51 protein-coding genes and 1 pseudogene (1 of these 52 running past the window's edge) are annotated in these 56,173 nt (G+C 62.8%); 30 read left to right on the top strand and 22 right to left on the bottom strand.

Annotation, left to right across the window (positions count from 1 at the left end; genetic code table 11):
• The 4 genes in view from eno to ACIQ3Q_RS02765 are tightly spaced (at most 45 nt apart) and all read left to right on the top strand, a layout consistent with a single transcriptional unit that may run on beyond the window.
• A protein-coding gene (gene eno / locus ACIQ3Q_RS02780; protein ID WP_396267440.1) for a phosphopyruvate hydratase crosses the window boundary here: on the top strand, positions 1-398 show its end. Its footprint begins 886 nt before the window's first position; the window shows 398 of its 1,284 coding nt (coding positions 887-1,284); the start codon falls outside the window, past its left edge; the stop codon is at positions 396-398.
• 45 nt (positions 399-443) lie between these two features.
• Positions 444-722 (top strand): septum formation initiator family protein, encoded by a 279-nt coding sequence (locus tag ACIQ3Q_RS02775; protein ID WP_396267439.1) that lies wholly within the window; start codon positions 444-446, stop codon positions 720-722.
• Between the two features lie 25 nt (positions 723-747).
• Complete coding sequence (gene pnuC / locus ACIQ3Q_RS02770; protein WP_396267438.1) at positions 748-1,386, top strand: nicotinamide riboside transporter PnuC; 639 nt, start codon at positions 748-750, stop codon at positions 1,384-1,386.
• Positions 1,379-2,080, top strand: coding sequence for an AAA family ATPase (locus ACIQ3Q_RS02765; RefSeq protein WP_396267437.1), 702 nt, complete (start codon positions 1,379-1,381; stop codon positions 2,078-2,080). Before pnuC ends, ACIQ3Q_RS02765 begins: the two co-directional genes overlap by 8 nt.
• Here ACIQ3Q_RS02765 and ACIQ3Q_RS02760 read toward each other — a convergent pair.
• Entirely contained in the window at positions 2,054-3,013 is a 960-nt protein-coding gene (locus ACIQ3Q_RS02760) for an Hsp33 family molecular chaperone HslO (protein WP_396267436.1), read from the bottom strand. The two genes, ACIQ3Q_RS02765 and ACIQ3Q_RS02760, sit on opposite strands and share 27 nt — an antisense overlap.
• Positions 3,014-3,048: 35 nt before the next feature.
• Here ACIQ3Q_RS02760 and ACIQ3Q_RS02755 point away from each other — a divergent pair, with 35 nt between their 5' ends.
• The 3 genes from ACIQ3Q_RS02755 to ACIQ3Q_RS02745 all read left to right on the top strand — a co-directional run bounded on the left by ACIQ3Q_RS02755 (position 3,049) and on the right by ACIQ3Q_RS02745 (position 5,659).
• A complete protein-coding gene (locus tag ACIQ3Q_RS02755) occupies positions 3,049-3,837 on the top strand; it encodes a ferritin-like domain-containing protein (RefSeq protein ID WP_396267435.1) in 789 nt (262 codons plus the stop codon).
• 158 nt (positions 3,838-3,995) lie between these two features.
• Positions 3,996-4,877 carry a basic amino acid ABC transporter substrate-binding protein gene (locus ACIQ3Q_RS02750; protein WP_396267434.1) on the top strand — a complete coding sequence of 294 codons (882 nt, stop codon included), beginning with the start codon at positions 3,996-3,998 and terminating at the stop codon, positions 4,875-4,877.
• 29 nt (positions 4,878-4,906) lie between these two features.
• Complete coding sequence (locus ACIQ3Q_RS02745; protein WP_396267433.1) at positions 4,907-5,659, top strand: amino acid ABC transporter permease; 753 nt, start codon at positions 4,907-4,909, stop codon at positions 5,657-5,659.
• A gap of 76 nt (positions 5,660-5,735) precedes the next feature.
• Here ACIQ3Q_RS02745 and ACIQ3Q_RS02740 read toward each other — a convergent pair whose 3' ends face one another.
• Positions 5,736-6,335 carry a MarC family protein gene (locus ACIQ3Q_RS02740; protein WP_396267432.1) on the bottom strand — a complete coding sequence of 200 codons (600 nt, stop codon included), beginning with the start codon at positions 6,333-6,335 and terminating at the stop codon, positions 5,736-5,738.
• A gap of 210 nt (positions 6,336-6,545) precedes the next feature.
• Here ACIQ3Q_RS02740 and ACIQ3Q_RS02735 point away from each other — a divergent pair, with 210 nt between their 5' ends.
• A complete protein-coding gene (locus ACIQ3Q_RS02735) occupies positions 6,546-7,478 on the top strand; it encodes a porin (protein ID WP_396267431.1) in 933 nt (310 codons plus the stop codon).
• Positions 7,479-7,550: 72 nt separating this feature from the next.
• Here the strand turns inward: ACIQ3Q_RS02735 and xerD are convergent, their stop codons facing one another.
• Positions 7,551-8,489 carry a site-specific tyrosine recombinase XerD gene (xerD, locus tag ACIQ3Q_RS02730; protein ID WP_396267430.1) on the bottom strand — a complete coding sequence of 313 codons (939 nt, stop codon included), beginning with the start codon at positions 8,487-8,489 and terminating at the stop codon, positions 7,551-7,553.
• A 56-nt stretch (positions 8,490-8,545) separates the two neighbouring features.
• Between xerD and ACIQ3Q_RS02725 the strand changes: the two are divergent.
• Positions 8,546-9,448, top strand: a pseudogene (locus tag ACIQ3Q_RS02725) (AEC family transporter).
• Here the strand turns inward: ACIQ3Q_RS02725 and queG are convergent.
• A complete protein-coding gene (gene queG / locus ACIQ3Q_RS02720; RefSeq protein ID WP_396267429.1) occupies positions 9,445-10,545 on the bottom strand; it encodes a tRNA epoxyqueuosine(34) reductase QueG in 1,101 nt (366 codons plus the stop codon). The pseudogene ACIQ3Q_RS02725 and the gene queG overlap by 4 nt on opposite strands.
• Here queG and tsaE point away from each other — a divergent pair.
• Entirely contained in the window at positions 10,537-11,025 is a 489-nt protein-coding gene (gene tsaE / locus ACIQ3Q_RS02715) for a tRNA (adenosine(37)-N6)-threonylcarbamoyltransferase complex ATPase subunit type 1 TsaE (RefSeq protein ID WP_396267428.1), read from the top strand. The two genes, queG and tsaE, sit on opposite strands and share 9 nt — an antisense overlap.
• The gene (locus tag ACIQ3Q_RS02710; RefSeq protein WP_396267427.1) at positions 11,022-12,395 is read left to right on the top strand and encodes an N-acetylmuramoyl-L-alanine amidase; all 1,374 of its coding nucleotides are present in this window, start codon (positions 11,022-11,024) and stop codon (positions 12,393-12,395) included. The genes tsaE and ACIQ3Q_RS02710 overlap by 4 nt, the downstream gene beginning before the upstream one ends.
• Here ACIQ3Q_RS02710 and pabB read toward each other — a convergent pair.
• Positions 12,350-14,257 carry an aminodeoxychorismate synthase component I gene (gene pabB / locus ACIQ3Q_RS02705; RefSeq protein ID WP_396267426.1) on the bottom strand — a complete coding sequence of 636 codons (1,908 nt, stop codon included), beginning with the start codon at positions 14,255-14,257 and terminating at the stop codon, positions 12,350-12,352. The genes ACIQ3Q_RS02710 and pabB overlap by 46 nt on opposite strands.
• 114 nt (positions 14,258-14,371) lie before the next feature.
• Between pabB and ACIQ3Q_RS02700 the strand changes: the two genes are divergently transcribed.
• Positions 14,372-15,718 (top strand): hypothetical protein, encoded by a 1,347-nt coding sequence (locus tag ACIQ3Q_RS02700; protein WP_396267425.1) that lies wholly within the window; start codon positions 14,372-14,374, stop codon positions 15,716-15,718.
• 423 nt (positions 15,719-16,141) lie between these two features.
• On the opposite strand, the gene ACIQ3Q_RS02695 is transcribed toward ACIQ3Q_RS02700, so the two are convergent.
• On the bottom strand, positions 16,142-16,714 hold the full coding sequence (locus ACIQ3Q_RS02695; protein WP_396267424.1) for a GNAT family N-acetyltransferase: 573 nt from the start codon (positions 16,712-16,714) through the stop codon (positions 16,142-16,144).
• Positions 16,715-16,963: 249 nt separating this feature from the next.
• Positions 16,964-17,614 carry a DedA family protein gene (locus tag ACIQ3Q_RS02690; protein WP_396267423.1) on the bottom strand — a complete coding sequence of 217 codons (651 nt, stop codon included), beginning with the start codon at positions 17,612-17,614 and terminating at the stop codon, positions 16,964-16,966.
• A gap of 62 nt (positions 17,615-17,676) precedes the next feature.
• On the opposite strand from ACIQ3Q_RS02690, the gene mutL reads away from it, so the two are divergent.
• From mutL to ACIQ3Q_RS02665, 5 genes are all read left to right on the top strand, one after another.
• Positions 17,677-19,629, top strand: coding sequence for a DNA mismatch repair endonuclease MutL (mutL, locus tag ACIQ3Q_RS02685; protein ID WP_396267422.1), 1,953 nt, complete (start codon positions 17,677-17,679; stop codon positions 19,627-19,629).
• A 64-nt stretch (positions 19,630-19,693) separates the two neighbouring features.
• On the top strand, positions 19,694-21,331 hold the full coding sequence (locus ACIQ3Q_RS02680; protein ID WP_396267421.1) for a pseudouridine synthase: 1,638 nt from the start codon (positions 19,694-19,696) through the stop codon (positions 21,329-21,331).
• Positions 21,318-22,559 carry a Bcr/CflA family efflux MFS transporter gene (locus ACIQ3Q_RS02675; protein WP_396267420.1) on the top strand — a complete coding sequence of 414 codons (1,242 nt, stop codon included), beginning with the start codon at positions 21,318-21,320 and terminating at the stop codon, positions 22,557-22,559. The genes ACIQ3Q_RS02680 and ACIQ3Q_RS02675 overlap by 14 nt, the downstream gene beginning before the upstream one ends.
• Entirely contained in the window at positions 22,556-23,524 is a 969-nt protein-coding gene (gene miaA, locus ACIQ3Q_RS02670) for a tRNA (adenosine(37)-N6)-dimethylallyltransferase MiaA (RefSeq protein WP_396267419.1), read from the top strand. Before ACIQ3Q_RS02675 ends, miaA begins: the two co-directional genes overlap by 4 nt.
• A gap of 43 nt (positions 23,525-23,567) precedes the next feature.
• Positions 23,568-24,338, top strand: coding sequence for an MBL fold metallo-hydrolase (locus ACIQ3Q_RS02665; protein WP_396267418.1), 771 nt, complete (start codon positions 23,568-23,570; stop codon positions 24,336-24,338).
• Positions 24,339-24,350: 12 nt separating this feature from the next.
• Here ACIQ3Q_RS02665 and ACIQ3Q_RS02660 read toward each other — a convergent pair whose 3' ends face one another.
• A complete protein-coding gene (locus ACIQ3Q_RS02660; RefSeq protein ID WP_396267417.1) occupies positions 24,351-25,157 on the bottom strand; it encodes a GGDEF domain-containing protein in 807 nt (268 codons plus the stop codon).
• 254 nt (positions 25,158-25,411) lie between these two features.
• Here ACIQ3Q_RS02660 and ACIQ3Q_RS02655 point away from each other — a divergent pair, with 254 nt between their 5' ends.
• The 5 genes from ACIQ3Q_RS02655 to ACIQ3Q_RS02635 all read left to right on the top strand — a co-directional run bounded on the left by ACIQ3Q_RS02655 (position 25,412) and on the right by ACIQ3Q_RS02635 (position 29,700).
• Positions 25,412-26,311, top strand: a complete 900-nt coding sequence (locus ACIQ3Q_RS02655; protein ID WP_396267416.1) for an SPFH domain-containing protein — start codon at positions 25,412-25,414, stop codon at positions 26,309-26,311.
• 142 nt (positions 26,312-26,453) lie between these two features.
• The gene (locus ACIQ3Q_RS02650) at positions 26,454-26,819 is read left to right on the top strand and encodes a hypothetical protein (RefSeq protein WP_396267415.1); all 366 of its coding nucleotides are present in this window, start codon (positions 26,454-26,456) and stop codon (positions 26,817-26,819) included.
• Between the two features lie 14 nt (positions 26,820-26,833).
• Complete coding sequence (locus tag ACIQ3Q_RS02645) at positions 26,834-27,025, top strand: hypothetical protein (protein WP_396267414.1); 192 nt, start codon at positions 26,834-26,836, stop codon at positions 27,023-27,025.
• A 26-nt stretch (positions 27,026-27,051) separates the two neighbouring features.
• Positions 27,052-28,836, top strand: coding sequence for an ABC transporter transmembrane domain-containing protein (locus ACIQ3Q_RS02640; protein WP_396267413.1), 1,785 nt, complete (start codon positions 27,052-27,054; stop codon positions 28,834-28,836).
• 30 nt (positions 28,837-28,866) lie between these two features.
• Complete coding sequence (locus ACIQ3Q_RS02635; protein WP_396267455.1) at positions 28,867-29,700, top strand: thymidylate synthase; 834 nt, start codon at positions 28,867-28,869, stop codon at positions 29,698-29,700.
• Between the two features lie 102 nt (positions 29,701-29,802).
• Here the strand turns inward: ACIQ3Q_RS02635 and ACIQ3Q_RS02630 are convergent, their stop codons facing one another.
• Positions 29,803-30,333 (bottom strand): outer membrane beta-barrel protein, encoded by a 531-nt coding sequence (locus tag ACIQ3Q_RS02630; RefSeq protein ID WP_396267412.1) that lies wholly within the window; start codon positions 30,331-30,333, stop codon positions 29,803-29,805.
• Between the two features lie 247 nt (positions 30,334-30,580).
• Here ACIQ3Q_RS02630 and ACIQ3Q_RS02625 point away from each other — a divergent pair, with 247 nt between their 5' ends.
• The 5 genes from ACIQ3Q_RS02625 to ACIQ3Q_RS02605 all read left to right on the top strand — a co-directional run bounded on the left by ACIQ3Q_RS02625 (position 30,581) and on the right by ACIQ3Q_RS02605 (position 36,244).
• Positions 30,581-31,246: a response regulator gene (locus ACIQ3Q_RS02625; protein WP_396267411.1), complete on the top strand. Its 666-nt coding sequence runs from the start codon at positions 30,581-30,583 to the stop codon at positions 31,244-31,246.
• A gap of 71 nt (positions 31,247-31,317) precedes the next feature.
• Positions 31,318-32,709 (top strand): sensor histidine kinase, encoded by a 1,392-nt coding sequence (locus tag ACIQ3Q_RS02620; RefSeq protein ID WP_396267454.1) that lies wholly within the window; start codon positions 31,318-31,320, stop codon positions 32,707-32,709.
• Complete coding sequence (locus ACIQ3Q_RS02615; protein WP_396267410.1) at positions 32,702-33,223, top strand: dihydrofolate reductase; 522 nt, start codon at positions 32,702-32,704, stop codon at positions 33,221-33,223. Before ACIQ3Q_RS02620 ends, ACIQ3Q_RS02615 begins: the two co-directional genes overlap by 8 nt.
• A 13-nt stretch (positions 33,224-33,236) precedes the next feature.
• Entirely contained in the window at positions 33,237-34,007 is a 771-nt protein-coding gene (locus tag ACIQ3Q_RS02610; RefSeq protein WP_396267409.1) for an exodeoxyribonuclease III, read from the top strand.
• Between the two features lie 8 nt (positions 34,008-34,015).
• Positions 34,016-36,244, top strand: a complete 2,229-nt coding sequence (locus ACIQ3Q_RS02605; protein ID WP_396267408.1) for a patatin-like phospholipase family protein — start codon at positions 34,016-34,018, stop codon at positions 36,242-36,244.
• Here the strand turns inward: ACIQ3Q_RS02605 and ntrC are convergent.
• The 11 genes from ntrC to ACIQ3Q_RS02550 all read right to left on the bottom strand — a co-directional run bounded on the left by ntrC (position 36,241) and on the right by ACIQ3Q_RS02550 (position 47,448).
• A complete protein-coding gene (gene ntrC / locus ACIQ3Q_RS02600) occupies positions 36,241-37,746 on the bottom strand; it encodes a nitrogen regulation protein NR(I) (protein WP_396267407.1) in 1,506 nt (501 codons plus the stop codon). The two genes, ACIQ3Q_RS02605 and ntrC, sit on opposite strands and share 4 nt — an antisense overlap.
• 17 nt (positions 37,747-37,763) lie before the next feature.
• Positions 37,764-38,849: a nitrogen regulation protein NR(II) gene (gene glnL, locus ACIQ3Q_RS02595; RefSeq protein ID WP_396267453.1), complete on the bottom strand. Its 1,086-nt coding sequence runs from the start codon at positions 38,847-38,849 to the stop codon at positions 37,764-37,766.
• Between the two features lie 2 nt (positions 38,850-38,851).
• Positions 38,852-39,388: a hypothetical protein gene (locus tag ACIQ3Q_RS02590; protein ID WP_396267406.1), complete on the bottom strand. Its 537-nt coding sequence runs from the start codon at positions 39,386-39,388 to the stop codon at positions 38,852-38,854.
• A gap of 149 nt (positions 39,389-39,537) precedes the next feature.
• Positions 39,538-40,953, bottom strand: coding sequence for a type I glutamate--ammonia ligase (gene glnA, locus ACIQ3Q_RS02585; protein ID WP_396267405.1), 1,416 nt, complete (start codon positions 40,951-40,953; stop codon positions 39,538-39,540).
• Between the two features lie 304 nt (positions 40,954-41,257).
• Positions 41,258-42,049 carry a competence/damage-inducible protein A gene (locus tag ACIQ3Q_RS02580; RefSeq protein WP_396267404.1) on the bottom strand — a complete coding sequence of 264 codons (792 nt, stop codon included), beginning with the start codon at positions 42,047-42,049 and terminating at the stop codon, positions 41,258-41,260.
• Positions 42,046-42,939, bottom strand: a complete 894-nt coding sequence (locus tag ACIQ3Q_RS02575; protein WP_396267403.1) for an EI24 domain-containing protein — start codon at positions 42,937-42,939, stop codon at positions 42,046-42,048. The genes ACIQ3Q_RS02580 and ACIQ3Q_RS02575 overlap by 4 nt, the downstream gene beginning before the upstream one ends.
• Positions 42,940-42,987: 48 nt before the next feature.
• Positions 42,988-43,974, bottom strand: a complete 987-nt coding sequence (locus ACIQ3Q_RS02570; protein WP_396267452.1) for a sterol desaturase family protein — start codon at positions 43,972-43,974, stop codon at positions 42,988-42,990.
• A gap of 17 nt (positions 43,975-43,991) precedes the next feature.
• Positions 43,992-44,783, bottom strand: a complete 792-nt coding sequence (locus ACIQ3Q_RS02565; protein WP_396267402.1) for a polysaccharide deacetylase family protein — start codon at positions 44,781-44,783, stop codon at positions 43,992-43,994.
• Complete coding sequence (locus tag ACIQ3Q_RS02560; protein WP_396267451.1) at positions 44,767-45,732, bottom strand: YncE family protein; 966 nt, start codon at positions 45,730-45,732, stop codon at positions 44,767-44,769. The genes ACIQ3Q_RS02565 and ACIQ3Q_RS02560 overlap by 17 nt, the downstream gene beginning before the upstream one ends.
• Before the next feature lie 183 nt (positions 45,733-45,915).
• Positions 45,916-46,728: a TIGR00266 family protein gene (locus tag ACIQ3Q_RS02555; protein ID WP_396267401.1), complete on the bottom strand. Its 813-nt coding sequence runs from the start codon at positions 46,726-46,728 to the stop codon at positions 45,916-45,918.
• Between the two features lie 111 nt (positions 46,729-46,839).
• Positions 46,840-47,448: a TetR/AcrR family transcriptional regulator gene (locus tag ACIQ3Q_RS02550; protein WP_396267400.1), complete on the bottom strand. Its 609-nt coding sequence runs from the start codon at positions 47,446-47,448 to the stop codon at positions 46,840-46,842.
• Positions 47,449-47,641: 193 nt separating this feature from the next.
• On the opposite strand from ACIQ3Q_RS02550, the gene ACIQ3Q_RS02545 reads away from it, so the two are divergent.
• Positions 47,642-48,589: a fasciclin domain-containing protein gene (locus tag ACIQ3Q_RS02545; RefSeq protein WP_396267399.1), complete on the top strand. Its 948-nt coding sequence runs from the start codon at positions 47,642-47,644 to the stop codon at positions 48,587-48,589.
• A 76-nt stretch (positions 48,590-48,665) separates the two neighbouring features.
• On the opposite strand, the gene ettA is transcribed toward ACIQ3Q_RS02545, so the two are convergent.
• Both ettA and ACIQ3Q_RS02535 read right to left on the bottom strand, forming a co-directional pair.
• Positions 48,666-50,330: an energy-dependent translational throttle protein EttA gene (ettA, locus tag ACIQ3Q_RS02540; RefSeq protein WP_396267398.1), complete on the bottom strand. Its 1,665-nt coding sequence runs from the start codon at positions 50,328-50,330 to the stop codon at positions 48,666-48,668.
• A gap of 113 nt (positions 50,331-50,443) precedes the next feature.
• The gene (locus ACIQ3Q_RS02535) at positions 50,444-52,906 is read right to left on the bottom strand and encodes a putative bifunctional diguanylate cyclase/phosphodiesterase (protein WP_396267397.1); all 2,463 of its coding nucleotides are present in this window, start codon (positions 52,904-52,906) and stop codon (positions 50,444-50,446) included.
• 286 nt (positions 52,907-53,192) lie between these two features.
• Here ACIQ3Q_RS02535 and ACIQ3Q_RS02530 point away from each other — a divergent pair, with 286 nt between their 5' ends.
• Both ACIQ3Q_RS02530 and ACIQ3Q_RS02525 read left to right on the top strand, forming a co-directional pair.
• Positions 53,193-54,563: a S8 family peptidase gene (locus ACIQ3Q_RS02530; protein ID WP_396267396.1), complete on the top strand. Its 1,371-nt coding sequence runs from the start codon at positions 53,193-53,195 to the stop codon at positions 54,561-54,563.
• 165 nt (positions 54,564-54,728) lie between these two features.
• A complete protein-coding gene (locus ACIQ3Q_RS02525) occupies positions 54,729-56,084 on the top strand; it encodes a S8 family peptidase (protein WP_396267395.1) in 1,356 nt (451 codons plus the stop codon).
• Positions 56,085-56,173: the final 89 nt, after the last annotated feature.

The raw sequence follows: 56,173 nt of genomic DNA, 5'->3' as shown, positions 1-56,173 counted from the left end.
GGAAGGTGTTGACCGACCGCCTGGGTAAGAAGGTGCAGATCGTGGGCGACGACCTCTTCGTCACCAACACCAAGATCCTGAAAGAAGGCATCGAGAAGGGCATTGCCAACTCCATCCTCATCAAGATCAACCAGATCGGCACCCTGACCGAGACCTTCGCCGCGATTGAGATGGCTAAGCGCGCCGGCTACACCGCCGTCATCAGCCACCGCTCGGGCGAGACCGAAGACTCCACCATTGCCGACATCGCTGTGGGCCTGAACGCGGGTCAGATCAAGACGGGCTCGCTGTCGCGCTCAGACCGCATGGCCAAGTACAACCAGTTGCTGCGCATTGAAGAAGACCTGGGCGACGTGGCCGTTTACCCCGGCCGCGACGCGTTCTACAACCTGCGTTGATGAGGTTTGCCGCAGCGTTTCAGCGCTGCGGCACAATCCGGCCCTATGCGCATCGTCCCCTTCGTCTTTGCCGCCTTGCTGCTGCTGGTACATGCCGAGCTTTGGCTTGGCAAAGGGGGCGTGCCTCATGCGATGTCGCTGCGCTCGGAGTTGACTGAGCAGCGCGCGCGCAATGACGAAGCCCGAGCGCGCAACGAGCGCCTGATGGCCGAAGTGGCGGACTTGAAAGACGGTGTCGAGATCGTGGAAGAGAGAGCCCGCCTCGACATGGGCATGATCAAGCCTGACGAAGTCTTGGTGGTGGTCGCCCCTGGCAGCCGCTGAACCCACCCTCCCCTACGCCTAGCCCATGTTGGACAGCCTGTTGCAGGCCGCAGCGCCGCTGTTGACGCCCTTGTTTTCGCTCTGGGGCAGTGCCGTGACGGGCGCAGAGCTGGTAGCCTTTGTGCTGTCTTTGCTGATGGTGGTGGCCAATATGCGGGTCCATCCCGTGGCTTGGCCCCTGGCCATCATCAGCTCCGCGCTCTACGGTCTGCTGTTTGCACACTTCAAGCTTTTTGGCGAGGCAGGCTTGCAGGTGGTGTTCATCGTCGGCGCTTTTTGGGGCTGGCATCAGTGGCTCAAGGGGCGCCATGACGATGCGAAAGCCCTGAAAGTCTCGCGCTTAAGCCCCCGCCAACGCCTCACCGCCCTGCTCGCCACCTTGGCCGCTTGGCCTGTGTTGGCCTGGTTGCTGAACACCCACACAAGCTCGGACGTCGCGTGGCTGGACGCTCTGCCCACCGTCGGCAGTTTGGCCGGCCAGCTCTTGCTGGCGCAAAAGCGCATCGAGAACTGGCCCACCTGGGTCGCCGTCAATGTGGTCAGCGTAGCCCTGTTTGCCACCAAGGGCTTGTGGCTGACGGTCATTTTGTACAGCCTGTTCACGCTGATGGCGCTGCAAGGCTGGCGGGCCTGGAAGCGCCTAGAAGGCCAAAGCCATGGCTGATGCCTTGGGGCAAGTGATCGCCCTGGTCGGTGCCGAATCCACGGGTAAGAGCACCTTGGCGGCCGGCCTGGCCGAGGAATTGGCTGAGGCCACGGGCTTGAGGTGTACCTGGGTGCCCGAGGCACTGCGCACTTGGTGCGATGAGCACCAGCGCACACCGCTTCAGCACGAGCAGGCGGAGATCGTGCGGCTACAAAGCACGGCCATTGAAGCGGCGCGCGAGGCGCACGACGTGGTCTTCGCGGACACCACACCGCTGATGACGGCGGTCTATCACTGGCAAGTCTTTGCCAGTGACGAACTCGACGCCGCTGCGCTGCATTGGCACGGCCAGCAGTGCAGCCTGACCTTGCTGACCGGGCTGGACTTGCCTTGGGTGGCCGACGGCCTGCAGCGCGAAGGCCCGCATGTGCGCGAACCGGTTGATGCGCGGCTGCGCCACTTGCTGCTGCAGGGCGGCCTGGACTTCGTGGTCATCCGCGGCCAAGGCCCAGCGCGTGTGGATGCCGCGATGGATGCCATCAGCCCTCTGCTGCGCGGCAATAAGGCGGGCCGAAAAGCGGGCCTGTTCACGCGGCTGGCCCAACGCGATGCCGAAGCGCCCGCTTGGCCCTGGCTGTGCGACTGCGACAGCCCCGAGTGCGAACACGCCCTTCGGCAGCCTACTTCAGTGCAAGGTGCGGTTGGGCGCTAAGGTCTCGCCCTCTGGGGTGAAAAGTGCGGCCACGTCCACCGCATCAAAGTGATAGTGCTGGCCGCAGAAATCGCAGCCCACTTCGATCTCACCGCGCTCTTGCACCACACCCAGGGCCTCTTCCTGGCCCAAGCCCTGCAGCATGCTTTGCACACGCTCCAGCGAGCAAGTGCAGGCAAATCGCGGCTTCAGTGGCTCAAAGCGCCGCACATCTTCTTCCCAAAACAAACGCCGCATCACGGTGTCGGCATCCAAAGTCAGCAGCTCTTCTTGGCTCAGTGTGGCGGCCAAGTGGGCGATCCGGTTGAAGGACTCCGCCGCATCTTCGGGCGAGCTCAGCGCCCCCGTGCCTTCGAGGTTGCCTTGGCCCTCCAGCGGCAGGCGCTGGATCAGCAAGCCTGCGGCGAGCTGGCCGTCGGCCGCCAAGACCAGCCGGGTTTCCAATTGCTCAGACTGGCGCATGTATTGCTCCAGCACTTCGGAGAGTTGCGCCAAGGATTGGCCGTCGTTGCCGTTGAGCGGCACCACGCCCTGATAGGGCTGCTGGCCAGGCAGGCGGTCTTGCGGGTCCAGGGTGATGGCGCAGCGGCCTTGGCCGCTGACGTTCAGCATGTCACCCAGGCCAGCCTGGGTGGGCACCTCGCCCATCACCTTGGCGGTGGCGCGAAAGTCCAGGTCGCTACGGGCTTCGGCCACGGCCAGCTTCAAGGGGCCGTCGCCATGGATCTGCAAAATCAAGGCACCGTTGAACTTCAGGTTGGCCTGCATCAGCACGGCCGCGGCGCTCATCTGGCCCAGCAGCGCAGACACCTCTTGGGGATAGGCGCCCGCGGCCTCACGCCGGCGCAGCACTTCTTGCCATGAGTCAGTCAGGCGCACCAACATGCCGCGCACGGGCAGGCCTTCAAAGAGAAATTTATGGAGTTCGCTCATGGGGGTGATATGGGGGAGGATCGATAATTTTAAAGATGGAACTCCGAACGAGCGCTTTGGCCGCCTTGTGCGAAGCCGACCCCGCGCAAAAAGTCCTTTGCACCCAGGCCTTGCGGAAGGCCTCGTCGACTATGGCGCTGGACACCGCCGCCGCCCTGCACTGCAACGCCCCATTGCCAGGGCGGCCAGCGCAGCCCATCTGGGTCGATCACACGGCGGTGCCCAAACGCTCGCTGCGCACCCCTGAGGGCCGGGCTGCTATGGTGCACGCACTCTGCCACATCGAGTTCAATGCCATCAATTTGGCGCTCGATGCCATTTGGCGCTTTGCGGACATGCCTGAGCGCTATTACCTGGATTGGCTGCAGGTGGCTGATGAGGAGGCCTTGCACTTCAGCCTGCTGCGAGAACACCTGCAAAGCCTGGGGTTTGACTACGGCGACTTTGAGGCCCACGGCGGTTTGTGGTCCATGGCCGAACGCACAGCCCAGGACGTGCTGGCCCGCATGGCCCTGGTGCCCCGCACCTTAGAGGCCCGGGGTCTGGACGCGACCCCAGCAGTGCAAACCAAGTTCCGACACATGGGTGACCACCGTGCAGCCGACATCTTGGACATCATCTTGCGCGACGAAATCGGCCATGTCGCCATTGGCAACCACTGGTACGGCTGGTTGTGCCAGCAAGCCAGCCTGGACCCGCTGCAAACCTATGCGGACCTGGCGCACAGACACGCCGCACCGCGCTTACGCAAGCCCTTCAACTTAGAAGCACGCCGCGCGGCAGGTTTCAGCGAAGAAGAGCTGATTCGGCTTGACCAAGCCTGAGGCAAGGCTGAAGAGGGCCCCGCAGGAGCGAGGGGCTCTTTCAGCGTTGCCCTAACCCCAGGACAACCCCAACCTACCCTCTGCTCAAAGCCTGGGACACAGGCATACACTGGAGGGTCGACGTTTTCCGTCACTCCTATTTTTGTTGAAGGACTCTCATGGCTCGTCAAGACACTCGTCAATTCCTGAAGGTTGCCAGCATGTTGGTCGCTGGCCTGGTGCTGGCTGCATGCGGCAAGAAAGAACCCACGCCTGCCGCGTCGGCTCCCGTTGCATCGGCTCCCGCTTCTGCGGCTGAACCCGCACCGGCCAAGGTCTACACCGTGGGCACCGACGCGGCCTATGCTCCTTTCGAGTTCCAAAACGAAAAGGGTGAGATCGTCGGCTTCTCGGTGGACCTGCTGAACGCGGTGGCTGAGAAGGGGGGCTTCAAGGTCAAGTTCGTCAACACCCCCTGGGAAGGCATTTTCAATGCCCTGGGCCAAGGCGACCGCGATGTGCTGATCTCCTCGATCACCATCACCGACGAGCGCAAGCAGACCATGGACTTCTCTGACGCTTACTTTGATGCCAACCAGCTCATCGCCGTCAAGGACAACTCCAAGGTCGCCAAGTTCGACGACCTGAAGAAGCTGAAGGTTGGCGTGCAAACCGGCACCACCGGCGATGAAGTGGTCACCAAGCTGCAAGGCAAGACCGCCACCACCATCAAGCGTTTTGAATCCACCCCGCTGGCTCTGAAAGAGCTGGAGGCCGGTGGCGTGGACGCCGTGGTGGCAGACAACGGCGTGGTCATCCACTACGTGGCCAACAACACGGGCGCCAAGTTCAAGACCGTGTCGGACACCAAGTCCTTCGCGCCTGAGCAGTACGGTATCGCCGTGAAGAAGGGCAATGCCGAACTGCTGGCCCAGATCAACAAGGGCTTGGCTGCCGTGAAGGCCGATGGCACTTATAACGCCATCTACAAGAAGACCTTCGGCACGGAACCTGCTGCAGCCGCAGCCCCGACCGCACCGGCTTCCGCCGCCTCCAACTGATCGCCTGAACGCGCCAGGAAAGAGCTCACATGGACTTACGTTGGGAAATTCTTTCGGGCTACTGGCCCTTGTTCATGAAGGGCTTGCTCACCACGATAGAGCTCACTTTAGTGGCCATTGTGGTGGGCTTGGCACTCGGCGCGGTGTTGGGTCTGATCAGCAGTTCTCGCGATGCACCTCCGCTCAAGTCTGAACCTTTGAACCTGCTGCTGAAGCTGGCACGAGGCCTGACCACGGCCTACGTGACCTTCTTTCGTGGCACGCCCTTGTTTGTTCAGATTCTGCTGGTGCACTTTGCGGTCATGCCGGCACTGCTTCATCCAGAGCATGGCCTGCTGTTGTCTGGTGAATTGGCCCGTGAGTTCCGTCAGGAGCACGGGGCCTTCTTCTCTGGCGCTGTGGCACTGTCGCTGAATGCTGGGGCCTATATCTCGGAGATCTTCCGGGCAGGCATTCAAAGCATTCACACCGGCCAAACGCAAGCCGCATGGAGCCTGGGCCTGACCCACGGTCAAGCCATGCGTTTTGTGATCATGCCGCAGGCTTTCCGCCGCATGGTGCCGGCCTTGGTCAATGAGGGTGTCACGCTGATCAAGGACTCCTCCTTGGTCTCTGCCATAGGCTTGGCCGAGTTGGCGCTGGCAGCCCGCACCGTGGCTGGTGCCTATTCGCGCTATTGGGAGCCCTATTTGGCCATCTCGGCCATGTACCTGGTGTTGACCTTGGTGCTCTCCACCTTGGCCCAGCGCCTGGAGGCGCCCGCCCATCTCAGGGGCCGCTGACTTCACTCAGCGCTTAACTCCTCAAACAAAACGGCAGCCCTGGGCTGCCGTTTTTCTTTGGGATCTGTGGTTTCCTTCAGAGCGGGTCAAAGAAGTAGCGCTTGAGACCTGCCAAGATCATCTCCACCGCAATCGCGGTCAGCACCAGCCCCATCAGCTTCTCAATGGCCGAGACCATGGGTGTGCCCAGCAGCTTACGAATGCGGTCCGCCAGCAGCAACAAAATGCCGCTGATGACCATGGCCAAGGTCAGGGCCGCCACCCAATGCGTGATGCGCTCAGGTTGGCGCGAGGCCAGCAGCAGCACCGTCGCCATGGCCGAGGGCCCGGCCAGCAGGGGAACCGCCAACGGGAAGATTAAGGGTTCGCGGTCGCCGTCGCTGGCATAAATCTCCCCGCCTGTCGCAAAAATCATGCGGATGGCGATGATGAGCAGGATGACCCCGCCGGCCACCTCTAGCGATCGCTCGGACAAGTGCATCAGGTTCAAAAAGCTCTGCCCGGCGAACATGAAGGCGAGCAGCACCCCAAAGGCAATGCTCACCTCTCGAATCGCCACGATCGTTCGTCGCTCAGGCGCGACGCCACGCATCACAGCAATGAAGATGGGAAGACTGCCAAAGGGGTCGAGCACCAACAACAGCAGAACAAGTGCGGAAACAAAGGTGTGGTCCATCCCCCGCATTGTCAGCCACCTTAGGGATGCACTCCTCGTTGCAACATGGCAACATCTCGACACACTAAGGCCTGCAGGAATATCATTTCTGCCAACTTTGTTGCTTGCCAGACCTAAACTGCGTTGTTAGCGCTGCATTTTTGAGAGCTTCTCAACAAGAACTTTCGTCCCGACTTGCGCTAGCGGAATCTCATCCTCAGGAGGAATCACATGTACAAGCTCATTACCCTCGCGGCGCTGGCTTCTGCCATGGCTGCGCCCGCGTTTGCCCAAAGCAGTGTCAACATCTACGGTCGCCTCAATGTGACCCTGGAGCGCATCAACGACGGCGGCACGACCCGCTCCGACCTGGTGAACAACTCGTCGCGCATTGGCTTCAAGGGCGTGGAAGACCTCGGCGGTGGCCTCAAGGCCGGGTTCCAGCTTGAGCATGGTTTCAACCCTGCCAATGGCGCTGCCTCCAGCACCTTCTGGGGCCGCCAAGCTGAGGTCAACCTCAGCGGCTCTTTCGGCATGATCCGCTTGGGCACCTTCACCAGCGAAGCCTATTTCGCCACCGCTGACTACGTCAGCATGCATAACCACGACACTGGCAACTCGGCCGATGCGCTTTACACCGACGCCAACGGCTTCAACGGTGCCCGCAAAGTGGCCTATCGCACCCCCACCATGGGCGGTTTCGTCGGTGAAGTGGCGATTCAAGAAGCCAACATCAGCGGTGACCGAGGTCTTGACCTAGCTGCAAACTACGACATGGGCAAACTGCATCTCGGGGCTGGCTTCAGCAAGCTGGGCGATGAGAAGCAAGTCGCTGTACGCGCCCTGTATGAAATGGGCCCCGTCGTGTTTGGTGGCTACTACCAGCGTGACAACGTCATGGGCGGCGCTCGCAACAACTACCGCCTGGCCGCGCAGTACACCATGGGTGCCACCGAGTTGCACGCCAACATCGGCGCTTCTGGTGACATCAAGGGCCTGCCTAGCTCTAGCGCTCACCAGATCACCTTGGGCGTGAACCAAAACCTGAGCAAGCGCACCAAGGTTTATGCGTTCTACACCCGCGTGGGTGACGACGACAAGTTGCACATTTACTCTAACGGCAACTTCACCTCGGTGGCCTTCGGCGTTCGCCACAACTTCTGATCGCAGCGGCTAGGCCGCTTGCACACCGCAAAACTGGCCTTCGGGCCAGTTTTTTTTCGCCCGCTCACCGTCTCAGCCTCGAGGGTGATGCTGGGCGTGCAAGGTCTTGAGGCGCTCCCGCGCCACATGGGTGTAGATGGTGGTGGTCGAAATGTCCGCGTGCCCAAGCAGCATCTGCACGGCGCGCAGATCTGCCCCGTGGTTCAGCAAATGGGTGGCGAATGCATGCCGCAAGGTGTGCGGGGACAAGGCCTGGGTGATGCCGGCGGCCAAGGCATGGCGTTTGACCAAGGTCCAGAACATTTGCCGCGTCATCGGCCCCCCCCTTGCGGTCACGAACAAAGCGGGGCTTTGCTGCCCGCCCAGGATCTCGTTGCGAGCTTCTGCGAGATAGCGCTGAAGCCAGTCCCGCGCTTGCTCGCCAAAGGGCACCAGCCTCTCTTTCGCGCCCTTGCCGTGGGCATGCACCACGCCCTCGGCCAGGGCTACACGAATGGTCGCCAAGCCGACCAGCTCGCTGACGCGCAGGCCGCTGGCGTACATCAGCTCCAGCATGGTGCGGTCCCGCAAACCCAAAGGAGTGGTCACGTCCGGAGCCTGCATCAAGGCGTCCACCTGCGCCTCACTCAAGGTCTTCGGAATCCGCAAGGGCTGGCGCGCCCCCGTGAGCTTAAGCGTGGGGTCGCTGCTGACCAACGCTTCCCTCAAGGCCCAGCGGTAAAAGCGCCGGAACACTGCCAAGCGCCGGTTGGCCGTGGTGGGCTTGCTGCTGGCATGGCGGGCCAGCAGATAGGCTCGCAGGTCCGTCTCAGACACTTGCGCCAAGGTTTTTGCCAGCCCTTGTGCCCGCAGCCACTGCGACAGCAAGCTCAAGTCGCGCCTATAGGCGGCCAAGGTGTTGGCGGCGAGGCCATCCTCCAACCACAAGGCGTCCATGAAGGTGTCGATCAGGCCGTCAGGCGAAAGGGCAGCCGCAGTGCTGTCGATGGCGGAGGGGGCGTTTTGACTCATGGCGTGTACGCAGTCTACACAGCCACCACACACCCTCGGGCTGGCACACTGCCAACATGAGCCACGCCCTGCTGCTGTTGCCCGATTTCTTGCTGATTGCAGCAGGCTTCTTGATCTGCCGCTACACCCCTTTGGATCGCCCGGTGTGGGACGGCGTGGAGCGCTTGGTCTATTACCTTTTGTTCCCGGCCCTGCTGTTTGTGGCCATCGTGCGCCAGCCCATTCAGCCCGGCGCCATGCTGATGCTGGCGGGTTGCGGCTTGGCCGTGGTGGCCAGCGGCATTGCCATCGCCTACAGCTTGGCGCACTGGCCGGGCGTCAGCGCCATCACCCACGCGTCTGGGGCGCAAACGGCGTTTCGCTTCAATTCCTATGTGGCCCTGGCCTTGGCTGAGCGCCTGGGCGGTGCGCAGTCTGTGGCCTGGATGGCGCTGCTGATTGCGCTGTGCGTGCCCATCTGCAATGTGGCCGCTGTTTGGCCTCTGGCCCGCCAGGGCGGCCACTCTTTGGGGCGCGAGCTGCTGCGCAACCCGCTCATCATTGGCACGGTGGCGGGTCTGGTCACCAACCTCAGCGGCGTGCCCGTGCCGGAGGTCATGCAGGTCACCCTATCTCGCATGGGTGCGGCCGCCCTGCCTTTGGGCCTGATGGCCGTGGGCGCGGGCCTGCGCATGGGGGCGCTGCGTGAGGCACCGCGCTTGGCCGCCAGCCTGCTGAGCATCCGCCATTTCATCTTGCCTGCGGTGGCCCTGGCCTTGGTCTAGATGGCCGACCTGCCCCCAGGCCAACAGACCGTGGTGGTGGCCTTTGCGGCCCTGCCCACAGCCTCTAGCGCCTATGTGCTGGCCACCCGCATGGGCGGCCAAGGTAGCTATGTCGCGGGCCTGGTCAGCCTCTCCACCTTGCTGGCCATGGTGGGCCTGCCCACTGCGCTTTGGGCGCTTGAAGCCCTGCGTTAATCCGCTGTTTGTGCCAGCGCCCAAGTGATGTGCTCGTCCAGGAGTGGGCTGGCCTGGGGCAAGGACCTTGCGAGAGCGCTTCGCAAGCCCGGGTCGTCGGCCAGCGCCAGCGCATTGCCCATGGCCACGGCCAGGTTGCGTTGCCAGCGCTCATGGCCAATGCGGCGGATGGCACTGCCTTCGGTGTGGCGCAAAAAGGTGGCTTCGTCCCATTGCCACAGTTGCGCCAAGGTCGGCGCCTGCAGCGCGGGGCGCGCATCAAAATCCGGCAAGCTGGCCCGCTGGGCATATTTGTTCCAAGGGCAGATGAGCTGGCAATCGTCACAGCCGTAAATGCGGTTGCCCATCAAGCGCCGCATCTCCACCGGAATCGGCCCCTCATGCTCAATCGTCAGGTAAGAAATACAGCGCCGCGCATCCAGGCGATAAGGCGCCACGATGGCGCCTGTTGGGCACGCGCTGATGCAGGCCTCACACTGGCCGCAATGGGCGCTGACGGGCGCGGTCAGCGGCAGCGGCACATCCACAAAAATCTCCCCTAGAAAGAACATGGAGCCGGCCTCACGCGCGAGCGTGAGCGTGTGCTTGCCGCGCCAGCCCAAGCCGCTGCGCTGGGCCAGTTCCACCTCCAGCACGGGGGCAGAGTCTGTAAAGGCGCGGTGGCCCAGCGGCCCCAGCTTCTGGGCCAATTGCTCGGCCAGCTTTTGCAGTCGGCCTCTCAGCACCTTGTGATAGTCCCGCCCTCGGGCATAGACGGACACTGCGGCTTGCTTGGGTTGCGCCAAGCGCTGCCACTCCACCGCCTGCCAGCCTTCAGGCATGCCGCGTGGCAGATAGTCCATGCGCGCGGTGATCACCCGCAGCGTGCCGGGCACCAGCTCAGCCGGGCGTGCGCGCTTGAGCCCATGCGCCTGCATATAGTGCATCTGCCCATGAAACCCCGCCTCCAGCCAAGCCAGTAACCCAGGTTCTGCATGGCCCAAGTCCACATCGGCCACGCCAATCTGGGAGAATCCCAGCGAGCGCGCGCTCTCACGCAGCCATGCCAACAGCGCCTCTGCTTGTTCCACCTTGCCTTCGCTGCTTCCTTGACTCATACGCCGATTCTAGAAACCCGCACGCAACACTGGCCGGATGAATCATCCTGCGAGGCTTTTGCCGCCTCTTTAGCCCGGCATGCGGCCCTGGCGGACGCCACGGTGGAACTAGAAGGCACGCTGGGTGCAGGCAAAACCACGTTGGTGCGCCACCTCCTGCGCGCCCTGGGCGTGCAAGGCCGCATCAAGAGCCCCACTTACGCCGTGGTGGAACTGTACGAGGTTGAGCGACCGAGCCTGCCCCCGCTGGCGGTGTCTCATTTCGACTTTTATCGCTTTGAGCGCCCTGAGGAATGGGAAGACGCAGGCTTTCGGGAGGTCTTCGCTGCCCCCGGCCTCAAGCTCTGTGAGTGGGCCGAGAAGGTCGCCGGCCGCCTGCCGACACCCGATTTGCGCATCGGCTTGCAGATCGAAGCCGATGACAGCCGCACCGTGACGCTGCAAGCCCTGACACCCCGTGGCCAGGAGCTGCTGCAATGAAGCGCCGCCAAGCCCTGCAGCAAGTTCCTTTTTTGGTGCTGAGCCTAGGCACAGCCGAGCTGGCCTTTGGAGCATCCATCGTGGCGGTGCGCGTCTGGCCTGCGGCCGACTACACCCGGGTGACGATTGAATCCGATCGCCCGCTGGCCGCCCAGCATTTGATGGCCCAGAACCCCGAGCGCTTGGTCATCGACATCGAGAACCTCGAGCTCAGCCCCGCCCTGCGCGAGCTGGTGGGCAAGGTGCGGCCGGACGACCCCTTCATCGCCGGGGTGCGCGTGGGCCAGAACCAACCCCGCGTGGTGCGCCTGGTCTTCGACCTGAAGCAAAGTGTGCGGCCTGAGCAGTTCACGCTGATGCCCGTCGCCGCTTATCAGCACCGCTTGGTGTTTGACCTCTACCCCACCCAAGCCACCGACCCCATGGTGGCCCTGGTGGCCGAGAAGGCTCAGGCTGAACGAGAAGCTGCGCAATCGGTACAAGACGCTTTGGGTGAGCTGATTGGCCGGGTGGATAAGCCGCTGCAGGTGACACCGCCCAAGCCCACAGCCACAGTGCCCGCCCCAGGGCCGGGTGGTGCCAGCGCCGCGCCACCCTCGCCCCCCTTGCAAACCCCGGCCCCACCGCCGCCGCCCTCCCGTGAACTGAAAGACCGCATCAACCGCCTGATCATCGTCGCCCTAGACCCCGGTCACGGCGGTGAAGACCCAGGCGCCATCGGCCCCACCGGGCTCAAGGAAAAGGACGTGGTATTGCAAGTCGCGCGACAACTGCGCGACCGTATCAACAAGAAGCCGGGTATGCGTGCTGTGATGACGCGAGACGCCGACTTCTTCGTGCCCCTCCATGAGCGCGTCAGCAAAGCGCGGCGGGTGCAGGCCGACCTCTTCATCTCCATCCATGCAGACGCCTTTTTCACGCCTGATGCGCGTGGCGCCAGCGTGTTTGCACTGAGCCAAGGTGGGGCGTCCTCTGCCGCCGCCCGCTGGATGGCCAAGAGAGAAAACGCCGCCGACATGGTGGGCGGCGTCAACGTCAACGTCAAAGATGAGCAGGTGCTCAAGGCCTTGCTGGACATGAGCACCGCCGCGCAGATCAAGGACAGCCTCAAGGTCGGCACTGAAGTGCTGCGCAATATTGGCAAGGTCGGCCGCCTGCACAAACGCGATGTCGAGCAAGCCGGCTTTGCCGTGCTCAAGGCTCCGGACATCCCCTCCATCTTGGTAGAGACCGCCTTTATCTCCAACCCCACCGAAGAGCAGCGCCTGCGCGACCCCGAGTACCAAGAGCGCTTGGTCGAGGCCATCTTCACCGGCCTAGAGCGCTACTTCGCCAAGAACCCGCCGCTGTCGCGCAACCGCACCAGCTGAGCGGGCAACACGCCCCGCAACGCATTGCACACGCGCCAGTCTTGGGCGTGTTCTAGCTCGCCTGCCCAAATACGGCGCTCCAGCACGGGCTGCCCGTCTAAGCCATTCGCTAAGACCTGGGCGCGGGCCACGCCAGGGAGCGCGCCGTCGGCGACCAGGGGCGTGCACCACTGGCCCGCCAGCTTGACAAACACGCTGCTTCGCCCGCCTTCGGTGAGCCACCCGCCCTCTGTCACGAAGAGCTGATCAAACTGGCCTTGGGCGCTTGCTGCGCGCACGGCGGCGTCGTAGTGCTGGCGCAGCGTGGTCTTGTAGGGGGCCAAGGGCTGGGCGTTGGGCAAGCAAAGGGGGCTGAGGCCCAAGAGTACGGGGCCTGCGGCCAGATCGGGCAGAGGCTCCACCTGCATGGCGACGGCGCCGCGCCGGTTCAGGCTCAAGCGCAAGCGGGCTGCGGGGGTGGTGATGGTGGAGGACTGCTGCGCCAATTCACCCAAAGCCTGGTCCAGCGCCGCTGTAACCTGGCTCTCGTCGCACGCAAAGCCCAGCGCCTGCGCGCTGCGCGCCAGCCGGGCCACATGTGCTGCACGTAGCGGCGCATGGGGCTGATGCGGCAAGCCCTCTACCCTCAGGGTTTCAAACAACTCAAAGCCCGGGTCCACATCGGTCAAAAAGCGTGCCTTGTGTTGGCACTCTTGCCATTCTTCGGCCCCCACGCTGTCGAGCACAATGCCCGCCCCCAAACCCAGGCGCAAAGGCCGCGTGCCGGTGGCGGCGTGCAGCGGCCCGACCTCCAGGGTGCGGATGGCCACAGAGAGGCAAAAGTCGCCCAAGGCCTGCCCGGCAGAGGGCGGCGCCACCCAGCCGATGGCACCGCAGTAAAGGCCACGTGGGGTGGTTTCCAATTGCTCGATCAGGGCCATGGTTTGGTGCTTGGGCGCACCGGTGATGGAGCCACACGGAAAGGTTGCCCGCAACACGTCGGGGACGTTCACGTCCGGCCTGGGCGCGGCCTGCACCGTGGAGGTCATTTGATAGACCGTGGCATAGGGCTCAATGGTGAAGAGCGCGGGCACCCGCACGCTGCCCGTTTGGGCGATGCGGCCCATGTCATTGCGCAGCAGGTCCACGATCATCAGGTTTTCGGCCCGGTTCTTGGGGTCTTGCTGCAAGGCCGCTGCCGCTTTGGCATCGGCGAGGGGATCGAGATGCCGCGCGGCCGTGCCCTTCATGGGCTTGGCCGTCAGCAGGCCTTGCTGGTGGCGCAAGAACAGCTCGGGCGAGAGCGACAACACCTCGCCGCCTTCGGGCAACAGGATCAGCGCCCCATAGGCCACAGGCTGGCGCGCGCGCAGGCGGCGGTAAAGCGCGATGGGCGAGCCGTGCAGCGCGCCCTCCACCCGATACGTCAAGTTAACTTGGTAGCTGATGCCTTGGCGAATCGCCTCCTGCACGTCAGCCACGGCCTGCACATAGGCTGCTTCGTCCATGCGGGCGCTCAAGCCCAAGGTCCCGGCGGGGCTGGGTGCAGCAAGGCCGCTGTCTTGGGCCTGCAGCCAAGCGGCCGTGGCGGCCTCATCCAAGGTTTGCGCCTCAGCAAACATCAGCACCCGCAGCGCAGGTGCGCGCCCATCGTCCAGCGGGCTTGGTCGGCTGCCCCTCTGCAGGGCCACGCCCCACTCATAGTCGGCCAGCAGCACGGCATGAAGCCCGCCGAGTTGGCCCGCCGCCACCTGCTGCCACACGGCGTCCAAGTCTTGCGGCTGCGCGCAACGGTGCTCACGCACAAACGCGGTGTAGAGGCGGCCGCGGCCCTCGGCACTGTCGTCCAGCAAGGCCCAAACCTCGGAATCGACTCTGTTCAAAGCAAACTCAGTCCTCGACGCCCTCTCAAGGGCAATCGCTGATTGTCGGGCAGCGCCTGGGGTCTACGATCCCGCAAGGCTTTTTACAGACGCGTTGAGCGAAAGGTGTTGAACATGCAGTCATTCCATCGAAGAAGCTGGGGGCTCGTCGCCCTGGTAGCGGGTCTGGGCGGCTGCGCCACCACCACGCCACCTGCCGCGCCCCCCACACCCGACCTGAGCGCCCACCGCGCCCGCGCCATCTGCCCCACCGGCTTGCCCGAAGGCACCCAATGCCTGAGCGGCAAAGACGAGGCTGGCGCCTTCTGGTGGATCGCCATGCCGGCCCAATGGACAGGCGTGCTGGTGATGCACGCCCACGGCGGGCCAGAGCTGGGCCAGCCCCGTGCCGAGCGCAGCGCCGCGGACTTGCAGCGCTGGTCCATCATGGTCAAGGCGGGCCACGCTTGGGCGGGCTCCACCTTCCGCCAAGGTGGCGTGGAGGTGCGCGCCGCCGCGCAAGACACCGAACGCCTGCGCCTGCTGTTCAACAAAGAAGTGGCCACACCGCGCCGCACCGTGCTGCACGGCCAAAGCTGGGGCGCCAGCGTGGCGGCCATCGGCGCAGAGATGTATCCGAACAGCATGGACGGCGTGCTGCTGACCAGCGGCGTGCTGGCTGGGGGCACCCGCTCTTATGACTTTCGGCTGGACTTGCGGGTGGTCTACCAAGCCGTCTGCGGCACCCACCCCAAGCCCGATGAAGCCCCATATCCCGTTTGGATGGGCTTGCCGCCCGACAGCAAGCTCACCCGGGCCGACCTGGCCCAGCGCGTGAACGACTGCACTGGCGTCAACCTGCCAGCCGCCCAGCGCACGCCGGCCCAGCAACAAGCCTTGGACACCCTGACCCGCCAAGCCCGCATCCCCGAGCGCAGCCTCATCGGCCACCTGAACTGGGCGACCTGGCACTTTCAGGACATCGTGCAAAAGCGCACCGGCGGCAAGAACCCCTTTGGCAACATCGGCGTGGTCTATACCGCGGCCACCGGCCAAGACGCTCTGAACGCCAAAGCGGCCCGCTATGCCGCCGACCCACAGGCAGTGGCCACTTTGGCGGCCGACACCGACCCCCAAGGCAAGATCAGCAAACCCGTCTTAAGCCTGCGCGGCATTCACGACGCCACCGCCTTTGTGGAAATGGACAGCGTCTTTGCCGACACCATGCGCCAAGCCGGCAATGCGCAGTGGCTGGTGCAAACCTACTCTGACAGCGCCGAACACAGCTATTTGCACGACGCCGAATACCCCGCCGCCATGGACGCCTTGCTGGCCTGGATAGACCGCGGCGAGAAGCCCACGCCTAAGGGCCTGCTGAAGCGCTGCAAGGCTGTGCAGCCAAGGTTTGGAGGAGAGTGCAAGCTGGTGCCGGAGTACCGGGCAGCACCAATGGAAGCACGTGTAGCAGCGAGAGCGCGCTAGCCAGCGACTATCCCTTGGGAGTGGCTCTAGTCGCCACTCACCCCCGCTTGCCTCTGCAATACAGATCTGTGCTACGGCCCTTGTCATCCAGCTTTATAACAATGGGGCCTCTCTCACCAGGGCTGGCCTCAAAAGAGAGTTCCAGGCGGGTCTCGGCAATAGGCTGCCCGAGTTGAACCAAAAGATCGGTTCGCTCCATCCCTGGTTGCATCGCTTCACAAATGATTGTGTTGTTATAGCTCGGCCTGCAACTACCGCTCCCTGCACACTCAGACAACTGACAACTCTGCACGGCGTCATGCCAACGACCACCAGCGTCGAGGCATCGGTCTTGAAGCCAAAGAGACCGCCAGTATGGGTACGCGATAAAGCCAACCGCTGCAATAACGAGCAGCGCCATCACTCCATTGACGACTCTACTGTTCAAGCTTGGCTCCCCAGCGTCCCAGCCCGAATCCACTCTTCTCTGGACAGCACATGCGTCGCCAACTCCCGGCCGTACCAGGTCTCCAAGCCTCGATAGCGCATGCCCAGCTTGTCCATCACCGCGCCAGACGGCAGGTTGTCTGGGTGGCGCACCGCCAACAGCTCGGCAGCGGCCAAGTTCTCGAAGGCAAAGGCCGTCATGCGCGTGGCCGCTTCGCTGGCCAGGCCTTGGTGCCAAAAGTCCGGGTGCAGGCGCCAGCCGATCTCTAAGGGGTTGTTGCGCAAAGTGTTGAGGTCTTCGGGAATGGCTGCCTCGCGCCGAAGGTATTGAATGCACCCTGCGCCAGCCACGCGGTCGCTCTCCAGGAGGATCAAGGCCCACCAACTGGTTCCCCATGCGGCCCAGCAGCGTTTGACCCGCGCTATGTAGGCCAGGGTCTGCTCCCGTGTCTCTGGCTGGCCGGAGATGTAGCGCATCACCTCTGGCCGAGCATTCATCTCGTGAAGGCCCTCAAGATGGTGGTCCGCAAATGGCTCAAGGCGAAGACGTGAAGTAGTGAGAACGGTCATCTCGGTCGGGTCTCAAAGTGTCGCCACGTCCACCGCTGCTCTGCTTGGCTCTACACGTTGGTGTTCTTGTCGTTCACCATGGCGGCGACGAGCTCTATGAGTGACGACAGTCCGAATAACACTGCCGCGCCTCCGAAAAGCCCGAAAAAGGCTAGGACGAGCGCTCCGAGTAGAGCCGCCCCTGAGAACCAGTGACGCATTTTCATGGGCTTGATGCTATCTCACGCAAACACGACGACCAAGGCGCTCTCAGGCCGCCTCACGCCCCTTCATCTTGGCCCGCAAGCTGCCAAAAATCACCAACAGACCTGGGATGACGATCATCGCCCAGATGATTTTGGACAGGTTGGCCTGCACCCAGGGGATGTTGCCAAACAGATAGCCTGCGGTCGTCAAGCCGCAGACCCACAGCGCGCCGCCGGTCACGTCATAGAAGGTGAACTTGGTGCGGGTCATGGCGGCGACGCCCGCCACAAAGGGCGCGAAGGTGCGCACAAAAGGCATGAAGCGGGCGATGACGATGGTCACACCACCGTGCTTCTCGTAAAAGGCATGGGCTTGGTCAAAGGCCTTTTTGTTGAAGAAGCGCGAGTTCTCCCACTGGAACACTTTGGGGCCAAAGTAGCGGCCTATGGCGTAATTGGTTTGATTGCCCGCGATCGCGGCGATCAGCAGCAGCGGCATGGCAATCTCCAGCGCCATCACGCCGGTGCCGCACATGGCGCCCACCACAAAGAGCAGTGAGTCGCCCGGCAAGAAGGGCATGACCACCACGCCGGTCTCGACGAAGATGATCAAGAACAGCAAGGCATAAACCCATGCGCCGTAGGTGGCCACAAAGGCCGCAAGATGCTTGTCCACATGCAGGACAAAGTCGATCAGAAGGGGAAGAAAGTCCATGCGGGGCATTATGGCAAGCCCCTCTGAGCGGGCGCTGAAGGGCCGCTCTCTACAATCGGGGCATGAATGTCACCGAGTCTCTGGACACCCCTGCACCGGCCAACGCTGCCCAGCGCCGCCCCATCCGCGAACTGCCTGACGAGTTGGTCAGCCAAATTGCGGCGGGTGAGGTGGTGGAGCGGCCCGCCTCGGTGGTGCGGGAGCTGGTGGACAACGCACTGGATGCCGGGGCCAGCCAAGTCACCGTGCGCCTGAGCGCGGGTGGCGTGCGCGCCATCGTGATTGAAGACGATGGCTGTGGCATTCCGGCCGAAGAGATCCCGCTGGCGCTCAAACGCCATGCCACCAGCAAGATCGGCTCGCTGGCGGAGCTGGAAGGTGTGATGACCATGGGCTTTCGGGGCGAGGCGCTGGCCGCCATTGCCTCGGTGTCAGACATGGCCATCACCAGCCGCACGCCCGATGCACCGCATGCCCAGCGCCTAGAGGCCCGCAGCGGCGAGCTGGCCCCTGCCGCCCGCGCCTCGGGCACCAGCATTGAGGTGCGGGAGCTGTTTTTCAGCACACCGGCTCGCCGCAAGTTTTTGAAGAGCGACGCCACCGAGCTGGCCCATGCCCTCGAAGCCCTGAAGCGCCACGCCCTGGCCCGGCCCGATGTGAGCTTTGCGCTGTGGCATGACGGCAAGCTCATCGCCCAGTGGCGCAAAGCCACCCATGAACAACGCATGGCCGATGTGCTGGGCCCAGAGTTTGTGGACAAAAGCCGCGCGGTCGATGTGCCAGTGGGCCCTATGCGCGTGCAAGGCCGTATCGGCCTGCCCGAAGCCGCGCGCAACCGGTCTGACCAGCAATACGCCTATGTCAACGGCCGCTATGTGCGCGACAAGCTCATCACCCACGCGCTGCGCAGCGCCTATGAAGATGTGCTGCACGGCCAGCGCCAGCCCACGTATGTGCTGTTCATCGACATCGACCCGACCCGCGTCGATGTGAACGTGCACCCCACCAAAATCGAAGTGCGCTTTAGAGAGTCAGGCGAGGTCTATCAGGCAGTGCGCCGGGCGGTGGACGCCGCTTTGTCCACCACGGCGGGGGCGCAGCTTGCGCCAGCAGCGTCCAGCGCAGCACCCGCTTTGGAGACTCAGCCCTCACAGTTTGGGGCGAGTGCCCGCGGCGGCTCATCCTTCAACGCCGAGCCCAGCAGCGCCGCATGGGCGCGGCCCCAAGGCCTGCCCTTCACCGCCCAGCAATCGCGCCTGAGCTTGGCCGACATGGCCCCGCTGATGGCGCCTGCCCCGGCGAGCCCCTTGATGGCGCGCGAGGCCACACCCGGCTGGCAAGGCAACCCGCTGGACCCTCGCCCCAGCGGCGCGGACGCAGCGCTGCCCTGGCCTGCGGCTGCCGATACCGCTGCCACCGAGGACTGGCCGCTGGGCCGCGCTTTGGGCCAACTCCACGGTGTGTATGTGCTGGCGCAAAACGCCCAGGGCCTGGTGATTGTGGACATGCACGCCGCCCACGAGCGCATTGTTTATGAGCGCCTGAAGGCGGCGGCCAACAACGCCGCCTTGGCCTCGCAGCCACTGCTCATCCCCGCCACCTTTGCCGCCACGCCCACCGAGGTGGCCTTGGTCGAGACCCGCCATGAGGAACTCCACGCCCTGGGCTTGGACATCTCGCCGCTCGGCCCCACCAGCTTGGCAGTGCGCGCCCGCCCTGCCGCCCTGCCCGACGCCGACCCTGTGGAGTTGGCGCGTGCCGTGCTGCATGACATGAACGAGGTGGACGCCGCCCAGGCCGGGCGTTTGGTGACGCGCGCCCGAGACGATATGCTCGCCACCATGGCCTGCCATGGCGCCGTGCGTGCCAACCGGCGCTTGACGCTGGAAGAAATGAACGCCTTGTTGCGCCAGATGGAGGCCACCGAAAGGGCCGATCAGTGCAATCATGGGCGCCCCACGTGGCGCCAGTTGTCCATGAAAGAGCTGGACAACTTGTTTTTGCGAGGCCGCTGACGCGCCTCTTGTGCCTCCCCTTGACGGGGGGCTTTTCCTTTTTTCATGAAGAGACGGGTTCGCCATGCGATCTGACCGCGACATCCAAAGAACCCCCCGCCGCCCGGTGCGCAAAGAGGGCGACAGCGACGCCCCCAAGACCGAGCAGGCCGCCGACGCGCCTTTTGCCAACATTCCGGTCAGCCACCGCGAACCCACGGGCGCGCCTTATGGCCGCCGCGATGATCGCCCCGCAGATCGCCCGTACGACCGTGGCGACAGGGGAGACCGCGGCGACCGTCGCCCCGAGCGGGACGGCCCCTACGGTGCGCCTCGTGGCAGCGACCGTCCTCAGCAGCGCCACTCGGCAGATCGCCCGCCCCAACGCGGCTATGGCGACCGCCCACCTCAACGTGGCCCGGGCGATGCCCGCCGCCCTTATGACGACCGGCCCCCTCAGCGCGCCTGGAGCGAGCGGCCACCCCAGCGCCCAGATGACCGGGCGCGTTCCTTCGACCGCCCAGACGACAGAGCGCGCTCATTCGACCGACCCGATGACCGCGCACGCTCGTTCGACCGCCCGCCGCAACGCGAGCGTTCCTTTGATCGCCCCCAAGGTGGCTATGGCCCGCGCCGTGATGAGCCTCGCCGCGACGACCGCCGCCCCTTCAATGACCAGCGCGGCCCGCAGCGCTTTGACGGCCCGCCCGGTGCGCGGCCAGATCGGCGTCCGGACGGCCCCTATCAAGGCGAGCGCCGCCCAGAGCAGCGCCCCGACCACCGTCAAGAGCCCTGGGGCCAGCAGCCACCGCAGCGCAGCGAGCGCCCGGGGCCGGCCTTCCGGGACGACCGGCAAGACGACCGCCGACGCGTCGCGCCACCCCAGGGCGACCGCGAAGCTGCCTTCCGCCGCGATGACAGCCGCCCGCCCGTGCGCATTCCACGCTCTACAGAAGGCCCCCAGGGCCGAGCTGCGCCCAACCCTGAAGGCGTGCGCCTGTCCAAGGTGCTGGCTGACCGTGGCGTGTCGTCGCGCCGCGAGGCCGACGACTGGATTGCCGCTGGGTGGGTCAAGGTCGACGGCGTGATGGCCGAGTTGGGTCAGCGCGTGCTGCCCACCGCCCGCATCGACATTGACCCTGCCGCGCATCAGCAGCAAGCCCAGCGCGTGACGATCTTGATCAACAAGCCCATCGGTTATGTCTCCGGCCAAGCTGAAGACGGCTATGAGCCCGCCAGCGTGCTGGTGACGGCTGCTAACCGCTGGGAGGAAGACCCCATTCGCAAGCCCTTCCACCCCGGCCATGCGCGCGGGCTGGCCCCGGCGGGGCGGCTGGACATTGACTCCACCGGCCTGTTGGTGCTGACCCAAGACGGTCGCATTGCCAAGCACCTGATTGGCGAAGACAGTAACGTCGAAAAAGAGTACCTCGTGCGGGTGGAGTACCAGCGCGAAGGCGCCTTCCCCGAGGCCGACATGGCGTTGCTGAACCACGGCTTGGAGCTGGACGGCGTGCAGCTGCGCCCCGCCCGGGTGAGCTGGGCCAATGAGGACCAACTGCGCTTTGTGCTGCGCGAAGGCCGCAAGCGCCAGATCCGCCGCATGTGCGAGCTGGTGGGCCTGAAGGTGGTGGGCCTGAAGCGCGTGCGCATTGGCAGTGTGGTGCTGGGCAAGTTGCCTGCCGGCCAGTGGCGCTATCTGCGTGACGATGAGCGCTTCTAACCCAGCACTGGCAGCACCCAGCTGCGGCCTGGGTGCTCACCAGGTGGCCCTGGCGCTGGCCTTGTTGCTGGGCTTGCAGCCCATCACGACAGACCTGTACCTGCCCGCCCTGCCCCTGCTGGCGCGCGACTTGGCCGCGCCCATGGCGTCGGTGCAGCTCACCATGTCGGCGCTGCTGTTGAGCTTTGGCATGGCCCAACTCATCATGGGGCCGCTCTCAGACCGCTTTGGGCGCAGGCCGGTCTTGCTGGGTGGTTTGTTCCTCTACAGCCTGGCCAGCCTGGGCTGTGTGCTGGCGCCCAGCATCACCACCCTGATCGCCCTGCGTGCGCTGCAGGGCGCGGGCTTGGCCGCCGCTGTGGTGTGCGCGCGGGCCATGGTGCGCGACCTGTATGAACCGCACCAGGGTGCGCAAGTCATGTCGCGCGGCTTGAGTGGGCTGGGGCTGATTGCTTTTGCATCGCCAGCCTTGGGCGGTGTGTTGGCCGCTGGCCAAGGTTGGCGTGCGGCGCTGACGGCGGTGACGCTGGCGGGCATCGCCACCGGCTTGTGGGTGTGGTGGCGCCTGCCGGAAACCTTGGCGGTGAAGCGCCCCGACGCCTTGCGCTTGGGGCCCTGGCTGGCGGCCATGCGCACAGTCTCCGCACACACCGGCTTTCGGGCGTGGACGGCGCTGTCTAGCTTTACCTACGGTGGTTTGTTTGTGCTCTTGGCCGGCAGCTCCTTCGTCTATATCGGCACCCTGGGGCTGGCGCCCTGGGCCTATGGCGCAGTCATGGCCGCAGGCTCGCTGAGCTATATCGCAGGCACCTTTGCCTGCCGCCGCTTGCTGCTGCGGCACGGGCTGCTGGGCACGGTGTGGCGCGGTGCCTTTGCCACTGCTGCGGGGGGCTTGGGCATGTTGGCCTTAGCCTTGGGTGGCCAAAAAGCGGTGCTGCCTATCGTAGTCGCGCATTGGGTCTATCTGTTTGGCCACGGCATTCACCAGCCCTGCAGCCAAACGGCGGCGGTGGGGGCGTTTCCGCAGATGGCGGGTGTGGCCTCGGCGCTGTCGGGCTTTGTGCTGGCGGCCATGGCCTTCTTGACAGGCCTGTGGCTGGGCAAAGCCATGGACGGCAGCGTGCTGGTCTTGGCCAGCGGCCTGTGCTTTTTTGCGCTGCTAACCAGCCTGACGGCCTGGACGGTGGTGCAGCGTTTTGGCCGACTGCCCGGCGCTCCAGCCCCATGAGTGACACCCTTGCGCCCTGGATCGGCTTGGCCGGGCCCACCGCCAGCGGCAAAACCGCCTTGGCGCTGCGCTTGGCCCAAGTCCTGCCCATCGAGATCATCAGCGTCGACTCGGCCCTGGTCTATCGCGGCATGGACATCGGCACCGCCAAGCCCACAGCAGCCGAACAGGCGCTGGTGTCTCATCACCTGATCGACATCTTGGACCCGACAGAGTCCTACTCGGCCGCCCGCTTTGTGCAAGACGCCCAAGCGCTGATCGCCGCCATTCATGCCCGGGGCCGCTGGCCGGTGTTGGTGGGTGGCACCATGCTGTACTTCAAGGCCTTGATCGATGGCATCGACGCGCTGCCTGCTGCCAACGCCTCGGTCCGCGCCGAGCTTGACGCCGAAGCCGCACGCATAGGCTGGCACGCCATGCACGCGCAGTTGGCGCAGGTCGACCCGGTGACTGCCGCCCGCTTGGCCCCCATGGACTCGCAACGCATTCAGCGCGCGCTGGAGGTCTGGCGGGTGTCCGGCCAGCCACTCTCGTCATTTCATACACGGGGGCAAGGCGAGCCCGCCGTCACGGCTCCGCATCTCTTGCTGTCGCTGGAACCCACCGAGCGCGCTTGGCTGCATGGCCGCATCCATCAGCGCTTTGAGCAGATGTGGGCAGCCAATTTTTTGAGCGAGGTGCAAGCGCTGCGGGCCCGCGGGGACCTGCACTTGAACCTGCCATCCATGCGCTGCGTGGGCTATCGCCAAGCCTGGGAGGCTTTGGACGCAGGGCTCAGCGGCGAGGCCTTGAAGGCCCAGGTGATCGAAACCGGCTGCGCCGCCACGCGGCAATTGGGCAAACGCCAACTCACTTGGTTGCGCAGCATGCAGCGCAGCGCCTTGGCCGCCGAAAGCCCAGAGGCCGGCAGCCAACTGGTGGCCCAAGTCTTGGCTCAATGCGCGCGTTGGCGCAGCGGCACTTGACCTTGCTCAAGGCCTGAGCCTGGGGCACTGCCTACAGTGCCGCATGCCTGTAACCCTCTATGACGACGGCAGCCACCGCTGCCTGATGTTCACCGACTTGGTGGACGACACTGGCGCCTCGGACGCTGTGCAAGCGAACCAGTTTTTGATCGTCGACGGTGACACCGGCGCCATCCTCGACCCGGGCTGCAACCTCGCTTATAACGAGCTGTACCTGACCATGACGCGGCACTTCGCGCCGCACAAGCTGTCAGCCATTCTGGCCTCGCACGCCGACCCAGACATCATTGCCTCGCTCGATCGCTGGACCACCTCCACCCAGGCCAGCATTTATGTCTCTAAGGTGTGGGAACGCTTTGTGCCGCACTTCTGCAAGCCGGGCAAAACCACCGGCCGCATCGTGGGCATCCCCGATGCAGGCATGCGCATCCGCATTGGCCGCAGTGAGGTCTGGGCCTTGCCCGCCCACTTCCTGCACGCTGAAGGCAACTTCCAGTTTTGGGACCCGGTCAGCAAGATTTTGTTCTCGGGCGATCTGGGGGTGTCCATGGTCTCGGGGGCGGTGGCGCGCGCGCCAGTGGAGTCCCTGGCGGAGCTCATGCCCAGCATGGCCGCGTTTCACCAACGCTACATGGCGTCCAACAAGATCTTGCGCTTGTGGGCCGACATGGTGGCGGACCTGCCCATCGCCATGATGGTGCCGCAGCATGGCCCACCCTTGGCTGGGCCTGCCGTGAAGGAGTTCATCGCTTGGGTGCGAGGGCTGGCCTGCGGTGTGGACCTGATGGGCCCGGCCAACTATCGCCTGCCCTGAGGCGGGCGGCGTTCAGCCTGCGTTGACCGAGCGGGTTTCGTCGCGGCGCGGCTGAATGGGGGCGGCACGCACGCAGTTACGGCCCGCTTCTTTGGCGGCATTCAAGGCGGCTTCGGCCTCATGCACCAGCGCGTCCAGCGCGAGCTGGCCGCCATGCACATGGGCTACGCCCACGCTCACTGTGACCACCACATGCGCCTGCTCCCACAAGAACGGGGTGGAGGCCACTTGCTGGCGAATCCGCTCGGCAGCGTCCAAGGCCCCCAGCGGGTCGGTGTGAGGCAGATACACCGCCATCTCGGCACCGCCAAAGCGGGCCAGCAGGTCAGACTGGCGCAGCGTGGCGCTGATGCGGCGGGTCACTTCCAGCAAGATCGCGTCGCCGCAGCGCTGGCCCAGGTTGTCGTTGATGCGGCGAAGGTGGTCGGCGTCGATGAGCAGCAGCGCGCCGTTGTCGCCATAGCGGCGGCAGCGCGACCATTCACGCTCAGCCAAACGCAAAAACTGGCGGCGGTTGCTGACGCCGGTCAACTCGTCTTCCAGGCTGAGCATCTCGCGTTGCGAGGCCGACTGCGCCAGCGTGCGAGCCAGATGCAGCGCCACACCACCCGCCAAAAGGGCCGGCATCAGCGCCAGCACCCCAGCCAGGGCTGCCGTGCTCCACGACACACCGTCCAAGACCACCAGCAAGGTGGCCACGCCCGCCGCGACCAAACCGCCCACACCGGCTTGAAACATCCAGGCCGAGCCCAGACTGAAGCGGCTGACCCATTGGGCCAAACGCTGCGGCCATGCGGGGCTTGTGTCTTTCGTCGTCATCTCAAAGAGTCCTTTTGCGCGGGAGTCCGACTCACTTCGGCCAATCGACCACCCAACTGTAGGCCGGGCCTGTGACAAAACCGCTCGTCGCAAGTCCGAGTATCTCGCCAGCCCGCCCTTTGCGCCGGGCAAATCTGTGGAATTAGGGGGAGCGATTTCCCCGGTGACGACCTTCCAAGGGCCGCCAGCACTTGCAGATCGTCTCGAAGCATACTAAAGTGATATCACTTTGATTCCATACATGGAGACCCACTGTGTCCAACTTCGCACACACGTATTCGGACCGCTCGTTTCAATCCCAGAACGGCTACGTGATGGCTGGGCTGGGCATCCTGGCCATCATGCTGGCTGCGGGCCTGCCACTGTCGGGCGCCACACTGGACCTGGGCGTGTGGGCTGCCGCCATCTCGCTGGGCTTGGCCGCATTTGGGGTCATCAGCTTGGTGGGTTTGTACATGCTCCAACCCAACACCTGCACGCTGCTGAATTTGTTTGGTGCCTACCAGGGCACTGACCGCGCCGAAGGCCTGCGCTGGGCGAACCCTTTGCTGGCCAAGCGACGCTTATCGCTGCGGGCCCGCAACCAAAACACCCCGACGCTCAAGGTCAATGACAAGCGCGGCAACCCGATTGAGATCAGCGCTGCGGTGGTGTGGCGGGTCAACGACGCGGCGCGCGCCGCCTATTCCGTGGACGACTTTGAGCTGTACGTTCGGGTGCAGGCCGAGGCCGGCTTACGCCACTTAGCCTCGCTCTATGCCTACGACGAGGGTGAGCACCCAGACAGTGGCGAGATCACCCTGCGCGGCAGCGTGGACGAGGTGACCCAAGACCTGCGCCAAGAGCTGCAAGCCCGCTGCGGTGACGCCGGGGTTGAGGTGATAGACGCCAAGCTGACCCACCTAGCCTATGCGCCGGAGATCGCCCAGGTGATGCTGCGCCGCCAGCAAGCTGAAGCCGTGATCAGCGCCCGCGCCAAGATCGTGCAAGGTGCCGTCAGCATGGTCGAGGCCGCACTCAAGGGGCTGTCTGAGCGCTCCATCGTCGAGCTGGACGACGAGCGCAAAGCGGCCATGGTGTCCAATCTGCTGGTGGTGCTGTGCTCGGACCGCGAGACCCAGCCCATCGTCAACACCGGCACCCTCTACCAGTGAGCGTTTCATGCCCAGCCGTCTTGCCAACACCCTGCTGATCGGCCTGATCCTGTGGCTGTGGGCTCTTGCAATTTACGTGACTAGCAGCATGCCCGCTACGATCGCAACCTCTTTCGATCCAGACGGGCGCGCAGTTGGCTTCATGTCAAGGTCTGCGCATCTCGCCATCTGGACGTTGTTGATGGTGGTGATCCCGGCTGTGTTGGGCCTGCTGCCCATCGAGAGGCTGACTGCTGGAGGAAAGCTGCTGAGCATCCCTCACAAAGCCTATTGGCTGAGCCCGCTACGCCGAGCCCAGACCTTTAGCATGTTGCAGAACTTCATGAGAGCGTTGGCCGCTTTGTTGGTGATCGGTTCGGCGGCTTTGCATCTCCTGTTGGCAGAGGCCAACCGAGCTGCCGTCCCCCGTCTGCCTTTCGGCCCGCACATGCAAGGCGTGAGTCTGTTCTTGGCAGCCCTGGCAGTCTGGTGTGTGCTGCTGTGGTGGCGCTTGCGCCGCCCGCGCTGAGAGGACCGCAACAATTGGCCAGCCCCAGCAAAAAGTCCTACCCCCTGCGCATAGACCCGGCCCTGTGGGCCGAGATCGAGCGCTTGGCAGCCCAGGAGCTACGCAGCGCCAATGCGCAGGTGGAGTATCTGCTGCGCGAAGCGCTGGCCAAGCGCGGGCGTTTGCCGCAAGCTGAGCCCTCCCCCGAGACGGACGAAAGCGCCTGAGCGGGTAGCCCGCCTACACTGGCGGTATGGCATCTGAATCTGACCGCCCCAAGGGCAGCTCTCCCAAATCTCTCTCGGGCCTGGCGCCCTTCTTGAAACCCTATCGGGGCCGCATTGCGCTGGCCCTGGCCTTCATGGTGCTGGCCGCCGGGGCCACGCTGGCCTTGCCCATGGCGCTCAAGACCTTGGTCGATGAAGGCCTGGTCGGGGCAGCCCCCGGGGAGCGCATGATGGCGCTGCGTGAGCACTTCGGTGCCTTGTTTGCCGTGGGAGCTGCCCTGGGAGTGTTCTCGGCCTTGCGCTTTTACATGGTGAGTTGGTTGGGCGAGCGGGTCACGGCCGACCTGCGCAATGCCGTCTATGCCCATGTGGTGAAGCAAAGCCCGGCCTTTTTTGAGACCACCGCCACCGGCGAGGTGCTGAGCCGCCTGACCACCGACACCACCCTGGTGCAAACCGTGGTGGGCTCCAGCCTGAGCATGGGCTTGCGCAATGTGGTGATGGGCGTGGGCGCCTTGGGCCTGTTGATCGCGACCAACCCTTATGTGATGACCCAGGTCCTGGGCATCCTGGTGCTGGTGGTGATGCCTGCACTTGTTTTTGGTCGGCGGGTGCGCAAGCTCTCTCGCGCCAGCCAAGACCGGGTCGCCGACACCAGCGCCATTGCCGCCGAAGTGCTGAATGCCATTCCGGTGGTGCAGAGCTACACCCAAGAAGCTCGCGAAGCCACGCGCTTTGACGGGGCCACCGAGGCCGCCTTTGACACCGCCCGCAAGCGCACTCGCCTGCGCGCCGTGCTGGTGGCCTTCATCATCACCGCCACTTTTGGTGCCCTGCTGTGGGGGCTGTATCAAGGCACGCAAGCGGTGCTCAAGGGCGAGATCACTCCGGGACATTTGGGCCAGACCGTGCTCTATGTCATCACCCTGGCCGGCTCGGTGGCGGTACTGTCAGAAGTCTATGGCGACTTGCTGCGTGCAGCGGGCGCGACCGAGCGCCTGATGGAGCTGCTGCATACGCAATCCCCCGTCACCTCGCCCCAACAACCGCAGGCCTTGCCCGCCACCCAGGGCGGCTCTGCACTGAGTCTCCAAGGCGTGAGCTTTCATTACCCGTCGCGCCCCGATCAAGCCGCGCTGCAAGGCCTGACGCTGGAAGTGCGCCCCGGCGAAACCGTGGCCTTGGTCGGCCCCAGCGGCGCGGGCAAAACCACGGTGTTCCAGTTGCTGCTGCGCTTTTATGACGTGGCGGCAGGGCGTGTGCGCTTGGACGGCGTGGACGTGCGCGAGGTCGATCTGCAAGCCTTGCGCGGCCGCATCGGCATCGTGCCCCAGGACAGCGTGATCTTCTCGACCTCGGCCATGGAGAACATCCGTTACGGCCGCCCGGAGGCCACGGACGCCGAGGTCATCGCAGCGGCGCAAGCGGCCTATGCGCATGACTTCATCATGGCGCTGCCCGGTGGCTACGACAGCTTTTTGGGCGAACGCGGTGTGCGCTTGTCTGGCGGCCAGCGCCAGCGCATCAGCATCGCGCGGGCCATGCTCAAGAACCCACCGCTGCTGCTGCTGGACGAAGCCACCAGCGCGCTGGACGCCGAGAGTGAGCGCATGGTGCAGGCGGCACTGGAAAGCGCCATGAAGGACCGCACCACCCTGGTCATCGCCCACCGCTTGGCCACCGTGCAGCGGGCTGACCGCATCGTGGTCTTGGAGGGTGGCCAAATCCAAGAACAAGGCACACATGCCGAACTGGTGGCGCGCGGCGGGCTGTATGCCAAGTTGGCAGCGATGCAATTCAGCGCCGCCTAGAATCCTCTCCTTTAGCCTGCCTGCAAGACCATCGTGACCCGCCCTGTCCGCTCCCAGTACGAAGACTTCATGCGCCATGTCTATGAGCATGGCGTGGCCAAGGGTGACCGCACCGGGACCGGCACGCGCAGCGTGTTCGGCCACCAGATGCGCTTTGATCTGAACGAGGGCTTTCCGCTGGTGACCACCAAGAAGGTGTTCCTCAAGGCCATCATCGTGGAGTTGCTGTGGTTCTTGCGGGGCGACAGCAATGTCCAATGGCTGCAAGAGCGCGGCTGCACGATCTGGGACGAATGGGCGCGTGAAGACGGCGACTTAGGCCCTGTCTATGGCGTGCAGTGGCGCAACTGGCCCACGCCTGAGGGCGGCCACATCGACCAGATCAGCGAAGTGGTGCAACAGCTCAAGAGCAACCCCGATTCGCGCCGCATCATTGTGAGCGCCTGGAACGTGGCTGACCTGAGCAAAATGGCCTTGATGCCCTGCCACGCTTTCTTCCAGTTTTACGTGGCCCCGGCCACGGAGCCGGGCGGGCGCGGGCGCTTAAGTTGCCAGCTCTACCAGCGCAGCGCCGATATCTTTTTGGGCGTGCCCTTCAATATCGCCAGCTACGCGCTGCTGACCCACATGCTGGCCCAGCAGTGCGACTTGGCCGTGGGTGATTTCATCTGGACGGGCGGCGACTGTCACCTCTACACCAACCACTTCGAGCAGGTGCAAACCCAGCTAGAGCGCACGCCCTTTGCCTACCCGGTGCTGAACATCAAGCGCAAGCCCGCATCCATCTTCGACTATGAGTTCGAAGACTTTGAGGTGCTGGAGTATCAGCACCATGCGCCGATCAAGGCGCCGGTGGCTGTGTGAATGAACAAAGGGAAACCATGAACGGTTTCCCTTTGTACTTGAGGCCTGACCTCACGCTGTGAGCAAGCTCCGTCCGAGGGCGCCTTTGGCGCCCTTCGTCCATCAGAAGCCGTACTTCAGGCCCAGGGCCAACACCGACACGTCAGAGGCGGGACGCTGATACTCGCCACGAATCGAGAGCTGCTTGCTCAAGGCATAGTCCACGCCCACGCCCACCAACAGGCTGCTGCGGTAGTCGCGCGCCTTGGCGGAGGCAGAGGCAGAGCCAGAAACGACGCTGACGCGCTCTTGCGCCTTGGTCGTGCCGTAGCCCAGTCGTCCAAACACGCTGAAGCTGTCGCTCAAAGGCAAATAGCCCAAACCAGAGAGCTGAATGCTGCGATAGCGGGCAGAGATGTCCCACTTGTTGGCGCCTTCTGTGAAGGTCTCACGGCCAGACCCCAGAAAGCGAAAGCCCAATTCAGCGCCCCAATTGGCGTTGAACTGATAGCCGCCCGCAATGGACGCCCCGGTATCGCTGCCCAAGCCTGAGAACCGGGTGCGACTGATATCGCCCGCGACATAAAAGTCACCGGCCTGCGCCACACCGCAAACACCTACCAACAACGCGGCCGCAGCCATCATCTTTTTCATCACAACACCTTTGAAGTTAACGCACCATCACTTGGCACTCCAAAGATTGTCGGCAGGATGTCTGAAGATTAGCTCGACGCCACCTCAAGAGATCTTCAAGACAGGCTCAAGGTAGGCCCAACACAGGCCAAGGCGACCAAGCCCGCAGCCCCCTCGCGCACCCAGCTCGCGACCAGTCACTCTAAACACCACCTAAAGATTCACAGTGGCGAGTCGATCATTGAAAACCGACAATCCGAGCCAGATCATGAAGTTACTGTTGATTGAAGACGATTTAGACATAGGTGCGGGCATCCAACGTGCACTGCAACAGCACGACTTGACGGTCGTCTGGGTGCGCACGCTCGCCAGCGCTTTGTCTTTCAAGTCCACCAGGGATTTTGACCTGGCTGTGCTCGACCTGGGCCTGCCAGACGGCGACGGCTTGAGTTGGCTGACCGCGCTGCGCGACCAGAACGGTTTGCAGCCGGTGCTGATCTTGTCGGCCCGCGACAGCCTGCGTGACAGGCTCGATGGCCTCAAGCAAGGTGCAGACGACTTCCTGGTCAAACCCTTTGAACTTGAAGAGCTGATCGCCCGGCTGCAGGCCATGGTGCGCCGCCTCAAGGGCTTCACTCAGACGGGCTTGCGCGGCTGTGGGCTCGAGATCGACCACCATGCACATCAGGCCTACCTCGATGGACAGGCCATACATCTCTCGCGCACTGAGTTTCAGATCACGCAACTGCTGCTGCAGCGCGTTGGCCGCGTGGTGCCGCGCATCACCATCGAAGAAGAAGCCTTGAGCAATGAAGCAGCCAGCTCATTGGACATGCACATGTCCAATCTGCGCAAGAAGCTGGGGCGCCATCTGATCAGAACCGTCAGAGGCATCGGGTTTGTCATCGACCGGAGCGAAGGTCAGGGGCCATGAGCCAGGAGATCTCACCACGGCGTCGCGCCCAGGCGGCTTTGCTGAGGCTGTGGCCCAGCATCACCTTGAAGGTGCTGCTGGTGACGTTCGTATGCATGGTGGCGTCTTGGTTCCTTGTGCTGTATTTGGCTTATCACAACGCCAGCTCGCCGGCCCGGTTCGTCGATGACAGCGGCGCCCGCTGGACCTTGCTGAAGCATGCCGAAGTCCTGAGGGACCACCCGAACCTACTGGCACAAGTGGTCCAGACGCTGGACCGCCATGTTGATACCACTTGGAAAGACAAAAACCAGGACCCTTCAAACCCCGGCGACCGGGTCTGCCTTCAGTTGTTCGATGGCGCTCAGCTGGTGTTCGCCACGAAGAGGCTCCCTGCTGACCTTCATCAGTTTTCAGCTCCGTGGGGTACTCCACGGGTGCTGCAAAGTGAGCATAGCCGTTGGTGGCAGGTCTGCGAGCAATCAGCAGACCAACGATTCACGGCCTGTGCGCTGGACCGGTATCGCGGCACATGGGAGATAGTCCGATATGTGTTCGGTTCTGACTTTGTGCTGTGGCCCGCAGTATTGACGATGATCGTGCTGTTTATACCCATGCTGCTGGCACTTTGGTGGGGACTGAAGCCGCTCAAGCGCCTGACCACCGGCGTAGAAACGAGCGGCGCCGACTCTATGGGGACGCTGCCCTTGAACAAGGTGCCCGTGGAGTTACGGGCCTTGGCAGGCGCTGTATCCAAGTGGTCCATCGAACATCAACGTAGCACCGCCCGTGAGCGGGAGTTCGTGGCCAATGCGGCACACGAACTGCGTACGCCTCTAGCGGCCATTCAGGTGAACGCCGAAGGTCTGCAGCAACTCAAGCTCCCGGACCGCGCGCAAAGCCAGTTGCAGGGCTTGATGAGCGGCGTTCGCCGCATGAGCCGTGTGGTGGAGCAACTGATGACGATGTTGCGCAATGACCGCCACACCAGGTTGGGAGAGGCCAAGGGGCCACGCCGACTCGATGTCTTGTTGCAGATGCGACTGGCAGAGCTGTCTATCCTGTCGGACCGCAAAGCGGTGACCCTGCACTTAGCGCGCAATGAAGCTTGCACCGTTAATGGCGTTCGCGAAGTGCTCGAATCGATCATCGACAACCTTGTCAGCAATGCCATCAAGTACTCCGCCTCAGGCCAGGAGGTGACAGTCTCCTTGCATCGGGACGCGGGGCGGGCGCTGCTCGTGGTCCGTGACCATGGCCCGGGTATCCCAGATGCACTCAAGGCCCAAGTCTTCGAGCGCTTTCAGCGCGGGCAGGAGCATGGCCAAATCGGTGTAGGCCTGGGCTTGTCTATCGTGCGCGACGGCGTGACAGACATGAATGGCACGGTGGCGCTGTCCGACCCAGAGGATGGGCAAGGCTTGCGAGTCACGGTCACGTTGCCGCTCACCGTTCGGAGCAGCGACAATCCTCATGATGCGTGACTCCACTCCTTGCATTGTCTTGATCGCCGCCATGGCCCGGGGCCGCGTGATCGGCCGCGACAACCAACTCGCCTGGCACTTGCCTGAAGACATGGCGCATTTTCGGCGCAGCACCCAAGGGCACCCCGTGCTGATGGGCCGCAAGACTTGGGAGTCCCTGCCTCCGCGCTTTCGCCCTCTGCCTGGCCGCCGAAACCTGGTGCTGACCCGCCAAACGGGCTTTCAGGCCCCGGGCGCCGAGGTGGTACACACCTTGGCCGAAGCGCTGGCGCGTTTCACAGCCGCTGACACCGTTTTTGTGATCGGTGGGGCACAAATCTATGCCGAGGCCCTGCCCTTTGCGCATCGATTGGTGCTGACCGAGTTGGACTTGGGCGTAGAGGGAGATGCCCACTTCCCGGCCTGGCCTGCGGCGGACTTCCAGGAAGTCAGTCGAGAGCGCCACCGCGCCGCCGCCCCCAACGACTTTGACTTCGACTTCGTCTGTTACGAGCGGACGTCGCCCCTGCCCTAAGAAGAAAGCACTCATGCAACTGGCCACCTGGAATGTGAACTCGCTGGGCGTGCGCCTGCCCCAACTGCTGGACTGGCTGGCTGCCAACCCGGTGGACGCCATCGTGCTGCAAGAGACCAAGCTGACGGACGACAAGTTTCCGCAAGCTGAGTTGCAGGCCGCGGGCTATCACGCGCAATGGTTCGGCCAGAAAACATACAACGGTGTGGCGCTGCTCAGCCGCACGTCGGCCACCGACGTGGTGCGCAACCTGCCCGGCTTGGCGGATGAGCAGGCGCGGGTGATCACCGGCACGGTCGGTGGTGTTCGTGTGATTGGCGCCTACTTTCCCAACGGCCAAGCACCAGACAGCGACAAGTTCGTCTACAAGATGGGCTGGCTAGAGGCCCTGCAAAAGCATGTGGCCGATGAGTTGAGCCGCCACCCCAAGCTGGTGCTGATGGGCGACTACAACATCGCCCCCGAAGACCGCGATGTCTACGACCCCGTGGCCTGGGCTGGGCAGATCCACTGCACGCCTCAAGAGCGCGCGCACTTTCAGGCGCTGCTGGACCAAGGTCTGGTGGACGCCTTCCGCCTGTTTGAGCAGGCGCCGAAGAGCTGGAGTTGGTGGGATTACCGCAACTTGGCCTTCCGCAAGAACCAAGGCTTGCGGATTGACCACATCCTGACCAGCACGGCCTTGCGCAGCGAAGTTCAGGCTTGTGTGATCGACAAGCTGCCCCGAAAAAACGAACGACCGAGCGACCACGCCCCTGTCGTGGTGACTTTGCTGCCTGCCTGAGTGCCCTCATGAAAAAACTGCTGCTTCCCCTGCTCGGACTGGCCGCGACCCTGGGGTGGCCTCAGGCCTGGGCACAGCCCGTGGCCGCGGCGACTGAGGCACGGCCCAAGACCTGCTTGGTGCTCTCAGGTGGTGGCGCACGTGGCTTTACCCACGTGGGCGTGATCAAGGTTCTGGAGCGCCTGCGCGTGCCCATCGACTGCGTGGTCGGCACCAGCATGGGCTCCATCGTCGGGGGTCTGTATGCCTCGGGCATGAGTGGCGCTGACATAGAGGCCGCCTTTCTCAAGACAGATTGGTCGGCACTCGGCAGCGAGCGCGTTGACCGCAGCCGCTTGGGCGTGACTCGACGGGCAGACGACTACACCTTCCCGCTGGGCCTAGAAATGGGCCTGTCTGCAGATGGCCTCTCCCTGCCCAGCGGCGTGGTCAGCGGCGGAAAGTTTGAGCAGTTGTTGCAGACCCTGACGGCTCATGTGCCGGAGTCCATTCACTTTGATGTGCTGCCCCTGCCCTTTCGCACGGTGGCCACCGACTTGGAGTCTGGGCAAGAGGTGGTCATTCAAGAAGGCAACCTTTATGAGGCCATCCGCGCTTCGATGTCTGTCCCTGGGCTGTTTTCACCGATTGAGCTGAATGGCCGCCTGATGGCGGACGGCGGACTGGTCAAGAACCTGCCCGTGGATGTCGCACGCCGCCTGGGTGCACAGCGCATCATTGCGGTGAATATCGGCACGCCATTGACCCCCCGCAAGGAGCTGCGCAGCTTGCTGAGCGTCTCTCAGCAAATGATCAACATCCTGACGGAGCAAAACGTCACCGCGCAGAAGGCCATGCTGGGCCCGCAGGATGTTTTGATTTCGCCTGATCTGGCCGGGTTCAGCTTCTTGGACTTTGCGCGCGTCACTGAAGTCGTGCGCATTGGTGAAGAAGCCACCCGCCCCCTGGAGACGCGTTTAGCGGCCATGGCCGTACCCGCAGAGCAGTATGCGCAATGGCGACAGTCGCAGGCCCGACTCGCCCGGGAACCTGCTCCTACGGAGTTTGTGGCTGTCTCGCCCTTGACCGTTGTTCCGCCACAGGCTGTGCTTGAGGCGGCTGGTCTCAAGGTGGGCGAGAGCGCGTCCGCAGCCGACATCCAAGCCGCCATTGGGCGCGTGCAAGAGATGGGTGACTTTGAGCGCGTGTCCGTGCGCACTTTGCGCAAAGGCGACGAGTTTGGGGTCATGATTGACGCCAAAGAAAAGTTCTGGGGCCCCAACTACCTGCGCTTAGGCTTGGATGCCTCCATCGACCTGGCGGGAGAGGGCTCCATCAGCTTCAGGCTGGGGCACCTCCGCACCTGGGTCAATGGCGCTGGGGCGCAATGGCGTAACCGGCTGGATTTGGGCCGCGTCAATGGGCTCAGCACAGAGATCTTCCAACCCTTTTGGTTGAACTCTCCTGTGTTTGCGTCGGCAGGCGCAGGCGTGTTGAGCTACAAGAAAGCTCTGTATGACCAGGGCAGGCCTGTGTTGACAGGTGATGTCAAGGAACACCGTGCGACGGTGGAGTTGGGGGCGGAGTTATCCAAGCAGTCCGAGATTCGCATTGGGGCATCGCGCAAGGTGTACCGCGCCACCGGCAATTTGAGCATCTTGACCCCGGAGCGAGGCATCTTCGTCCAAGACTTGGTGCTGAGCTTCGCGGAGAACGACATCTACGCGCGCTACCTGACCGACTCTCTGGACAACGCCTTCTTGCCCAGCAGCGGGCAGCGCTTGATGCTTCAGGTGGGGCGCAACCAAGGCAGCGACGAAGCAGCCGCCACCAAGATGGAGTTGCGCTGGACGGGCGCTTACACCTCTGGAAACCACACCTGGTGGCCGGCCGTGCGCTTAGCCAAGACGCGCGCCCCCATCGGCCAAGGGGCCGGTGCCTTCGACTTGGGTGGATTCCTCGAGTTGTCGGGACTGCCCACCGAGTCGCTCTCAGGTTCACGCCTGGGCTTTGTACGCATGGCCTACTTGAACCGCGTCAGCACCTTAGACCTTTTTGGCAGGCGCCTGCTGTTGGGGGGCTCTCTGGAATTGGGCAATGCCTGGGACACGCGGCCGCAGCGCGGCTATGCCAAGGACTTGCTGACCGCCGGCTCACTCTTTGCCGCCGCAGAGACGCCCATAGGGCCGCTGTTCTTCGGGCTTGGGCGGACGGCCGGCCGCAACACGGCGGTCTACCTGTTCCTCGGCCAGCCTTAGACGTCCAGCCCCAGTTCCTGAATCTTGCGGGTGATGGTGTTGCGGCCAATACCTAGCTTTTGGGCGGCTTCAATGCGCCGCCCGCGCGTCATGGCGACGGCGGTTTCGATCAGACGCGCCTCGAACTGACGGGTCAATACGTCCCAGACGTCTTCACGGCCTTCAGCCAGGAGTCGACGGGCCTCCAGCTCCAGGTCTTTGACCCAAGCCGACTCGCCTGTACCGGGCGCAGAAGACTGCGCGGGTATTGGGGCTCTCACGGAGCCCGATGAAGCCGCAGCTTCAGGGGCAAGCGGAGTCGCGGGCGCTGCAAGGTCATGACGGGCCAAGCCGCTCTCACCGTCCAGCATGTCCGGTGGCAGGTCTTTGGCCTCAATCACCTGTGACGGCGCCATCACCGTCAGCCAGTGGCAAAGGTTTTCCAACTGGCGCACGTTGCCAGGGAACTCGAAATCCATCAGACGTTCCAGCGCGTCATCGGTGATGCGCTTGGGCTCCACCCCCAGCTCTTTAGCACTCTTGCCCAAGAAAAACCGGGTCAGCGGGGCAATGTCTTCGCGGCGCTCACGCAGTGGTGGCAGGCGCAGGCGGATCACATTCAGGCGGTGGAACAAATCCTCGCGAAACACACCTTGGCGCACGCGCTCTTCCAAGTGCTGGTGGGTGGCCGCTATCACGCGCACATTGGCCTTGAGCGGCTGATGGCCGCCCACGCGGTAGAACTGGCCATCGGACAAGACCCGCAGCAAGCGGGTTTGCAAGTCAAACGGCATGTCGCCGATTTCATCCAAGAACAAGGTGCCGCCATCGGCTTGCTCAAAGCGGCCTCGGCGCATGGTCTGTGCGCCGGTGAAGGCGCCACGCTCATGGCCGAACAACTCAGACTCCAGCAGGTCTTTAGGGATGGCAGCGGTGTTGATGGCAATGAAGGGGCCGTTGCTGCCCGCATCGCCCCGGGGGCTGTGGCGGTGCAAGGCCCGGGCGACCAGCTCTTTGCCAGAGCCCGACTCGCCCGTGATCAGCACGGTGACATTGCTTTGGCTCAGGCGCCCAATGGCTCTGAAGACATCTTGCATGGCCGGGGCTTGGCCCAGCATTTCAGGCGCCTCAGATTTGCGCTCATCGCTGACTTGCTCGCGCAAGCTTTCGTCCACCGCGCGTTGTATCAACTCCACCGCCTTGGGCAGGTCGAAGGGCTTGGGCAGGTATTCAAACGCCCCGCCCTGGAAGGCCGAGACGGCGCTGTCCAGGTCGGAGTAGGCCGTCATCACGATGACGGGCAAACCGGGCAGCTTGGCTTTGACCTGGGCCAGCAAGTCCAGGCCCGAGCCGCCGGGCATGCGGATGTCGCTGACCAGCACTTGGGGCTCGTCAGTGGCCAGCGCGGCCAGCACATCACGCGGGTTGGAGAAGCTGCGCACCGGCAGTTGCTCTCGGGCCAGTGCTTTTTCAAGCACGAAGCGAATGGATTGGTCGTCGTCAACGATCCAGATGGGTTTCATGCCGGGCCACTTCGCTTTCAAGGCAGGGGAATCACGATTTTGAAATCCGTCCGGCCCGGCTCGCTGCTGCATTCAATCGTGCCCTGATGTTGCTGCACAAAGGTCTGCGCCAGCGTCAGCCCCAAGCCTGAGCCACCTTCACGCCCTGAGACCAGGGGATAGAAGATGCGTTCTCTCAGAGCCTCGGGGATGCCCGGTCCGTTGTCCTGGATATGCAATTCCAATGCCAGGCGATAGCGCTGCTTGCCCAAAGTGACTTGGCGCGCGGCCCGGGTGCGCAACACGATCTGCCCATCGCCCTGTACGATCCGCTCGCTCAAGGCTTGGCAAGCGTTATGAACAATGTTGAGCACCGCTTGAATGAGCTGCTCTCTGTCACCGCGGAACTCGGGCAGCGAGGTGTCGTAGTCACGCACCACTTTAAGCCCCTTGGGGTGCTCGGCCAGCACCAAGGAGCGCACGCGCTCGCAAACCTCGTGGATGTTGACGTCGCTCACCACATGCGGCTTGCGGTGCGGCGCCAGCAGGCGGTCGACCAGCGTCTGCAGCCGGTCCGCCTCGTGGATGATGACCTCGGTGTACTCGGTCAATTCAGGCGAAGGCAACTCCATGGCCAGTAATTGGGCGGCGCCGCGAATACCCCCCAAAGGATTCTTGATCTCGTGAGCCAGGTTGCGGATCAGCTCTTTGGTGACCTGGGCTTGGCCCATCACCCGCTCTTCCCGCTCTTGCCGCGCCTGCTGCTCGATCTCCAGCATCTCCACCAACAAACCACGGTAGGGATGCTCGGTTTGGCTGACGATCACATGCACGTGCAGGGACTCAGCTCCGCCCACGCCCGTGCGGCGCAGCTCGGTCTCAAAGCGACGGGTCGCGAACTCATTGCGCTCCACCGCTCCCAAGGCTTCTTGCAAGGCCAGGGGCTCTTTGAACCAATCACTCAGGGGACAGTGCGCCAGCATGCGGCGCGACAAGCCGATCACCGACTCCAGCACGGCGTTGACAAAGACGCAGCAACCTTGCTCGTCAACCACCGCCACCATGGTGGCTAGTTGGTCCAAGGTGGCCCATTGCGACTGGGCCTGTCTATCGTTGGGGGCAATGCTCACTGAGCGAGCTTGCCCATCTCGCGGCGAATGGCGGCGAGATCGGCTTCTTTGCGCTGAATCGCTGCCTTCATGTCAGCCACACGATCGGAGTACTTTTGGGAGTTGCGCTCTTCGCCCTTGCGCTCGGGCTCGCCGTTGTTGTACTCACGGCGCAGCGCTTCGAGCTTTTCTTCTTCTTTGCGCAGCTCGGTTTCTAGGATGCGGCGGGCATCGGTATCACGGGCTTTTTGCTCAGACGAGTCGATGCGGGTCTCCGCAGGCCGGGGGGCGGACGACGGCGCGGGCGTGCCCGTTGAAGCCGGGCGCGGCTTGGGCGCTGGCACCGAGGTGGGCTGCTGCGCCTCGCGCGCCTTGCAGCCCTTGGTCTCAGCCTCTTTGGCGGAGATGGTGTTGGTGAAGATATTGCCCGGGCAGACGTAATAGACCGAGCCCGCTTGGGCCCACGCGCCCGCCGCCATCACCAGCAGGGGCAGGCCAGCGGCAGCACGGCGGCGCCAAAGAGCAGCGTCAGTGAAAAAGTCAAAAGGCGTCATGTGGGCTATTGTGGCGAATCTTGGCCTTCAACGGCAAAAAGGGCTCGTGGGCGGACGGCATGCGCCGAATGTGTCACGAGTCACCAACGCGGGACGAAAAAAAAAGGGACGGCAAGCCGTCCCTTTCTGTCGCGGGCAATTGCTAAGAATCACAGCGCGTAGTACATGTCGAATTCCACCGGATGGGTGGCCATGCGGAAGCGCGTCACTTCTTGCATCTTCAGGTCGATGTAGGCATCGATGTAGGCATCGGTGAACACACCACCCTTGGTCAGGAAGGCACGGTCCTTGTCCAGATAGTCCAGAGCTTGGTCCAGGCTGTGGCAGACGGTCGGGATCTTCGCGTCTTCTTCTGGGGGCAGATGGTAGAGATCCTTGGTGGCGGCTTCGCCCGGATGGATCTTGTTTTCCACGCCGTCCAAGCCCGCCATCAACAAGGCTGCGAAAGCCAGGTAGGGGTTGGCCGAAGGATCGGGGAAACGTGCCTCGATGCGGCGACCCTTGGGGTTGGCCACATAGGGGATACGGATCGATGCCGAGCGGTTCTTGGCCGAGTAAGCCAGCTTCACCGGGGCTTCGAAACCAGGGACCAGACGCTTGTAGCTGTTGGTGCCAGGGTTGGTGATGGCGTTCAGCGCGCGAGCGTGCTTGATGATGCCGCCGATGTAGTACAGCGCGAAGTCAGACAGGCCTGCATAGCCGTCGCCAGCGAACAGGTTCTTGCCGTCTTTCCAAACCGACTGGTGCACGTGCATGCCCGAGCCGTTGTCGCCAACGATGGGCTTGGGCATGAAGGTCGCGGTCTTGCCATAGGCATGAGCGACGTTCACGATGATGTACTTTTGCAGCTGAACCCAGTCCGCACGCTCGACCAGCGAGCTGAACTTGGTGCCGATTTCCATCTGGCCCGCGTTCGCCACTTCGTGGTGGTGCACTTCGACGGGAATGCCGCACTGCTCCAGCAGCAGGCACATTTCAGAGCGCATGTCTTGCGCGCTGTCGACCGGGGGCACGGGAAAGTAGCCACCCTTGACGGTAGGACGATAGCCGGTGTTGCCGTGCTCGTATTCCTTGCCGGTGTTCCAAGCAGCTTCTTCAGATTCGATCTTGAAGAAGCAACCCGACATGTCATTGGCCCAGCGGACGCTGTCGAACACGAAGAACTCGGGCTCAGGGCCGAAGTAAGCGGCGTCGCCCAGGCCAGAGGCCTTCATATAGGCTTCAGCGCGCTTGGCCAAGGAGCGAGGATCACGCTCGTAGGGCTTGCCATCAGCCGGATCGATGACGTCGCAGGTCAGGATCAGGGTCGGTTCTTCGAAGAAGGGGTCGATGTTGGCCGTGTTCGGGTCAGGCATCAACTGCATGTCCGAGGCTTCAATGCCCTTCCAGCCTGCAATCGACGAACCGTCGAACGCATGGCCCGAAATGAACTTGTCTTCATCAAAGTGGGAAACCGGCACGGTGACGTGCTGTTCCTTGCCACGGGTATCAGTGAAGCGGAAGTCAACGAACTTGATTTCGTTGTCTTTCACCATCTTCATCACGTCGGCGACGGTCTTGGCCATCAAAAGGCTCCTGCGGATCAGTTATGAGAGGGGCTTGCGGCTTGGAGTTCGGTGAGCCGAGAGGTCAGTGAAGACCCCTAGACAGTTCAAACTCAGCGGGCGGAATGTAGCAGAAAGCGTGCCCACTTTTGGTGACCGCGATCAAGGACAGCTCCTGCAGCCCAGCCACTCCACATTACCCCGGTGAAGCCCACCTCGAGGACCTTGGCTTAGGCAGTGCGAGGCGGTGGTTTGCCGGGTGCCTTCAATACCAGATGCGCTGTTTTGGTGCATTTGCACCACTTATGTGCAATAGCGATTGCACCTATTCGGTGCTGAACCGTAGGCCGGGCACGGCGCGCAGGCCTTGCTGCAAAAATTCAAATGCTAGAGCCACTTGCTCGGGGGCGCCCTTGACGCCCAATTCGATGTGCTTGCCGCGCTGAGGATGGTCGACGCTGGGCAGGCTGAAAATCCGCACGCCCCCAAAGCGCTCCTCGACTTGCAGCATCAAGGGCGTGAGCTGGGCCTCGAGGCCGCCAAACACATAGACCGCCTTCTCCACATGCGGCTCTGGCTTGAGGTGGGGATAGTGGGTGTCCAGCACCCACTCCACCATCGGGTGCGCCATGACCGGAAAGCCCGGCACAAAGTGCACGTCGCCCACGCTGAAGCCCGGAATGCGGTTGTAGGGGTTGGGAATGATCTGGGCGCCTTGCGGAAACACGCCCATATTGAGCCGATGAATGTTGTCGGGGTGCTCGGGCTCCCAGGCCACGCCTTTCTCGGCGGCCATCTCCTGCATGCGCAGCTCGATGAGGTGCTTGGCCTCGGGGTGCAAGGCCAGCGGACGCTCCAGCGCTGCGGCCGCACATTGGCGGGTGTGGTCATCTGGCGTGGCGCCAATGCCGCCGCAACTGAAGACCACGTCACCGCTGGCAAAAGCGCGCTTCAGCGTGGCGGTGATGCGCGAGCGATCGTCCCCAATCACCTCGCACCAGGCCAAGCTGTGGCCGCGAGCGGCCAGGATCTCAATGGTGCGCGTCAGGTGCTTGTCTTGCCGACGACCCGACAGAATCTCATCGCCCACCACAATCAAGCCAAAGGCCATGCTCAAACTCCAGTGATCGCAGGGGCTGCGGGGTCCTGAGGCAAGGCCTCTTGGGTGTTGTTGGTGGGCGTAGCACTGGGCATGGGCACCACTTCCACGGCCATGGCGCGCCGATGCTGGCCGAGTGCCGCCAAGGCATAGTGGGCAAACCACAGCGCAGAGAACATGAACACCACGGTGTACAGCCACACCGAGACGGCCAAGAGCAGCGGCGCAAACACCAGGGTCATGGCGCCAAAGGCCCAAATGATGGACGGAGCCGCGCCCAAAAAGCCCGTCGTGATGCCAATCACCATCAAGGGCCAAGCATGGGCCTTGAGCAGGGCGCGGCGCTCGTCAGGACTGGCATGGTCGGCCAGGACGTCAAAAGACATGACTTTGGCCGTCAACCAACCCCAAATCAGCGGCGGCAGCACAAACACCACGCCAGGAATTAGCCATAAAGGCATGGTGAGCAGCAGGGCCAGGCACGCCGCCAGGGTATAGCCCAAGGACCAAGCCACGCTGCGCCAAGAGGCCGCGCCGTGGCGCCTCTCCAAGCCCTCAAAGCGACGCTCTGCGACCAGGCTCACGATGGAGGGCGTGGCCAGCAGAGCCACCAGCAGCAGGCTCAGCACAATGACCACTGGCACCGCAAAGGCCACGACCACCAGCGGCGCCAACACCGTGCGGAAAGAGGAGCCGATCATGCCGTCGACCCACTGGAGCATGGCCTCGACCAGCGACCAGCTCTCTAGCGTGGCCCGCACCGCCGTGACAGCATCCGTCCAGAAGAAGTAGCCCATCACCAGGGTCAGGCTACCGGCGACCAGCAAGGGCATCAGGCTCAGCCCGATGATGCGAGGCATGAACAAATAGGCCAACGCACGCCAGAAGGAATCAAGCATCAATTTCATGGCGTGAGCATACGCGACCGGGCTGGCAGCAAGCCTAGAGAAGGCGACTCAAGAGCGCCCAAAGAGGCGCAAAAAGCCCAGCCGCTGTTGCACCCAGAACCCCTCACCGTAATCACGTCCGCCGTGCTCGGGCAGTTGATCGCGAATGCCGGTCGGCCCTGTCGGGACATCAAAGCGGGCCGTGCCGAAAAGCATGTCCCAGACCGGGAACAGCACCGCAAAGTTGTGCCCGCCTAGAGTGCCCTGGCCGCCAGACTCGTGACCGATGCCGATGGCATGGTGGACACGGTGAAACTTAGGGCCGACGAGCACACGCTGGCCAATGCGACCGAATGACATTCGGACATTGGCATGAGACAGGCTCTCCAGCATCCGCCCCACCAAGACCAGCGCCATGAACTGCTCAGGCGCCACACCAATGGCGCGCGCCACCAGTGCCAACACCACATCCCGCACGAGATCATCCAGCAAGTGGTTGCGGTTGTCGGTCCACATGGTCATGTGGCGCTGGCTGTGATGCAGGGCATGCAAGGCCCACCACGCGTCAAAGTGATGCTGGCCCCGGTGCAACCAGTAGTCGACCAAGTCAAACACAATCAGGTAGACCAAAAAGCCCACCAATGCGGTGTCCGTCACACCGGGCCACCACGGTGCAATGGCTTGGTCGAGGTGCCAGCCGTCCACACCGTGAACCGCGAGCCAGCCAAACAAGGCATTCCACAAAGGCTCGATGGCAAAGAACACCGCCACGCGAAACACGCCCAAGCGATGAATCAGGGTGTAGATCACGTCCGCCGAGATGGCGCGCCTGCGCTCAGGCGACGAGCTCACCGCTTCCGCAGGGCGCCAGCGCTGTAGCGGTGCTATCAGCAAGAGCATGACCAAGATCTGCAGCAGCCCTGCGAGCAACCATCCTGTACCGTTATAGGCATCGGCAATGACGGACGCCGCGCCGAGATGGAACAACAGGGGCTGGATGGCGAATTCAAAGAGCCATTGCTGCGCGTCGCCAAACCAGTTCAAAAGCGTATCCAACATGGGGTAAATAGGCCTCAGCGCGAGGCCTTGATCATCGTCTGGTAGGTGGGGTGTTGCGCCAAAGTGGCAAAGCACAGGCCACGGGCCTTTAAGCCCACGATCAGCGGCTCCAGCACCGCTGGTGCCCACGGGTCTTGGCGCGACCAAATGCCTAAGTGGGCCATCAAGATGTCGCCCGGGCGGATATCACGCACCGCCTGCTTCAACAACTGAGCATTGCTGTAGCGCTGACTGGGCAACTCATCACCCAAAAAGCCCGCCGGTGCCCACCCCACGTGCGCCCAACCGCAAGACTTGGCGGCAGCCAGCAGTTGCGGCGAGGTCTTGCCACCCGGCGCTCGGAACAGCGGCGCCATCGCGGTACCGGTCATGGCCTTGAAGCGGTCCGCGCTTTGCTGCAAGGCTTCGCAGTACTGCGCGGTCGTCCAGGTCATGGTTGTGCCCGCCTGAGGGCCGGCAGAAGGACGGATCTTGAAGCGGCCCTCCGGCAAGTCGGCCACCCAGTAGGAGTGGTCGAACGTGTGGCTGCCAAACACATGGCCTTCTTGCGCCCGGGCCTTCCACCAGGGTGCCCATTGCGCATCTAGGCTGCCCCCGTCCGTCTTGGTGCGTTCGTTGGCCAAAAAGAAAGTCGCCTTGACCTGATGGCGCGCGAGCACATCGGCAATCAGAGGCGCCACGCCCATGTGACCCGTATCAAAGGTCAGATAGACCGGCTTGTCGCAGCTGCCTTGCGCTGCAGCCACGGCGCATAAGCTGCTGAGCAGCAGCCCTGCCAGAGTGGGTCGCTTATTGGCGAGGGGCATGATCCAAGGTCCAGACACCGTGCGGAGAGCGCCCAACATTCACTTGGCGAATCACCTTCTTAGTCTCGATATCGACATACGTCAGCTTGCGCGCCCAACGCGAGGACAGCAGCAAAGTTTTGCCATCGGCCAGCAAGTCCATGCAGTCCGGGCCACCAGGGCCGGGCAGCTCTGACACCACGGTCATGCTCTGGGTGTCGATGAGGCTGACGGTGTTGGCCACGCGATTGCTGACAAAGAGATGGCGCTTATCGCCCTTCGCCCGAAATGCGTGTGCGCCTTCACCGGTTTGGATGCGCTTGACCAGCTTGCCAGGGCCGCTGGAGACGTCATAGACCTCGACGAACTTATCACCCGTGAGGCCCAAGAACACAAACTTGTCGTCTGCCGTTAGGTAGACATCGGCCGGCATCTTGCCGGTCGGCACACGCCAGCGCACGCTTTGCGTGGCGATATCAATGGCCACCAGCTCATTGCTGTCTTGCATGGAGGCGTAGATGATGCTGCTCTTGCTGTCGATCCACTGGTGGCTGGGCGTCTTGCCGGTGGGGATGCGTTTGACCAGCTTCAGCGGCTCGGCCGCGTTCTCGGGCTGCCAGCGGTAGATGTCGACATGGTTCAGTCGGTTGGCCAGGGTGACAAACCACTTCATATCTGGCGAGAAGCGCAAATGATAGGGGTCCACAATCCCCGTGACCGTGCGCTGAACCTGTGCCGTGACAGGGTCGATAAAGGTCAAGGAGTCACCGACCGCATTCGCCACGATGAGGGACTTTTCGTCGGGCGTCAGGTAGAGGTGGTGCGGCTCCTTGCCCACGGGAATGCGCTTGCGCTCGGCGAAGGTCAGTGGGTCTATCACGCTGACATTGGCATCCAGCGAATTCAGCACAAAAATCGGCCTTGCACCTTTGGCAGGCGTCTGCGCAGACACCCCAAACGGCAGATGCAAGAGGCCTGCACAGAGCCAAGCCAAAGCGGCGCCTCGGCCCAATGAGATGCGGAGCGGCCGGGTCAAAAATGGAATATTCACAGGAGGCACTACGGTGGTCAGATTGACCCTCCAGTGTAGGTGCTCAAGGGATCAACCCGGCTGAAGCAAGTCTGAGCACGGGTTGATCCAGGACAAAACAACTCAGTCGTCGTCACCGCCCAACACGGAGCCAATCAGGCCGCCCGTGGCAAAACCACCCAGCATCGAGCCCTCTTCACGAGATCCACCCATCTGAGGCGCGGCTGCAAACACGCGGCTGGCCAGACGAGAGAACGGCAAGCTTTGCAGCCACACCGTGCCTGGGCCGGTGAGCTTGGCGAAGAACAAGCCCTCGCCGCCGAACAAGGCCGTCTTGATCTTGCCAACGTATTGGATCTCAAAGTTGACGTTGGGGGAGAACGCCACAACGCAGCCCGTGTCGACCAGCAAAGTCTCACCCGGCTTGAGGTCGCGGCGCATCACCGTACCGCCGGCATGTACAAAAGCCAGGCCGTCGCCTTCCAGCTTTTGCATGATGAAGCCCTCACCGCCGAAGAAGCCGACCGACAGCTTTTGCTGAAAGTAGATGCCCAACGACACGCCACGCGCCGCGCACAGGAAGGCATCCTTCTGGCAGATGAGCATGCCGCCCATCTTGCTCAGCTCCATGGGGATGATCTTGCCGGGGTAAGGCGCGGCAAAGGCGACCTTTTGCTTGCCCGCGCCGTTGTTGGTGTAGACCGTGGTGAACAGAGACTCACCCGTGATCAAGCGCTTGCCCGCCCCCAGCAGCTTACCGAAGAAGCCACCGGTTTGCGGAGCCCCGTCGCCAAACACGGTGTCCATGCCGATGCCGGACTCCATGTACATCAGGCTACCGGCCTCGCCGACTGCAGCTTCGCCCGGGTCCAACTCGACCTCGACAAACTGCATCTCCGAGCCCTTGATCTCGTAGTCCACTACATCCATGCCCATGACTAATCTCCGCAAAAGTGAGGCAAATTTAAACGGTCGCCATGGTACCCATTTCGGGCCGGGACAGAGACATGCAGCGCGCAAATTTCGCGCCGTCGCAAGCCTAATCGCTCAACGAATCAGCAGGCCACCGAAACAGGTCTGCAAGAGCATGTCGATGATGCGCTCGTCGCTGTAATTGCCGCTCGCCTTGAGCACTCCCAATACGGGGTCGCAAGCTCGGGCATAGAGCGTGTAGAGCACCAACTCGGCCGGCACGGATTTGTCCAAAGCCCCATCAGCCTGCGCCTGAACGATCCACTCTCCCAATTGGTCGCTGACTTCCATCAAGCGCGCCAAATAGAGTTTGTTGGATGCCAAGGAGGCGCGCAGCGACGAGTTCTGCGCCGGCAAGGAGGGCATCTCACCGGCCAGTTGAACCTCCATGGTCCAGCGCGCAACAGCCTGCAGCTGCTGCAGAGGGGTTGCGCCTTCGACCAACTTGCGCGAGGACAGAAATTCACTGGCTTTGTCCAGCACCCGGACCATGGCCGCTGCCGCCAACTCTTCTTTAGAGGCGAAGTGCTTATAGAGGCTGGCTTTGGCAATGCCGACTTCGGCAGCCACTTCATCCACCGTCATCAGGTCGAAGCCCTTCTCCGCCAACAAGCGATTGACGGTCGACACGATGGCGTCCTCACGGACGCGCAACACCTGTTCACGGAAAGATACCTTGGCCATCTCCACATTGTAGCCACGCAAGGCCTGCTCGCATACGAAATAGTCACAAACAAACCTTTTGGTCTTTTTTGTACTTAATGGTTGCTTTTTTGAACTGATGAGTTCACAATTAATACCGAGCAGTGCACGGCTCAGCAGAATTCACCCAAACCTCATTCAAGGTCCAAGACTTGGACCCACACAGGAGTAAGAGATGACCTCATGGATCAAACGGCTGACAGCGATCGTGATCGCTTCCAGCGTCACCTTTTTAACGGCGTGCGGCGGCGGCGATGACCACACTGACGTCGTCAGCTTGGCGCGGTCTAACCCCGACCTCAGCACTCTGGCTGAAGCCATCGATGCCGCGGGTTTGGCATCCACCTTGCAAGGCCCGGGCCCCTTCACCGTGTTTGCCCCCACCAATCAAGCCTTCACCAACGTGCTGGCGGAGTTGAAGCTGACCAAAGCACAACTGTTCGCCGACAAGCCCCTGTTGACCGCTGTGCTGACCTACCACGTGGTCAGCGGTGAGATCCCCTCATCCGCCGTGCCGCTGGGTAAGCCCATCACCACGCTGCAAAAGGGTTACTTCAAGGCTGAAGCGTCTGGCACCACGCTGCAATTGACCGACGGCCGCAACCGCCTGAGCAAGGTCGCGACGGCCAACGTGGACGCCAGCAACGGCGTGATCCACGTAATCGACAAAGTGCTGCTGCCCGCCGACAAGACCGTGGTCGGTACCGCCGTGGCGCTGAGCACCTCCGCCACACCGGAGTTCACCTTGCTGGTTGAGGCCCTGACGGCTGCGGACCTGGTCACGACCCTTAGCGGCCCCGGCCCCTTCACCGTGTTCGCCCCCACCGATGCCGCTTTCGTGGCTCTGTTGGCTGAACTGGGTATCACCAAGGAGGCCCTGTTCGCTGACAAGCCCCTGCTGACGAGCGTGTTGACCTACCACGTGGTGCCCGGCCTGGTGCTGAAGGCGCAAGTGCCGGTGGGCAGCCCCATCGCCACCGTCAAAGGCGACACCTTCACCGTGAACGCCAGTTTGGCCATCACTGACAAGCGTGCCCGCGTTTCGAAGATCACCGGCACCGATGTGCTGGCCAGCAATGGCGTGATTCACGTGATCGACAAAGTCATCTTGCCCGCGCCCTGAGCGATCGTCTGCTCACACCAAAGAAAAGGGCCGCCCATCGGGCGGCCCCTTTTTTTGCTTGCTTATTCTGTGAAGATCACTTCAATGCCTTGTAGCGCAGGCGGTGCGGCTTGGCACCCTCTTCGCCCAAGCGCTTTTTCTTGTCGGCTTCGTATTCTTGGTAATTGCCGTCAAAGAAGAACCACTGCGAATCACCTTCGCAGGCCAGGATGTGGGTGCAGATGCGGTCCAGAAACCAGCGGTCGTGGGAGATGATCATGGCTGAGCCCGCAAACTCCAGCAGCGCATCTTCCAGCGCCCGCAGAGTTTCGACGTCCAAGTCGTTCGACGGCTCGTCCAGCATCAAGACGTTGCCACCCTGTGCCAAGGTCTTGGCCAGGTGCAGACGACCGCGCTCACCACCCGAGAGGCTGCCCACCAACTTCTGCTGGTCATTGCCCTTGAAGTTGAAACGGCCGATGTAGGCGCGGCTGGGCATCACAAACTTGCCGACCACGATGTTGTCCAGGCCACCCGAGATGTCTTGCCACACGGTGTTTTCGGCCGCCAGGCCTTCACGGCTCTGGTCCACAAAGGCCAGCTTGGCCGTCTTGCCGATGGCCACTTCGCCAGTGTCCGGCTGCTCCACGCCTTGGATCATGCGGAACAGGGTCGACTTACCCGCACCGTTGGGGCCAATGATGCCGACGATGGCGCCTGCGGGCACCTTGAAGCTGAGGTTGTCGATCAGCACGCGGTCGCCAAAGCTCTTGGTCACGCCCTTGAACTCAATGACTTCATTGCCCAGGCGCTCGGCCACGGGGATGAAGATCTCATTGGTTTCATTGCGCTTTTGGTATTCGACGTCGCTCAGCTCTTCAAAGCGGGCCAAACGCGCCTTGCTCTTGGCCTGACGACCCTTGGCGTTCTTGCGCACCCACTCCAACTCTTGCTTCAGGGCTTTGGCGCGGGCGTCTTCGCTCTTCTGCTCGGCCTCCAGGCGCTTCCCCTTGCCTTCCAGCCAGTCAGAGTAATTGCCCTTGTAGGGGTGACCCACGCCACGGTCGAGTTCCAAAATCCACTCGGCTGCGTTGTCGAGGAAGTAGCGATCGTGGGTGATGGCCACCACGGTGCCAGAGAAGCGCTTCAGGAACTGCTCCAGCCACTCCACCGACTCGGCGTCCAAGTGGTTGGTGGGCTCGTCCAGCAGCAGCATGTCGGGCTTAGACAGCAGCAAACGGCACAGAGCCACCCGGCGCTTCTCACCGCCCGACAGGGGGCCAATCTTGGCGTCCCAGGGCGGCAGGCGCAGGGCGTCAGCGGCGATGTCCAGCAGGTGGTCGGTGTTTTCGCCGCCAGAAGCCGCAATGATGGCCTCCAGCTCGGCTTGTTCCGTGGCCAGCGCATCAAAGTCGGCGTCGGGTTCGGCATAGGCCGCATAGACCTCGTCCAAGCGTTTTTGCGCCGCCAGTGCGCCACCAATGCCCTCTTCCACCGCTTGCCGAACCGTTTGCTCGGCATTCATTTGCGGCTCCTGAGGCAGGTAGCCAATCTTGATGCCCGGCATGGGCACGGCTTCGCCTTCAATTTCTTTGTCCAAGCCCGCCATGATCTTCAGCAAGGTGGACTTGCCCGAGCCGTTCAGGCCCAGCACGCCGATCTTGGCGCCAGGGAAAAACGACAGGGAGATGTCCTTCAGAATCTGACGCTTCGGCGGCACGATCTTGCCGACGCGGTTCATGGTGAAGACGTATTGAGCCATGCTAGAGAGATCCAGACACAAGAAGAGGCCGTGATGGGCACCCGGCAAGGGGCTGCAAAACAGCGGAATCCAAAAAATGCACGCGAGGCCGAACGCCCAGCGCTAAACCCGCATTATCCCGGAGATGGCGACGCGGGCCTGGGATAAGTGCGCTCAACGCGCGGCAACTCGCTGAGCGCCGAGGTTTCTGACAGCGGCATTTCACCAGGGTCAGGGCGCCCGGCTTGGTCCCAATGCTCCAAGATTCGCTGCAGGGCGACCAAGGGCAAGGGGTGTGCCACCAAGTAGCCTTGAACGGCACCACAGCCCGCCAAACGCAGCACTTCCAACTGGGCGGGCTCCTCGACCCCTTCGGCCACCGTCAACATACCCAAGGTGTTGGCCATGTCTACGATCGTTCGCACAATGGCGCGCGCATCATGGTGGGTCAGCAACTCCCGCACAAAGGCACGGTCAATCTTGAGCGTGTCAAACGGAAAGCGGCGCAGATAAGCCAGCGAGGAGTAGCCGGTGCCGAAATCATCCAAGGCGATCTGTACTCCCAGCGCCTTGAGCCCATGCAGATTGCTGAGCGCGGTGGCCGGGTCATCCACAAAAATCGACTCGGTGATCTCCACTTCCAAGAGCTTGGGGGTCAGCCCAGAGCGCACCAAGGCACGCTCCACATCGCCCAAGAAGTGATCGCGCATCAACTGCACAGCCGACACATTGACCGAAATAGACAGCCCCGGCAGCGAGCGGCGCGCATGCATGCAAGCTTGCTCCAGCACCCAGGCACCGATGTCGGCAATCAAGCCCGTTTTCTCGGCCACCGGGATGAACTCTGAGGGCTGCAGGTCGCCCAGGGTCGGGTGGCGCCAGCGCAGCAGCGCTTCCGCACCCAGCACCTCCCACTTCGCCACGCTGACCCGAGGTTGCCAGTGCAGGGAAAACTCGCCCCGCTTGAGTGCTTCGCGCAGGGCTTGCTCGATCGACAGCAGACGGCGGTTGCGCTCACCCAGCCAAGGTGCAAACACTTCGCAGCGGGCGCGTCCATGCTCTTTGGCGGCATACAGCGCCAAGTCAGCATTGCCGAGAATCTCATCAATCGTCTGGCCATGATCTGGGATCATCGCAATGCCCATGCTGGCCCCAATGGCCACCGTGCGCCCGCGGATCTCTCCCGATTGATTCAGGGCGTGCAAGAGCCGCTGGGAGAGCACCGCCACTTCTTCATCGCTGCGGACATCGTCCATCAGGACTGCAAACTCGTCACCACCCAAACGGGCCACCACATCACTGCGCCGCATCACCGCCTGAAGCCGCTGGGCCACCAACTTGAGGACATCGTCGCCGACAGAGTGCCCCAATGAGTCGTTGATCATCTTGAAGTTATCAAGATCCAAGCACAGCATCGCACTGCGCCTGGGAGGTGTGCCGCGCGCTTCGAGCGCCTGGGTCAAGCGTTCGCGCAATTGCACCCGGTTGGCCAAGCCCGTCAAAGAGTCATAGTGAGCCAAGTAGGCCAGACGCTGGTGGGTTAAGCGCTGTTGCGTCACGTCAGAGATGACGCCGCGCCAGCCGGTGGTCAGGCCAGATTCATTGACCAGTGGCTTGGCCGTGATGGACCACCACCGCAAGGAGTCACCAGCCCTGACCGAAAGCAGCAGGTCGCGAAACGGCTTGTCCTGCAGCAAAGCCCGCTTGAGCGCACGCACACCCTCAGACTGCGAGCCCTCTGGGCTGCGGTACTTGAGCACACTCATCAGCCCATGCGGCAACTCGGTACCCTCTGGCGTTCCGAGCAACTGCGCCAACCGCTTTGAGACGTGGGTGAAGGCGCCACGGCGATCAATCTCCCACAGCACATCGGTGGAGTGCTCTTCGAAGTCGCGCAGCAGCAATGACACCATCTGCCCCTGTCGCTCGGCCTCTCGTTCCGCCAACAGGCCCGCGTTGAACGCAGCGGCCGCAGAGAGCGCAGCGACGACGATGACCAAGGCATACACCATCAGCAACGCTGTCAGCACAAGGTAGGTGGGCTCCCCCGTGCGCAGCAAAGCCACCGCGCCCCCCAACGTCAGCGTGCACACCCAAGACAAACTCGCCTTAGGCACCGTGGCCAAGGCGAAGCCACCTGCACACATCATACCGCAGCCCACCACCGCCAGGGCCAGTTGCTGCTGCGGCTTAACCTCTGGCATATAGGCCATCAGCGCAAGCGCCCACAGTGCGCCAAGAGCGCCAGCATTCCAAGCCACGCGGTTGAAGGTGTTCACAGACACGCCGTCCAGAACTTTGCCGCGCAACTGCCACCAGCTCATCAGGCCTGAGCCGCAGACCACGATCAAGGTCGCCAACCACAGCGCCAGCCAACCTGGGTGCACCGATGAATGAATCATCAGCGCAAACAAAGCCGCATTGAACAAATTCGCCGCCATCAGGAACGGCGTGAGCCGATTCACCACATTCAAATGGCGCGCCCTGAGTTCAGACGTGCTGAGGTCTGGCGCGCGCTGGGCAAAACCCATACGCCCCAAGGCGGCGGTGAGCAAACGAAGTTGCGGCAAAAAGAAGGGCTCGTCGAGAACGCACAAGAGTGTGCAGCACCAGAATATACCGGGGCAAAACGACTGCTCCCGTCGAATCCGACCAAGAAGCGCCACTAATGCGGCAATGAGGCCCCTTGCTGGCCGTAGCCTTTGCTGACAGTCCGATACAAAGAAGGGGGAATACCTCCCTAAATTGAACGAGGGGTCTTACTCCCACCGGGGGATGCGCTCCTGTACAAACGCGCTCTGTGCAAGTCGCCAGTTGGGGCGGCGCACATTGCAAGGCGGCAAGAAGCCGTCGAGTCCTCAATACCTCAAGAAAGCTCTCGCCATGAAGATGATTGTTCGTCGTTCCATGCTAGCTACAGCGACCCTGTTGGCTTGCACCATGGGCACTGCGGTCCATGCCAACCCGGCAATGGTGGACGCCAGCCTGAAGGACGCGTCTTTGCGCTATGTTGAATCTGAAGTGTTGGTGCAATTCAAGCCTGGCATGCAGGCAGTGGCACAGCGCGCTTTGGGCGGCATGGGGTTGCAAACCGCCAAAGTGCTGCGAAGCGCCGCACGTGGGGCTGATGCTGAACTGCATCTGGTGCGCTTGCCTGCAGGCCTGAAGGTCTCCGATGCCATGCAGAAACTTCGCGCCAACAACGCTGTGAAGTTCGTTGAGCCGAACTGGATTCTCTCAACCGCTGCGGCGCCGAATGACCCTTACTACACCGACGGCCGCCTGTGGGGCTTCTACGGTGACACGTCTCCGGTCAAGACCAACCAATTTGGTAGCCAAGCCGGCGAGAGCTACGACGCTGGCCGCAAGTGCAATGGCACGGTGCTGGTGGGCATCATCGATGAAGGCGTGATGACCAACCACCCCGACACTCAAGCCAATGTGTGGGTCAACCCGTTTGAGATCGCCAACAACGGCATTGACGATGATGGCAACGGCTACGTCGATGACGTGAACGGCTGGGACTTCAAGAACAACGACAAGACCACCTTCGACGGCACGACTGACGACCACGGCACCCACGTCTCCGGCACCATCGGTGCGGTGGCCAACAACGGCATCGGCATCGCAGGCGTTTGCGACAACGTGAAGATGATCAGCGCCAAGTTCCTTGAAGGCAGCGGCACCACAGAAGCAGCGATCCTGGCCATCGACTACATCACCGACCTGAAGACGCGTCACAACCTGAACATCGTGGCCACCAATAACTCCTGGGGTGGCGGTGGATTCTCTCAAGCCTTGAAGGACGCTATCGACCGAGCCGGCGCTGAAGACATCCTGTTTATCGCTGCAGCGGGTAACGGAAATTTGTTGGGCAAGGGCCAGAACAACGATAAGAAGCCCAGCTATCCCGCTTCCTACACCAGCAGCAATATCATTGCGGTGGCTTCGCTGACCTCTGTGGGCAAGCGATCAAGCTTCTCCAACTATGGTGCCACCAGCGTTGACATCGCGGCGCCCGGGTCTGGCATCTGGTCCACGGTGCCCACTGCATCCGGTCCTGGTTACGCCAGCTATAACGGCACCTCCATGGCCACACCGCACGTGACCGGCGCGGCAGCCCTCTACGCCTCCTTGCACCCCGGCTCCACCGCGGCGCAAATCAAGGCAGCCATCCTCAACTCCGCCGTGCCGACCACCTCAATGGCCGGCAAGTGCGTGACAGGCGGCCGCCTGAACGTCAGCGGCTTCTGAGCGCCAACGTCACACTGACCTGAGAAAGCCGGGATCTCATTCCCGGCTTTTTTGGATCCTGATTGTGAAGTTTTCTTGCAGTACCCGGTGGGCGGCGCAGCCGGCGCCTCGTCGGTTTGTTCATCGGCTGCAAAACGTCCTAACCAATGTCAGCAGAGGAATACCATGAATCGCACTCTCTCGCGTCTTTCCGTAGTGGCCGCCACCCTGGCCGCCTGCGCTCTCAGCGGCGTTGCACACGCCACCCCGCAGCTGGTCGATGCCAGCTTGTCAAACGCCAGCCATCGCTACATGCCTTCTGAACTGATTGTTCAGTTCAAACCCGGCATGCGCCTAGAAAATGTGCAGCAGTCCATGCGCGGCCTGGGCCTGTCGTCCATCAAGACCCTGCGCAGCATGGCCCGTGGCGCCAAGGCTGAATTGCATGTGGTGAAGCTACCCGCCAACTTCAGTGTCCCTGAAGCCATTCAGTGGCTGCGAGCCAACGATGCGATTGACTTTGCCGAACCCAACTGGATCGTCACCACCCAAGCTGCTCCGACTGACCCTTACTACACCAACGGCAGCCTCTGGGGCTACTACGGTGATACCTCGCCCACCCACCAAAACCAGTTTGGCAGCCAAGCCGGCGAAGCTTTTGATGCTGGTAAGAAGTGCAAGAAGGGTGTCGTCATTGGCGTGATCGACGAAGGCGTGATGAACACCCATCCAGACCTCAAGGCCGCCATGTGGAAAAACCCCGGCGAGATTGCAAACAACGGTATCGACGATGACGGCAATGGCTACATCGACGATGTGTTCGGCTGGGACTTCAAGAACAAGGACAAGTCCACCTTTGATGGCACCACTGACGACCACGGCACCCACGTCGCCGGCACCATTGGAGCCCGTGGCAACACCCAAGGCATCATCGGCATTTGCCCCACCGTGAAGATCGTGACCGCGAAGTTTTTGGAAGGCTCTGGCTCCACAGCCGATGCCATCTTGGCCGTGGACTATGTGACTGATCTGAAGACTCGCCATGACCTGAACTTGGTCGCCACCAACAACTCCTGGGGCGGCGGTGGCTTCTCTCAGGCCTTGAAGGACGCGATCGACCGTGCCGGTGCTGCCGATATCTTGTTCGTGGCTGCCGCTGGCAATAGCAACCTGAACAGCGACGTGTCGCCGAACTACCCCTCGGGCTACACCAGCGCCAACATCATCTCGGTGGCCTCCATCACGAGCACCGGCCTGCGTTCTAGCTTCTCCAACTATGGTGCGACCACGGTCGACATCGCTGCGCCGGGCTCGGGCATTTGGTCGACGGTGCCTACCGGCACCGGTGCGGGCTATGCCAATTACAGTGGCACCTCGATGGCCGCGCCTCACGTGACCGGAGCCGCAGCGTTCTACGCCTCGCGTAACCCTGGCTCCACAGCCGCACAGATCAAGGCAGCTATCTTGGCTGCTGCTGTGCCCACGCCCTCGATGGCCGGCAAGTGCGTGACAGGTGGCCGACTGGATGTGAGCGGCTTCTGATCGCCACCGCTTGCGCGGGCCTGTGAAGGCCCGCGCCATGGTGCCAATGGGCTGGGTTCTCCCAGCCCTTTTTCTTGGGGTCAAGGCAG

Origin of the sequence: Ideonella sp. (genome assembly GCF_044358605.1) — a bacterium.
Classification (GTDB): Bacteria; Pseudomonadota; Gammaproteobacteria; order Burkholderiales; family Burkholderiaceae_C; genus Ideonella.
The sequence above is the reverse complement of the archived record's forward strand: the minus strand, read 5'-3'. Positions and strand labels throughout refer to the sequence as shown.

Excerpts from the sequence above, each read along its gene's own strand:
- ACIQ3Q_RS02775 (WP_396267439.1), top strand. The coding sequence starts at position 444 with ATGCGCATCGTCCCCTTCGTCTTTGCCGCCTTGCTGCTGCTGGTACAT.
- pnuC (WP_396267438.1), top strand. The coding sequence starts at position 748 with ATGTTGGACAGCCTGTTGCAGGCCGCAGCGCCGCTGTTGACGCCCTTG.
- ACIQ3Q_RS02765 (WP_396267437.1), top strand. The coding sequence starts at position 1,379 with ATGGCTGATGCCTTGGGGCAAGTGATCGCCCTGGTCGGTGCCGAATCC.
- ACIQ3Q_RS02760 (WP_396267436.1), bottom strand. The coding sequence starts at position 3,013 with ATGAGCGAACTCCATAAATTTCTCTTTGAAGGCCTGCCCGTGCGCGGC.
- ACIQ3Q_RS02755 (WP_396267435.1), top strand. The coding sequence starts at position 3,049 with ATGGAACTCCGAACGAGCGCTTTGGCCGCCTTGTGCGAAGCCGACCCC.
- ACIQ3Q_RS02750 (WP_396267434.1), top strand. The coding sequence starts at position 3,996 with ATGGCTCGTCAAGACACTCGTCAATTCCTGAAGGTTGCCAGCATGTTG.
- ACIQ3Q_RS02745 (WP_396267433.1), top strand. The coding sequence starts at position 4,907 with ATGGACTTACGTTGGGAAATTCTTTCGGGCTACTGGCCCTTGTTCATG.
- ACIQ3Q_RS02740 (WP_396267432.1), bottom strand. The coding sequence starts at position 6,335 with ATGGACCACACCTTTGTTTCCGCACTTGTTCTGCTGTTGTTGGTGCTC.
- ACIQ3Q_RS02735 (WP_396267431.1), top strand. The coding sequence starts at position 6,546 with ATGTACAAGCTCATTACCCTCGCGGCGCTGGCTTCTGCCATGGCTGCG.
- xerD (WP_396267430.1), bottom strand. The coding sequence starts at position 8,489 with ATGAGTCAAAACGCCCCCTCCGCCATCGACAGCACTGCGGCTGCCCTT.
- queG (WP_396267429.1), bottom strand. The coding sequence starts at position 10,545 with ATGAGTCAAGGAAGCAGCGAAGGCAAGGTGGAACAAGCAGAGGCGCTG.
- ACIQ3Q_RS02710 (WP_396267427.1), top strand. The coding sequence starts at position 11,022 with ATGAAGCGCCGCCAAGCCCTGCAGCAAGTTCCTTTTTTGGTGCTGAGC.
- ACIQ3Q_RS02700 (WP_396267425.1), top strand. The coding sequence starts at position 14,372 with ATGCAGTCATTCCATCGAAGAAGCTGGGGGCTCGTCGCCCTGGTAGCG.
- ACIQ3Q_RS02695 (WP_396267424.1), bottom strand. The coding sequence starts at position 16,714 with ATGACCGTTCTCACTACTTCACGTCTTCGCCTTGAGCCATTTGCGGAC.
- ACIQ3Q_RS02690 (WP_396267423.1), bottom strand. The coding sequence starts at position 17,614 with ATGGACTTTCTTCCCCTTCTGATCGACTTTGTCCTGCATGTGGACAAG.
- mutL (WP_396267422.1), top strand. The coding sequence starts at position 17,677 with ATGAATGTCACCGAGTCTCTGGACACCCCTGCACCGGCCAACGCTGCC.
- ACIQ3Q_RS02680 (WP_396267421.1), top strand. The coding sequence starts at position 19,694 with ATGCGATCTGACCGCGACATCCAAAGAACCCCCCGCCGCCCGGTGCGC.
- ACIQ3Q_RS02675 (WP_396267420.1), top strand. The coding sequence starts at position 21,318 with ATGAGCGCTTCTAACCCAGCACTGGCAGCACCCAGCTGCGGCCTGGGT.
- miaA (WP_396267419.1), top strand. The coding sequence starts at position 22,556 with ATGAGTGACACCCTTGCGCCCTGGATCGGCTTGGCCGGGCCCACCGCC.
- ACIQ3Q_RS02665 (WP_396267418.1), top strand. The coding sequence starts at position 23,568 with ATGCCTGTAACCCTCTATGACGACGGCAGCCACCGCTGCCTGATGTTC.
- ACIQ3Q_RS02660 (WP_396267417.1), bottom strand. The coding sequence starts at position 25,157 with ATGACGACGAAAGACACAAGCCCCGCATGGCCGCAGCGTTTGGCCCAA.
- ACIQ3Q_RS02650 (WP_396267415.1), top strand. The coding sequence starts at position 26,454 with ATGTCAAGGTCTGCGCATCTCGCCATCTGGACGTTGTTGATGGTGGTG.
- ACIQ3Q_RS02640 (WP_396267413.1), top strand. The coding sequence starts at position 27,052 with ATGGCATCTGAATCTGACCGCCCCAAGGGCAGCTCTCCCAAATCTCTC.
- ACIQ3Q_RS02630 (WP_396267412.1), bottom strand. The coding sequence starts at position 30,333 with ATGAAAAAGATGATGGCTGCGGCCGCGTTGTTGGTAGGTGTTTGCGGT.
- ACIQ3Q_RS02625 (WP_396267411.1), top strand. The coding sequence starts at position 30,581 with ATGAAGTTACTGTTGATTGAAGACGATTTAGACATAGGTGCGGGCATC.
- ACIQ3Q_RS02615 (WP_396267410.1), top strand. The coding sequence starts at position 32,702 with ATGCGTGACTCCACTCCTTGCATTGTCTTGATCGCCGCCATGGCCCGG.
- ACIQ3Q_RS02610 (WP_396267409.1), top strand. The coding sequence starts at position 33,237 with ATGCAACTGGCCACCTGGAATGTGAACTCGCTGGGCGTGCGCCTGCCC.
- ACIQ3Q_RS02605 (WP_396267408.1), top strand. The coding sequence starts at position 34,016 with ATGAAAAAACTGCTGCTTCCCCTGCTCGGACTGGCCGCGACCCTGGGG.
- ntrC (WP_396267407.1), bottom strand. The coding sequence starts at position 37,746 with ATGAAACCCATCTGGATCGTTGACGACGACCAATCCATTCGCTTCGTG.
- ACIQ3Q_RS02590 (WP_396267406.1), bottom strand. The coding sequence starts at position 39,388 with ATGACGCCTTTTGACTTTTTCACTGACGCTGCTCTTTGGCGCCGCCGT.
- glnA (WP_396267405.1), bottom strand. The coding sequence starts at position 40,953 with ATGGCCAAGACCGTCGCCGACGTGATGAAGATGGTGAAAGACAACGAA.
- ACIQ3Q_RS02575 (WP_396267403.1), bottom strand. The coding sequence starts at position 42,939 with ATGAAATTGATGCTTGATTCCTTCTGGCGTGCGTTGGCCTATTTGTTC.
- ACIQ3Q_RS02565 (WP_396267402.1), bottom strand. The coding sequence starts at position 44,783 with ATGCCCCTCGCCAATAAGCGACCCACTCTGGCAGGGCTGCTGCTCAGC.
- ACIQ3Q_RS02555 (WP_396267401.1), bottom strand. The coding sequence starts at position 46,728 with ATGGGCATGGATGTAGTGGACTACGAGATCAAGGGCTCGGAGATGCAG.
- ACIQ3Q_RS02550 (WP_396267400.1), bottom strand. The coding sequence starts at position 47,448 with ATGGCCAAGGTATCTTTCCGTGAACAGGTGTTGCGCGTCCGTGAGGAC.
- ACIQ3Q_RS02545 (WP_396267399.1), top strand. The coding sequence starts at position 47,642 with ATGACCTCATGGATCAAACGGCTGACAGCGATCGTGATCGCTTCCAGC.
- ettA (WP_396267398.1), bottom strand. The coding sequence starts at position 50,330 with ATGGCTCAATACGTCTTCACCATGAACCGCGTCGGCAAGATCGTGCCG.
- ACIQ3Q_RS02530 (WP_396267396.1), top strand. The coding sequence starts at position 53,193 with ATGAAGATGATTGTTCGTCGTTCCATGCTAGCTACAGCGACCCTGTTG.
- ACIQ3Q_RS02525 (WP_396267395.1), top strand. The coding sequence starts at position 54,729 with ATGAATCGCACTCTCTCGCGTCTTTCCGTAGTGGCCGCCACCCTGGCC.